This window comes from Dactylosporangium sp. NBC_01737, assembly GCF_035963215.1.
In the GTDB taxonomy this organism is placed as follows: Bacteria; Actinomycetota; Actinomycetes; order Mycobacteriales; family Micromonosporaceae; genus Dactylosporangium.
Window position 1 is genome coordinate 2,522,840 of sequence record NZ_CP109153.1, and the last position, 56,202, is coordinate 2,579,041.

The window sequence follows — 56,202 nt, forward strand, 5'->3', positions numbered from 1 at the left end:
AGGTGCAAGTCCACCAGGTCGCCAAACTCGCCCAACTCGCGACCCCGGGACGAACACAACCGGTATGGGCGCAACAGATGGCCAGGATGCGGCGCAAGACACTGAGCCTTTTCCAGGCTGATCTTGCAGCTCAGGGTGGGTGATAGACCCGGGCATCGATGAGGGCGAGGCTCCAGGTAAGACAGCAGTCGACCAAAACCCGATGCCCCGACCGGGAGCCTCGCCATGCTGTCTTACCCCGCCACGATTCCGCTGTCCAGCCGGACCCTGCACCACCTCGCCGACCGTATTCGCCGGCACCGTCGTGCGTGCCGATCCCGGTGGCGGCGTCTGACGCCAGCACGCCAAGCGCTGCTCGCCCTGGCCCACCTGCGCAACGGTGACACCTACGTCCGCCTCGCCGCCGGGTTCCAGGTCGGCGTCGCGACCGCCTGGCGCTACGTGCAGGAAGCCGTCACCCTGCTCGCCGCGGTGGCCGAGGACCTGGCCACCGCCATGGCCCGGATCCGGCAGTTGGCGTACGTGATCCTGGACGGCACGCTGATCCCGATCGACCGGGTCGCCGACCAACGGCCGTACTACTCCGGGAAACACCGACGACACGGCGTGAACGTCCAAATCATCGCCGACGCCGCCGGCCGCCTTGTATGGGCCTCACCAGCACTGCCGGGTGCGGTCCACGACCTGACCGCCGCCCGCACCCACGGCATCATCGATGCGCTGAGCAGCGCCGACGTGGTGACGTTCGCCGACAAGGGCTACCAGGGCGCCGGCGGGACGGTCCGAACGCCGTTCAAGCGCCACCGGCACCGACCCAAGTTGTCTCGCCGGCAAAAGGCGGTGAACAAGACCCACGCCAAGGTCCGGGCCTGCGGCGAACGCGCGATCGCCACCCTCAAGACCTGGAAGATCCTGACAAAGCTCCGCTGCTGCCCACGCCGAGCCACCGCCATCGTGCAGGCCATCCTCGCCCTACACCGCGTCGAGAGCAGCCACTACACAGGATGAAAATGGCTCACTGATCGTCTGCCCACCCTGCCACAACAGCATCCACCACCGGCAACCTGCCAACACGCTCACGTAGCAGTCACTGGAGAGCCCGTTGCCGGGACAACCGGCACGGCGGGTTCGGGCCGGGGGTCGCTGGAAAAGGAACCGCGAACAACGGAAACCTCGCCAGCGACCTACCGGTGCGATGCTGAACTGTCGGTGGGTGGGTCTGCGGCGACGCGGTGGTACCGGGGCGGCGGGTGGTCGGGCGGTCCTGTCGCTGCCGGGGAGTGTGGTGGTGGGGGTGCTGGAGGTGGCTGGCGGGTCGGGTGCTGGCCGGCGTCTTGGGTCGATCCTGTCGGCCGGTCGTCTTCCGGCCGGGTCTTCGGGGTGCGTGTTTCGGTGTCGCAGTCAGATGACGTCGGGACGGATGTCATCGGTCTCGGACCTGGTGTCCGGCCCGCGGTGGTCGCAGGTCAACGGCCGTCGGATACGTGTGCGTCACCCGATCGGGTGAAGCCCCGGCAGGCGGTTGGTGGTGGGTTGAACACGCCGGGTTACGGGCCGTGATCCGGACTGTGCGGCACGGAAACGCGCTGGTCAGCACGTACCGGCACGGGGGCCGCTGAAACAGCGGATCCCTTTCGGAACACATTTGGAACACATCAGGTCCACTGTGGACGGAACGAGAGAGGCGGTTGATCTACGTTTCCGCAGCTCAACCGCCTCTTGACCTTGCGCGCCCGAAGGGACTCGAACCCCTAACCTTCTGATCCGTAGTCAGATGCTCTATCCGTTGAGCTACGGGCGCTCGGTGCTCGCCTAGTGTACACACCAGGTTTTGCGCGGAGGCTCCGGGATTCGAACCCGGGATGGGCTTTAAGACCCAAACCGCATTAGCAGTGCGGCGCCATAGACCGAACTAGGCGAAGCCTCCAACAACCCCCGTCGCCAGGAGCCGCCGTCCGAGGATACAGGGACAGCGAAGGACCGGGCAAAGCGGGTACGCTCCCGGCGCGTCGCGACGATCGCCATCATTGGCGTCAGCACCGTTCCTGCTGCTCACGGCGTTGGCGTGGCGTGTTTGCCGCAAGCCTCCCACCCTTTCGCCCAGGAGTGCCATGCTGACGCGTGCCCTCCGCCGTCCCCTGCTGCTCGCAGCGGCCGCGGCGGAGGCCATCGCCGTGACGGTGGTCCCCATCACACCGGCCCTCGCGGCCGACCCGACGAAGGGCAACCTGGTCGGTCACCTCGTCGATGCGCACGGGGCGCCGGTCGCCGGCGCTCAGGTCACCGCCCGGCTCGACGACTCGCAGTACGGCACCGCGACCACCGACGCCGGCGGGGCGTACAGCTTCGCGGACGTGCCGCCGGGGCAGTACCAGGTCGGGTTCACCGTCGCGTCGCCGAGCGGCGCCGCGTCCTACACGCAGTGGGCGCACCGGCAGGCGGCGTACTGGAACGCCGCGACGTTTGCCGTGGGCGCGGGAGCCACGGTGGCCGTCGATGAGCAACTGCTGCCCCTCGGTACGGTCAACGGGCGGATGCTCGACCAGGACGGCACCCCGGCGCCCGTGTCCGTGACCGTCTACGACGCTGCGACCCAGGACACCGCCGCGACGGCGTCGTCCTCTGCCGACGGGCGCTTCGAGGTCCTGGTGCCGGCCGGCGACTACAAGGTGTCCTACCTCGTGAACGGCCAGTCCACGCAGTGGTCGGGCGGCAAGCGGAGCTTCGACACCGCGGCCACGGTGACGGGCGCTACCGGTTCGACGGCTTGCACGTCGGCGGCCGGTACGTGGTGAGCTTCAACGGCGCACACGGGATCACGCAGTGGGCGCACGGCTCGTTGACGGTGCTCGGCGCGCAGCGGTTCGAGGTGACGCGCCGACCGGCGCGGTCCGGGTGGTGGCGCACGACGCGACGAGCGGGGCGCCGCTGCAGCGGTTCTGCCTGTGGACGGCGGAGACCTCGGACTACAACCGTTGCACCGAGGACGGCACGATCGTCATCGACGACGTGTACGGGTGTGGCACCTCATGCTTTACACCGACGACGGGGTACACCTGGACCGGGGCGATGTGCCGGTGACCGTCCTCAGCGGGCAGACGGCGCAGGTCGACGTGGCGCTGACGGCGGGCGCCACGATCACCACGACGCTCACCGACCGGGCGACCGGCGCCCCGGCACAGGGCTGCGTGCAGCCGGTCGACGTCAACCTGCCGCTGCCCGACAGCGGATTCCGCCAGTGGTGCACCGACGGGAGCGGCAACACGCTGCAGATCCGGCCGGTCGCGCCCGGCACGTACCAGCTGATCGCCGACCCGGACCTCGACGCGCTCGGCCTGCAGCGGGTCGGCGCGACCGGGGCACCGGCAGCCGCGAAGCGGCCCAGCTCGTCACGGTTACGAGCGGCGCCGTCGCGGCCGGACCGGCGGTCCGGTTCGATCCGGGCGGCACCATCCGCGGCAGGTACACCGACGCCACCACAGGTGCACCGGTCGGCGGCGACGGCTGCGGCCGGGTCACCCAGGCCGACGGCACCTACACGTTGACCGGCATCGGCCCGTACGCCTGGGCGGTCGGCTTCGCGAAGTACCAGTACCAGTGGCGCTGGACAGGCAACGCGGTCAACCGCCACGAGGCGAGCACGGTCACGGTCGTCGCGGGCAGGAAGGTGACGGCCAACCTCAAGGCCCGCCCGGGCGGCGGCACCATTGCGGGCACCATCCGTGACAGCGCCGGCGCCCCTGCCACGGCATACCTGCGGGTCGTCGACGCGCTGACGGGCGAGCCGGTCGCGTCCGCTGCCGACGTCAACCAGGACGCCACGTACACGATCGGCAACATCCCACCGCAACAGGTCAAGCTGTACTACGTCACGCCCGGCGGCAGCGCCGGCTGGCTGGGCGGCACCGACCTGGCCACCGCCCGGACCTATACGATCCGCAACAACCGGACCACGACGATCGCCGTCACGGTCCCGGTCTGACCGGCCCGGCCCCGGGGACTGGTGCAGGTCCCCGGGCCGCACGGCGGGTGCTGAACCCGCAGGCGCATTACGCTCTTGCGGATGGGAGAGGATCCAAAATCCACTGAGCCTCCGGGTTCCGACGAGACACCCTCCCGCCCGAGGGTCCTTGGTGACACGTCCCTGCGGTTCGAGCCGCCGCCGCAAGAGGCCGCCGCGGACGTGCCGCCCCCGCCGGCCGCCACCCCGCGGCCGGCGACGACACCGTTCGGCGCGCCGCCCGCCGGTGGAGCCGCCACGCGCGGTGACCCCGCAGCCACGGAGCCCCCGCCCGGCGGCGGCGCCGGTGACGCCGTTCGCTCCGCCACCTCCCGCCGCCCCGGCCAAGGCCACTCCCGCGAAGACCCCGCCCCCGCCGGCCGCGAAGGCCCCGCCCGCTCCCGCGAAGGCCGCAGCTTCACCCACCCCTCCTGCGGCAGCGCCCGTGAGACCCCTGGCCGCGAAGGCCGCGCCTGTCAAGGCCACGCCCGCGAAGGCCGCTTCCGCACCGCCGCCGGTTGCGAAGGCGGCACCCGCGAAGGCGGCTTCCGCACCGCCGCTGCCGGTTGCGCCGGCTGCGAAGACGGAACCCGCGAAGAAGGCACCGGCGGCGAGGAAGGTGCCGGCAGCGAGGAAGGGCGAACCGCCCGCTGTCACCGTGCCGCCCGCCGTCGTCGATCCGGTGGCGGCCGTGGTCGAGCCCGATCCGGTGGCACCTCCGGAAGGGGCGCCTCCCGCGAAGACGGAGCCTCCCGCGAAGGCTGCCAAGAAGGCCGGAGCCAAGAAGGCCGGAACCAAGAAAGCTGCAGCGAAGACGACCCCCGCGAAGACGACCCCCGCGAAGAAGGCCCCCGCGAAGAAGGCGGCAGCACCCGCGGCGGAGACGCTGTCCGTGGAGATGGCAGTCCCCGAAAGGAAGGCTCCCGCGAAGAAGGCGGCAGCCGCCCCAGCAAAGAAGACGGCCGTGAAGAAGGCCACCGTCGCAGCGAACTCGACGCAGGAGGTCCTGTTCCCGGCGTCCACCGCGGAGCCGGCGTCCACCGCGGAGCCGGCGCCCACCGCGGAGCCGACGTCCATCGCAGAACTTGCGCCCGCTGCAGAACCCGCGCCCGCCGCAGAAGTCGCGCCCACCGTGCAGTCGCCGGCGCCCGAGCCTGCGCCGCAGTCAGAACCGGCGCCTCAGCCGGAGCCGCCGCAGGCCGCCGACGATCCGGACGGGGCGCAGCCGGTTGGCGACGGGCCGGAGCCGCAGCTCGTTGGTGGGCGGGTCGAGGTGGTGGAGGCAGACCCGACCGACCTGGGGACCGTGGAACCGGCGCCGGATCCGCGGCCGGCGCGGGACGGGCGGGGGATCAACCCGGCGTACCTGCCGGAGCTGCTCGCCCTCACCGCCGTCGCCAGGCTCGGGGAGAGCGCCCGGGAGCGGGTCGCGTGGTACGCCATCAACTACCCGGGTGCCGACGGGGACGCGGTGTCCAGGGCGATCACGCGGGAGTTCGTGCGGCGGGCCAGGCGGCAGGGGTTCGCGGCCGGGGTGGCCGGGTCGCTGGGGTTGCTCGTCGAGGCGGCCGGGGTCAACTGGTTGCACGCGAAGCTGGTCCTGCACCTCGCCGCGGCGCACGGGCATGATCCGCTCGACCGGGAGCGGGCCGCTGAGCTGCTCGTCCTGCAGCGGGTGTACGCCGAGGTCGAAACCGCCGAGGCGGCCCTCATGGCGGCGGAGCAGGCGCAGCGCTCGCGCCGGGCCGGACCCGGGGTGGGGGTCTCGCGGCTGGCGGGGCCGCTGGGCCGGACGCTCGGCGGCGGGCTGCTCCAGGCGGCCGGCGTCAGGATCGCCCGGCGTGCGGTGCCCGGCATCGGCCCGGTGCTCGGCGCGGTCGCCGCGGCCAGGTCGACCGAGGCGATCGCCATGCGCGCCACCCGCTACTACCGCCGCAAGTCCGGCCTCACCGCGCCGTGAACGGCACCGCGGACGAAGGCACCGCAGACGAAGGCGACGGCGCCGCAGACGGCGACGGCGGCACAGACGGCGACGGCGGCACAGACGGCGACGGCGGCACAGACGGCGACGGGGAGATGGCGACCGTCGTCCAGGCCCTCGCCGCCGTGCCGTCGCCGAACTCGACCATGCCGAGGTAGCGCTTCGCCGGGTCGAGGCCCTTCCACGCCACGTCGAAGCCGACCACCGTGGACGGCCGCACCGGGGTCACCGGCGGCGTCACGGTGAGGTTGCCGGCCGCCGTGCCGCCGACGAGGAACGTGTGCGCCTTGACCGGACTGCTGTCGGCGTCCGGCGGGGCGGCGAAGCGTACGACGTACACCTCGAACAGCCCGGTGGACGTGAGCGCGACCTCCTCCGAGGCGGCGGTGCCGTCGCTGCGGCCGACCAGTTCGCCGTCCTGGTAGACGTAGAGGTCGACGTCGGTGCCCGGGGGCTGGTCGGCGGCGAACGTGGCCAGCCGGGCGACCTCGATGCCCGACGGCACGGTGGCGTTGAACTTGAAGACGGCCGGGCCGGTGGTCGGCGCGGTGGGCACGAAGGCGGCGGTGCTGCCGACGAGCTTCTGCTGGTTGACGATCGACGGGACGAGGCCGAAGACCTTGGTGGTGATGCTGCCGGTGTACCCGCCCGTCAGATCGATCGTGGTGGTGCCGGCCGGGCCGGTGCCGGTGACCTCGCCGGGGCCGGCGAGTGCGACGGGCCGGGCGCCGATCGGGCTGCGCACCTTGTGGCCGCGCAGGTCGGTCCAGGTCAGCGAGCCGAAGGTCCAGGTGCGGTACGCGGCGTCGGTGCGCGTGATGGTGACCTCGAACGTGGCGCTCGCGCCGGGCGCGACGGTCAGGGTGCTGGGCGTGACGGTGACCGCGAGGCCCTGGGGTGTGGTGACGGAGGCGACGTAGACGCTCGGCTGGGTGGAGACGTTGGTGACGGTGCGGGTGACCGTCTGCGTCCCGGGCAGCGCGGCGACGGCGATCGACGGGTAGTTGAGGTCGCTGGGGTCGGCGCTGCCGAGGGTGGCGCACCAGTCGTTGACCAGCTGGAGCTGGTTGAGGCCGCAGGCGTAGCGGGCCCAGTCCTGCGGGCCCGACTCGTAGACGAGGCCGGGGTCGAAGGCGCGGGCGGGGGTCACGTGCCCGGAGCCGTAGTCGAGTGGGCCGGCGATCTTCCCGGCGCGCTGGATCATGCCGTCGGTGTTGTCGAAGACGCCGGCGGTGGTCATGAGCGCCGACTGGATCACGGACGGCGACCAGGCGGGGTGCGCGGCGCGGAGGAGGGCGGCGATGCCGGCGATGTGCGGGCTGGACATGGAGGTGCCGGATTCGCCGTCGTACAGGTTGCCGTGATGCCCTGCCGGGGAGACGCCGGCGACGATGTCGACGCCGGGTGCGGTGATGTCGGGCTTGATCAGGTCGCCGCCGCCGGCGATGGCGGGGCCGGCGGAGGAGAACGCGGCCATCGCGGGGGCGCGGGGCACGACCTTCGTGACGGCGGACAGCGACGCGGTCGGCGCGGCGGTCTTCAGGTACGCCTTGATCGCGGCGCCGGCGACGTGGTCGACGTGCACGGTCGGGATGATGTGGTAGTCGGCGTTGAGGGAGTTCTCGCTCGGGTTGTAGAGGATCATGCCGACGCCGCCGGCGTCGCGGACCGCGATGCTCTTGTCGGTGCGGGGGTTGACGCCGCGCTTGCAGAGCACGATCTTGCCCTTCACCGCGGCGGGGTCGAGGGCGCCGGGGTAGCAGAGCTCGACCTTGTCGGGCTCTGCGGTGGGCAGGCCCGCGGCGACGGAGTCGACGAGCGGCGCGGACGGCACGGCGGCGCCCTGGCCGGCGCCGAGGTAGGTCTTGCCGTCGCCGAGGGTCACGGACTTGTCGGCGCCGCGATCGTGGGAGCTGGCGGCCACGGTGGTGACCCAGGGCTCGTTGTGCGCGACGGTCGACGGGTCGGGGCCGCTGTTGCCGGCGGAGGTGGCGATGAAGACCCCGGCCGCGGCGGCGTTGTAGAAGGCCAGGTCGATCGGGTCGACGATGGTGTCGGCGCTGCCGGAGACGGAGTAGTTGAGCACGTCGACGCCGTCGCTGACCGCGTCGTCGACGGCGTCGAGCAGGTCGACGCTGCCGCCGGATCCCTCGCCGTCCGACTGCCGCCACAGCGCCTTGTACACGGCGATGCGGGCGGCGGGCGCCATGCCGGAGACGGTACCGACGGGATCGCCGTTGATCGTGGCGGGGATGTCGTGCAGGCCGGCGGCGGTGGTGGCGGTGTGCGTGCCGTGGCCGTCGTAGTCACGGGGCGAGCGGAACTCGGACTCCCAGCCGCCGAAGCCGCTGGCGTCGTAGTACCGCGCCCCGATGACCTTGTTGTTGCAGGTGACCTTCTGCTGGGCGGTGCCGGTGCCCTCGTCGCACTTGTCGGCGCCGCCGCCGGTCCACTTCTTGTCGATGACCACCTGGTCGGGGCGGGGCTCGGGCAGCGGCGCGAGGCTGGGGCTCTCGGGCCAGAACCCGGTGTCGATGATGCCGACGATGATGCCCTCGCCGGCGTGGGACGGGTCGCCGAACTGCTTGTTCCAGGCGCCGCCGCTGCCGGCCAGGCCCAGGAAGTCGGGGGTGGAGATGGTGTCCAGGGTGTGCCGTTCGTTCTTCCACACGCGGCGCACGCCGGATGTCCGCTCCACGCGGGCCTTCTGCGCCGGGGTCAGGGCGGCCGCGAAGCCGTTGAAGGCCGACTCGTACACCGCGGCCGTCCTGGTGACGCCGGCCCGCCGCAGGACGGCCGCGCGGTCGGCGCGGATCCGTCCGCGGGCGCTCTCCTGCCGGCCTGCCGGGTCGCCAGCCAGCTGCACGATGTAGAGCGAGGTGTCCGCCTCGGCCCGGGCCGCGACCGGCACCGCGAAGACGGACGAGGCGACAAGGGTGACGGCGAGAAGGATTCGGCTCACGTCAGTCAGACTAATTGTGGCGATTTGCCCTAACTCAGGAACGTCAAATGATCCTTGAGCAGGGCGTACCCCACGAAGGAGACGATGTCGAGGATCGTGTGCGCGACGATGAGCGGCATGACCCGCTTCGTTCGCTGGTAGAACCAGCCGAAGATCAGGCCCATGACGAAGTTGCCGACGAACCCGCCGAAGCCCTGGTAGAGGTGGTACGCCCCGCGGATCGCCGCGCTGGTGACGATCGCCGGCCACCAGCCCCACTCCAGGTCGCGCAGGCGGGTCAGCAGGTAGGCGATCATGACGACCTCTTCGAGGACGCCGTTCTGCAGCGCGGCGAGGATCAGCACCGGCACCGACCACCAGTGCGTGCCGAGCGCCTCGGGCACGATCCGGGCGCTGACGCCGAGCTCCTGCGCGGCCCACACGAGCGCGAGGCCGGGCAGCCCGATGAGGGCGGCGAGGCCCGTGCCCCAGCCCAGGTCCGAGCCTGGCCGCACCCCGAAACGCCAGTCCTGGTGGTCGCGGCGCAGCAGGTACACCGCCAGCAGCGGCGCCACGAAGCCCAGACCCGTGTTGACCAGCTGGTAGGACAGGTCGAGCCAGGGCCGGTCCGGCGTGATCGACGGGTTGAGCGTCGCGGTCTGCTCCGACAGCGGCTTCACGTAGGTGAGCCGGTCGATGATCCGCAGGATCGACAGGATCGCGGACGCGCCGAGCGACACGCCGAGCAGCAGCAGCACCTCGACCCGGACGGCCCGCTTGTCGATCACGCTTGCACTGTAGTTCGCGTGTTGCTCGATGGGGGCGCCGCCCGCACGAACGGCGCCCCCACCGATCACGAGTCCCCGAAGGCGTCGTACTTGATGCGGATTGCGGGGACCTGCATCTCCGCGAGGGTGCGCAGGGTCGAACGCACCATCTGCGGCGAGCCGGAGACGAAGAAGTCGTGGTCGTTCCACGGGCCGTACCGGGCGACCACGTCGGAGATCCTGCCGTGCTCCCCGGGGAACTCGGGGTCGTCGCTGGTGGCGGCCACCACCGAGAGCCACGGATAGCGGGCGGCGAGCCGGTTGAGACAGGCCAGGTCGTACAGGTCGTCGCGGTCCCTGGCGCCGAAGAACACGTGCACCCAGCGGGTGCGGTTCGCGCGGGTCATCTCCTCGATCAGGGCCTTGATCGGGGCGAGCCCGGTGCCGCCGGCGACGCAGACGATGTCGCGGGTCGATCGCCGGTCCATGACCATGGAGCCCATCGGGGCGCCGAGGCGGATCATGTCGCCCGGCTGGACCCGGCGGACCAGGGCCGAGGACACCCACCCCGCGCCGACGGCCCGGACGTGGAAGTCGATCGAGCCGTCCTTGCGGGGCGCGTTCGCCGCGGAGTACACGCGCCACAGGCGGGGCTGGTGCTTGCACTCGACGCTGATGTACTGCCCGGCGCGGTACTCCAGCGGCTGCAGGGGCCGGCAGGTGATCACGGCGACGTCGTGGCTGCGCCGCTCGTGGTACAGCACCTCGGCGTGCCAGTACGGCGGGTTGGTCGAGTCGGCGTCCGCACCCTCGATCATCTTGGCGGCGATCACCGCGTAGGCGTCGCGCCAGGCCTGGTCGAACTCGATCGTCCACTCGTCGCCGGCGAACGTGCGCAGGGCCTCCATCAGCGCGCCGCCGACGACGTCGTAGTGTTCGGGCTGCACGTGGAACTTCCGGTGGTCCCGGCCGAGCGACTGCAGGTATTCGGCGAACGTGTCGGGGTCGTCGACGGTCTGCACGGCGGTGACGATCGCGCCGAGGAGCCGGGAGCGCTGCACGTCCATCTGGACCGGGAAGAGGTCCCTCAGCTGCGGATTGTTCAGGAACATGCGCGCGTAGAAGTAGCTGGCGAGTTTGTCCTGCTGCTCCTCGACGAGGGTCCAACTCTCCTTCAGTAATCGCGACAGATTGCTCATCGGTGCCCTTCGCGGTCAAACGTAGGTGCCGTAGGAGAGCCAGCGTCACCACCAGGGAAGACCACGCATCGCACTGACTGTGCGACGTCTCGTGTTCGCCGATTGTTTTCCACTCGACGCGCCGCTGGTGGGCGCTGGACACGTCGGCCGTTCGGCTGCGTCGCACTGACTGTCCGGCCGTCCCGCCGGCGCGGTGTTTGGCTGCACGCAGGCGTTCGCTTCCCGGAGGTGCACCGTGCAGACACTGTCCGACCACGAGATCCAAACCGAGCTCGATGACCGGATGCAGAACTTCGTCCGCCGCCAGGAGATGCTGTTCGTGGCGACGGGCGAGCCCGACGACGGCAACGACTGCACGTTCGTGACCGGCGGCGCCGGCTTCGTGCGGGTCCTGTCGGTGAACCGGCTGGCGTGGCCCGAGTTCGACGACGTGAGCCTCTCAGACGCGATCTCCGACATCGAGCGCGACCCGCGGATCAGCCTGCTCTTCGTCGACTTCGCCCGCGGCGCGATCGGCCTGCACATCAACGGCAAGGCGAAGATCCTGGACGACGACGCGATGCGCCGCGCCTACCGCGCGCTCAACCTCGACCCGTCCCTTGACCTGATCGCGGACCGCCGCCCGGCGCGCTGGATCACCGTGTACGTGGAGTCGGCCTACATTTCCGCGGCCGGCGAGCTGTGACCTGCGCGCTGCCGCGTCAGGCGTAGTGCCAGGGCTTGCCGGTCTGGCGGTACTCCGTCGTCGGTACCAGCGGCGCGTCGTGCTCCATCCGGTCCAGGTAGAGCCGCCCGTCCAGGTGGTCGATCTCGTGCGCCACCAGGCGGGCCAGGGCACGCTCGTACACCGTCGTCACCGGCGTGCCGTCCAGCCGCTCGCTCTGCACGGTGATCGTGAGCGGGCGCCGGACCAGTCCCCGCACGTCGAAGAACGACAGGCAGCCCTCGAACTGCTCGTCCGCGTCGCCTGACTCGGCCACGACCCGCGGGTTGATCAGCACGATCTGCTCCGCGTCAGGCTCCGCCTGACGGACGATCGCCACCGCGAGCCCCGAACCGAGCTGCGGGGCGGCGAGCCCCACACCCTTGACGAAAGGGTGCAACGCCTCGATCCGGTCCAGCGCCGTGGACAGCTCGTCGATGACGTCCTCGGCCCGCGCGGACTCCCCGGGCAGGTCCATCCTGCGCACCGGCCGGTCGAGGCCGGAGTCGCCGCGCTGGATCACGCCGGCCGCGCGCATGGCGTCACTCGAGGCCGGCTGCACGAAAGGGGGCTCCTCCCAGTCGTCCGGCTGCTCCACCGCCCCCTCCGGCCGGGTGCCGCGGAAGCGCCATTCCAGCCGGTACCGGTCGTGCAGGGTCGCCTGCTCGGTGTGCCACGAGAAGACCGCCCGCCCGTCGACGGACAGCTCCTGGGTGATCGGGGTGCGCAGCGGCACCTCCTCCGCCGACAGCGAGGTCTGCACGCCCCAGACGACCGGCCGCATCCGCGCCGGGAACTCGACCTCGATGGTGAGCTGCCGGGTGGGCAGGCGCACGGTGCGCTGGAACCAGTGGCCCCACTTCTCGACGCTGATGTGCCACGAGTACGCGATGGTCGTGCGCTGTCCCGGGTACAGCGGGAAGCGCCCCTGCGCGTTCTCGAACAGCAGCCACGCCTCCTTGAGGGCGTCCCGGTCGGTCTTGGACCGCCAGTCCATGGGCTCACCGGCGCACGACGCGACCATCGCCAGCTCGTCCCACGACATGGGGTGGTCGCGGTGATGGCGGTTGGAGCGCGCGGGATCGTCCGGGTAGCGGTCCACGGAGATCCGCACCAGGTAGCGCGTGACCGGCTCGGTGCCGGCGTTGTAGAGCGCACGGCGGACCGTGCACCGGTATTTGCCGTCGACGTAGGACAGCCGGGCGGTCTCCCGCTCGACGACCAGTCCCGTGCCGGGCGGCAGCCACTGATCGGGCACCGGCGGGTCGCGGCCGGGCAGCCCGACGCGGCTGCGGGCGGTCGCGCGCAGTTCGTCGTACTCCTTGTACCGCTGCCAGATGGCGCCACCGGTCTGCAGGATGGCCTCGGCGCGCCGGGCGAAGTCCTCGGTGGGCCGGTGACGGCGGGCCTCGACGTGGCTGACGTAGGAGGCGTCGAACCCCATCGCGGCGGCCAGCTGCTTCTTGGACATGCCGCGATCGATGCGCCACCGCGCGAACTCCGCGACGAACGCCTCTGACGCCCGCTGCACGGGAGAGTCGCTCGTGGTCATGTCCGGCCCAGCCCCGCAGGGAGACGGCCCCTGCCGGATAAGTGTCGCTGGGGCGACCAGTCGAACAGGTCAAGCGGACAATTTGCCGACAAAAGGGTTGACAACACCACCTCATCGGCGTTGATCAACGTTCGCGGATCAGCAACACGCTGCCGCAAAGTCACACAAAGTTACGGCAGATGCCGGACAATCGTAGAGTGGTTAGGCTTACCTAATCGCTGTATCGTGGGCGCTTGGCATGCATGTCTGGGGGTATCCACCGGTGGTGAGCACCGCACACACGCAGTTGACGAGCGCCGCGCCGCGGTGCCATCGCCGCGTGTCACCAGGCCGGATCGGCGACCCAACGTGACCGCGCTCATCAGCCGCGCGACCGTCAACCCGCTGGCGCCGGTGATCGCGTCGCTCACGCAGATGGGCATCAGGCACGGAAAAGAATCACTCCAGGGGCTGTCGACCGGTTTGATCACCCGTACCCCCGGCTGGCGCAGTGCGGGTGAGCTGCTGACGGCCGAGGGCGTCGGTGACTGGCTCGACGCCGCCGCCGGGCGCTGGAGCGCCCAGCCGCACGCTGCCGCCGCCCTGGCGTGGAAGTGCTACTCCTACTGGCTCGCCCTGCCGGCCGTGATCGGCTTCGCGACCTCGCGACGCGTACCGCTGATGACACCGGATCACGTGCTGGTCCGGTTCAGCGCCCATCAGCCCTTCCTGACCCTGGCGCTGCGCCGGCCGGTCACCGCGGTCCTCGCCACCGACCCGATCGTCGCCTCCGACACCGCCGGGCTGCTCATCGTCGAGGACGAGGACGAACTGCTCGGCGTCATGCGCCGCTCGCTGGTCGACGCGCACCTGGACCCGATGCTCGACGAGGTGCGCAAGCAGGCCCGCCTCAGCCGGCGGACGCTGTGGGGCTCGGTCGCCTCCGGCGTGTCCTACGCGATGTCCCGCGGCTTCGCCGCGCCGCCCGCCGAGGTCCTGGACACCACCCACCGCGTGCTGGCCGCGCTCGGCGCCGACGACCTCGTCGACCTGAGCGTCCGGGACGGGGGCGGTCTGGACATCAAGCGGCGCACCTGCTGCCTGGCGTTCACGCTGCCCACCCCGAAGGTCTGCGCCGGCTGCTGCATCCGGCAGTAGGGCCACCGGACATCATTTCCGGGGCCGCTGGGTAAGTTGAGAAACATCAACGACAGCGTCTCGACCAAGCACACCGGGCACGTCCGCCTGGGCGATCACCTGTGCCTGCCGTTCGCGAGCGATCTCGAGCAGCGCGAGGTGGTGTCCGCCTACATCGCCGACGGCCTGATCCGTGGCGAGCGGGTGCTCTACTACTCCGACAAGACGGCACCCCGCGCCATCGACGCGTGGCTCGACCCGCGCGGCATTGACGGCGCCCTCGCGATGGCCCGCGGCCAGCTGGAGGTCCGCTCGGCGGACGACCACTTCGACCCGGGCGCAATGGTCGACGGCATCCGCCACGCGGTCCGCGACGCCCGGACCGCCGGCTTCCAGGGTCTGCGCCTCACCGGCGAGATGAGCTGGGCCCTGCCAGACACCGTCCGGCTGCACGAATACGAGTCCGGAGTCGCCTCGACCGTCACCGGCTCCGACGACCTCGCGGCGATCTGCCAGTACGACGAGCGCCTGTTCGACAAGGCGGACATCACCGGCCTGGTCGCCCGGCACCCGGGCGTGGTGCACGTCGACCCGCTGCACGACGACCGGCGGCTGCGCATCGTGCCCACATTCTCGCCCCGCGGCCTGCGCATCTGCGGCACCGTCGACGACCTGACCGCGGGCGCCTTCGCCGACGCGCTCGCCCACACGACGCAATGGCCGGAGCGGATCATCGTCGTCGACGTCGCCGAGCTGCTGTTCATCGACGTCGCCGGCATCCGCGCCCTCGTCCGCGCCGCCGAGGCGCTCGCACCGGACCGGACGCTGCACGTGCGCCACCTCGCCCCGACCCTGCGCAACGTGCTGCGGATCGTCGGCTGGGACACCACACCGGGCCTCACCATCGGGGATGCGGGGGTGCCGGCACCGTGACCCTGATCCACCAGGCGCTGCTGTTCGACTCGCCCGAGCAGTTCCTCGCCACGGCCGTGCCGTTCATCACCGAGGGCGTGCACCGCGGCGACACCGTCCTTGCCGTCACCTCCACCGACAACACCAGGCTCCTGCGCGAGCAGCTCGACGGCGCCGCGGACGAGGTCACCTTCCTCGAGCCGGCCGGCTGGTTCGACTCCCCGGGCCGCACCCTCGACGCCCACCACCGCCGCATCGACGCCCTCGCCACCGACACCGCCTTCCTGCGGGTCATCGGCGAGCCCGTCTGGGCCGACCGCGACGACCTCGAGACCTCCGAATGGGGCCGCTACGAGTCGATCGTCAACGTCGCACTCGCCGACTCCCGCGCCTGGGTCATGTGCGGCTACGACAGCAGCACCCTCGCCGGCGCCATCGTCGAGGACGCCCGCCGCACCCACCCCCGGCTCGCCGTCGGCACGACCAGCGAGATCAGCGCCGACTTCACCGAACCCGCGTCCTACTACGCCTCCCGTGACACCCCGCTCGCGCCCCGCCCGCCGACCGGCGTCGAGTGGATCCCCATCCACGCCGACCTTGCCCCGGTCCGGCAGTTCGTCGCCGAGCACGCCCCGCGCCTCGGCGTCAGCCTGCAGCGGCTCGACGACTACATCCTCGCGGTCAACGAGATCGCCACCAACGTCCTGCGCCACGGCGGCGGCAAGGGCGAGGCCCGCATGTGGGCGACCGACCGCCGGGTCGTCTGCGAGATCACCGACACCGGCACCGCCACCGGCAACTTCCTGGGCTTCCTGCGCGCCGACCCGCACTCCGAGCGCGGGCACGGGCTGTGGATCGCCCGGCAGATCTGCGACCTGCTGGAGATGCGCACCGGCCCGTCGGGCACGACCGTCCGGCTGCACCTGCGGCGTGCCGTCTGAGTCCTCCGGTGCTTCCAGGTTCTAGGGGCGGTGTCCCGCGCGGACACCGCCCCCGGCATTCACGGTGCGTCCCGCGAACTACCCCCAGCGCACGGAACTCCTTTCGCGTGGGACCGCGTTGACCGGCCACCACCTCCCCCCTTGGTTGACGCCCAGTTACCTTTGCATTACGCAAGATACGTTCACCATCAGCAGACCGGCGTACCCCATTGGATGGACACCATGACCGCCGCCTTCTTCGCCGACGAGGGCCCACCCGAGGCCGAGTTCCACCCCGGCGTCGCCCGGCGCATGGCCCACAAGACGGTCGCCGCCGGCGCGCTGATCAGGGACCCAACGGACCGGATCCTGTTCGTGGTGCCCAACTACAAGCCGTACCTCGACCTGCCCGGCGGCATCGTCGAACCCGGCGAACCCCCGTCCGCCGCCTGCCGCCGCGAGGTCCTCGAGGAGCTCGGCGTCGACCTGCCGACCGGCCGCCTCCTGGTGGTCGACTGGACCCCGGGCCGCGGCCCCTGGAGCGACCAGGTCCAGTTCGTCTTCGACGGCGGCGTCCTCGACCCCGCGCTACCCGTCCGCCCCGCCGCCGACGAGCTCACCGGCATCCGGTGGCTCCCCCTGCACGCCGCCGAGATCCGCGCATCCTTGCGCCGCCGCCTGTCGTTGGCATTGACGGCGCTCACCACCGGCACCCCGATCCACGCCGAGATGGGCCACCGCTACCACTAGCGTTACTCAACGCTCCGTCACTACTACTCGCCTCCGAACGGGGGAATCCGGACGGCCCCACACCCCTGCTGACCAGCGCAGGAGCGCGACCGTTCGCATGCTGACGACCCAGGGTCCGGCCACGCACACTCTGTGTCGTGACCCGGTTCATTGGAGTGAATGCATGAGCGCCCACCACACGCCCCGCCACCGCCAGGCCAGCCGTGCCTCCACCGCCCTGCGCAAGGTCCGCTGGCTCCGCCTGCTGCACCCACGCCCGTCGACGACGGTCACTCTGGACCTCGACACCGCGTGCGCCCTGCCGGCTCCGCCGGCCACACCATAAAGAGAGCGGCCGTGGAAGGAGCCCCCCGGTGCGACGGCCGCCCCTTCCACGGCCGCCCTCCTCAGCCGTACCCGGATTCCCGTCCGGCACGACGATCGAGACGGTACTGCCGGAACAGGTCCGGGCCGGTCACCGACCAGCCCCCGGACTTCCTTGCGCAGCGGACGAGCCTGCCAGGTCGCGGGCCTGCCGGGCGAGCCGCTCGTCGTGCGGGCGGCCCAGCTCGCGCGCCAGTGCGACGACCCGGTCGAGGAGCGCCAAGGCCTCGTCCGGGCGGCCCGCCACCCGGCACGTCTCGGCGTACTCGTGCAGGCAGTCGATCTCCAGCTGCACCTCGGCGAGGGGTTCCAGCAGCTCGAAGGCCCGCCGATGGTGGTCAAGGGCCTCCTCGGGTGAGCCCATGACCCGCAGCGCGACGCCGAGCGCGCTGTGGCACCACGCCTGGTTGTGCTGCAGGTTGTGCTCCTGCGCCAGCCGCAGCGCCTCGCGCAGCGTCCGCAGCGACTGCGCGGGATCGTCCGCGGCGAGGGCAAGACCGAGCGTGACCAGCCCGCTGACCTGGGCCGGCCCACCGGCCAGGGCGAGGGATGCCCGGGCGAGCTCGACGGCTTCGGCGGGCCGCCCGAGGCGGAGCGTCACCCACCCGTCGAAGGCGAGGGCCTGGGACTGCCCGCCGCGCTGGCCGAGCTTCTCGAACAGCGCCCGGGCCCGTCGCAGCTGCCGCTGCGCCTCCTCCAGGTCGCCCAGGTCCCGGCGGACGAGACCGATCCGCAGCGCCAGACCGGCCGCGAGGTCGTCGTCGGGCCCTTCGCGTTCGGCCAATTCGTAGGCGGCGAGCGCGTCGACGAGGCGGCCCGCGGCGGCGCGGGCGAAGCCGAGGTCCGAGAGCAGCACCGCGCGCTCCTGGTGGCGGCCGAGCCGGGCCGCGGCGTCGGCGGCGGCCTCCAGCAGGCGGGTCTGGTCGTCGGTGCCGCGGTGCCGGAAGAACCAGACCCGCATGGCCTGCGGCAGCTCGGCCACCACCTCGTCCTCGGCCTCGCCGAGCCGCACCGCGGCGTCGAAGGCGGCGACCAGGTTCTCGTATTCGAGGTCGAACCAGGCCATGGCCTGCGCCGGGTCGCCGGCGGCGGGTTGCGGGCGATGCGGTGACGGCAGCATCCGGTCGTGGGCGACGGCCCGCGCCAGGTAGTGCCGCACGACCCGGCGCAGCGCGGCGCCGGCCTGCGGCTCCTCCTCGGCGGCGAGGTCGGCGGCGTACTGCCGGATCAGGTCGTGCATCCGGTACCGGCCGGGCGCCAGCTCCTGCAGCAGGTGGGCGTCGACCAGTTCCTCCAGCACCGCGCCGAGCCGGTCGGCCGGCACGTCGGCGAGCGCGCCCGCGACGGCGTCGTCGAAGTCGGCGCCCGGCAGGACACCGAGCAGCCGGAACATGCGCCGCTGCGCCGGGTCGAGCTGGTGCAGCGACATGCCGAACACCGCGTCGAAGCGGCCGGCGGTGTCGCGGAGCCGCTCCGCCAGGACCGCGACCGTCCAGCCGGGGCGGTGCCGCAGGCGCGCGCCGGCCATCCGCAGCGCCAGGGGAGCCCGCCGCACTGCCGGAGCACCTGACCGACCGCGTCGGCGGTGGTGTCCGCGAGCCCGGCCGCCCGGCCGAACAGGTGGGCCGCGTCGCCGTCGGCGAACGGCACCAGCGAGACCGGCGGCACCCCGTCCAGGCTGACCAGGCGGTGGCGGCTGGTGACCAGCACCGCGGACTTCCCCGCGCCGGGCAGCAGCGGCCGCACCTGCTCCGCGTCGACCGCGTTGTCGAGCACCACGAGCGCTCGGCGGCGGGACAGCTCCGAGCGCCACAGCGCGGCGCGTTCGGCGACGCCGGCCGGGGGATGCGTGATCTCCAGCGCGGCCAGCAGCCGGCCCAGCGCGGCGAGGGACTCCAGGGGCTCCTGGCCGGGGGTGAAGCCGTGCAGGTCGAGGTAGAGCCCGCCGTCGGGGTACGCGGGGGCGAGCCGGTGTGCGACGTGCACGGCCAGGCTGGTCTTGCCCACGCCGGCCATGCCGTCGATCGCGACCGCGCCGGCCGTGCGCAGCAGCTCCTCGACCAGCGCGGACTCCGCCTCCCGCCCGGTGAAGTCGAACAGGTCGGCCGGCAGGTCGTTGCGGCGCGGCGGGGGCGCGGCGCCAGCCTTGGACGCCTCGGCCCACACGGCGCGCAACGGCCGGGGGTCGCGGCCGACGACCCGGCACAGCGCGACGACGGCCTCCCACGGCGGCACCAGCCTGCCCGTCAGGTAGCGCGACAGCGACGAGCTGCTCAACCCCGCCTGGGCGGCGAGCGCCCGGAGGCTGAGCCCGCTCAGCTCCTTGATCCGAGCGAGCTGAGCCACCAGCTGTTCCTGAGGGCCGGACACGTGCAACACCGTACCCGTCCCGCCCCACGCGAACGGATCGCAGCCATGTCCGCGCAGGTCAGACGCGTTTCGAGTGTCCCACGGTGTCCCACGGCCCACGCGCCGCGAGCCTCTCCGGTGCTCCGATGGGTCCTGTCAGCGAGCGGCACCGCACAACGAAGGAGCACGAGATGTCGACCGAACGGATGCCGAACCCGGCGATGCTGATCCCCGAGGCCATGGACGCCCTGATGGCCGTCAACCGGGCCGTGGCCGGCGCCGGCGTCGACGGCAGGCTGCTGGCGCTGACCCACCTGCGGGCCAGCCAGATCAACGGCTGCGGCCCGTGCGTGGCCGGCGGCGCCGGTCAGGCCCGCCGCAATGGCGCGACCACGGAGCAGGTGGACGCCGTCGCCGCGTGGCGGGAGACGCCCTGGTTCAGCGACGAGGAGCGCGCCGCCCTCGCGCTGACCGAGGCCGTGACCCGGCTCGCCGACCGTGCGGACCCCGTCCCCGACGAGGTGTGGGACCTGGCCGCCAAGCACTTCGACCAGAAGGAACTGGCCGCGCTGCTGCTCAACATCGCGATGACCAACACCTTCAACCGGCTCAACGCCCCGACCCGCCAGCAGGCCGGGTCCTGGTAGTCCGCTCCTCCTTCCTGAGAATCCGCTCCTCTTTTAGAAAGGACCGTCATCATGGCGACCAACACCACCAGGCACGAGGGCTTCACCGAGGACGAGCGCGGCGCGATGAAGGAACGCGCCAAGGAGCTCAAGTCGGCCACCCGCCGCGGCGCCAAGGCCGACACGGAGCCGGAGGTGCTCGCGAAGATCGCCGAGATGTCCGACGCCGACCGCGCGATCGCCGAACGCCTCCACGCCATCGTCAAGGCGAACGCCCCCGTCCTCACGCCGAAGCTGTGGTACGGCATGCCCGCCTACGCCCGCGACGGCAAGGTCGTCTGCTTCTTCCAGAGCGCGGCGAAGTTCAAGACCCGGTACGCGACGCTCGGCTTCAGCGACGAGGCGAACCTCGACGACGGCACCATGTGGGCGGCGTACTTCGCGCTGACCGAGCTGACCCCCGCCGACGAGGACCGGATCGGCGCCCTGGTGAAGCAGGCGGTCAGCTGACGATCCGCGCAGGAAGGCGGCCGGGCCGTGACGGCCCGGCCGCCCGCTCAGCGTGCGGTGACGGCGAGGTAGCCGTCCTCCAGGCTGGGCTCCACCGGGCGGGCCTGCGGGCCCGGCGCGGCGGGCGCCACGATCCGGTACCGCATGCCGTCCTCGTGCGGCAGCGCGGACACGACGGTGCCCCCGGTCGGCGGCGGGCCGTCGGTGACCATCGACCAGACCCGGCCTTCGGCGCGGCGGGTCAGCTCGTCGACCGTGCCGCGGAAGGTGAGCCTGCCCTTGGCCAGCACCGCCACCTCCCGGCACGTCTGCGCGATGTCGTCGACGATGTGCGTGCTCAGCAGCACGGTGCGCCGGCCGGAGAACTGCGACAGCAACGTGCGGAAGCGGATCCGCTCCTCCGGGTCGAGACCCGCGGTCGGCTCGTCCACGATCAGCAGCTGCGGGTCGGCGAGCAGCGCCTGGGCGATGCCGACCCGCTGGCGCATCCCGCCGGAGAAGCCGCGCAGCCGGCGGTCGGCCTGCCCGGTCAACGCGACCACCTCCAGCAGCTCCCCGATCCTGCGCCGCCGCGCCGCCCGGTCGTCCATGCCCTTGAGCAGCGCCACGTAGTCCAGGAACTGCCGGGCCGTCAGGTCCGGGTAGACGCCGAGGTCCTGCGGCAGGTACCCGAGGTCGCGCTGCACGGCGGTGCGGCCCGCGCCCGTGCCGAGGTCGTGCCCGCCGACGACGACGCGGCCCGCCGACGGCCGCACGATCCCGGCGAGGATGCGCATCAGCGTGGTCTTGCCGGCGCCGTTCGCGCCGAGCAGGCCGAACATGCCGGTGGGCACGACCAGGTCGAGGCCGTCGAGGGCGGCAACCCCGCCCCGGTACGTCTTCGTCAGGCCGGAGATGTCGATACGCATGTCGGGTTCCCTTTCCAGCGTCGGGGGCTCATCGGGTGCGGCGGGCGCGCAGCGCGTGACCACCGGCGAGCGCGGCGGCGGCCAGCGCCAGCAGCACGGCGATGGACAGCCACGCGGTCGCCGGCGTCGGGTCCGGCCGCAGGAAGTTCAGCGTCGCGCCCGGCACCGGGCCGGCCAGGGTGTCCTCGCCGTCGATGCCGTGGAAGTCCAGCAGCACGTCGAGCGGGTAGCCGCCCAGCGGGTGGATCAGGGTCCCGGCGAGCGTGGGCATCGTGTCCGGCCCCGGCAGGTTGCCCCACAGCCAGTAGCCGACGAACAGCACGCGGAACAGCGGTGCCGGCATGACCAGCGGCACCGCCAGGGCGAACGCGGCCACGAACAGCAGGCCCGGCACGATCACCACGCCGGTGGCGGCGAGGGCCCAGCCGAGCGCGGAGGGCGCGCCGGTGTCCACCGCGTACGCGGCGGCGAAGCCGAAGTACACCACCAGGATCGGCACGGCCGTCGCGGCGCCCGTGCCCAGGTACTTGCCGAGCAGGCGGGCGACCGGGCCGGCCGGCGTGGCGTCCAGGATCGGCGCCACCCGCAGCCGGTCGTCGCGGACGAGCCGGTCGGCGAGCAGGCAGCCGAACCCGATCGACAGCAGCCCGTGGACCTGGATCGCCAGCCCGACCACGGCGGTCCTGGCCTCGGCGGGCCGCTCGGCGGGGTCGAACAGGTCCCGCAGCAGGCTGCCCCCGATCAGCAGGAACAGCACGATGGTCAGCGCGGGCACGATCCACACCGACCGCTTGCGGATCTGCATGCGGAACTCGTACCGCAGACTCGCGCCGAACACGCCCAGCGTCCGGTCGGTCATGCTGCCACCTCCGCTACGCTCCGGTCCGGTCATGCTGCCACCTCCGCTACGCTCCGGCGTCCGCATGACGGACTGCACTGCCGATGCCCGGCCCCTCCGCTGCGCTCCGGTCCGGTCACGCGTCCTCCCCGTCGATGAGGCGCTCCGAGCGGCCCAGGACGACCATTGCGAGCGCGATGAGTGCGGCACCCACGCCGAGCAGCGTGAGGCGGTTCGCGGTCCAGTCGCCGGGCACCGTGCCGCGGGTCGTCGCGAACAGGTACAGCAGCCGGCCCGGCAGGTGCTGCTGCGCGGCGTCGGCGAAGAACTGCTGGATCGCCCACAGGGTCGTGACCAGCGCGCCGGCCGCCGCGGGGCTGCGGAACACCGCACCCGCGGCGAAGCCCAGGCCACTGAGCCCGACGGTCGGCGCCACCCAGGTGAGCTGACCGACGAGGACCCCGTGGTTGGCCGGCCAGCGGGCCCACCAGCCGGTGGCGATCAGCCCGACCGCCGTCAGCGCGGCGACCGCCGCCGTCCAGCCCAGCGTCACACCGGCGCGGCGCAGCAGCGTGACACGGTACGGCGTGGGCGCCGTGAGCTGCAGCTCCACCGCAGGGTCCTGGCCGACGAGCGAGGCGCAGGCGACACCCGCGGCGAGCGGGACCGCCATCTCCAGGGCGCCGAGCAGGATGCGGGCCGTGGTCGTCTCGCCCGGCAGGGGGTTGGCCAGCGCGGCCGCGACGCCCAGGGCGACGGCGATCGGCGGGCCGAGCAGCGCCGCCCAGCCGGCCCGGCGCGCCTCGTGCCGCCAGAGGATCAGTGGTCTCACATCGGATGGGTAGCGTGCCACCCCTGGTGTGGTTCACCGCCGCGCCCGGCGAGCACCACGGCGGCGACGGTGACGGCGGCGCTGACCGTCAGCACGGCCGCGTTCGTCGACCAGACCTCCACGACGACCCGCGCCGGCCACTCATCGCGGGCGAGCACGCCCGCCTGGACCCGCACGGCCCACAGCGCGACGGCTGCGCCGAGCGCCACGTCCGGGCCGAACCGCACGGCGATCAGCAGGCTCAGCGACGACAGCAGCGCCATGGGCCCGAGCCACGCGCCGACGAGCGCGTGCAGGCCCGCCTGCCCCGCCCCGGCCGCGTGCAGCACGGCGGAGGCAGCGACCGCGAGCGCCAGGTCGCACCCGAACACCAGCGTGATGCGCACGAGCAGCAGCAGCCGGGCGGAGGTCGGCGTGGCGGCGACCAGTTCGGCGGCCGGGTCGCGGCGGGAGCGGTACGTGCCCGCGACGCCCGCGGCGGCGACGATCGGCGCGATCAGGGCGAGCACCAGGCCGGCCGCGCCGGTCGCGCCCGCGGCGGCCCTGGCCTGCAGCAGGACGACCGCGACGCCGAGCGCCATCACCAGCGCCGAGGCGAACGGCACGGCGGGGCGGATCAGCCGCGCCTCCGCCACCACCAGCGCGGCGAGGTGCCGCAGGCGGCTGCCGGAGCGGCCGTCGCGGGCCGGCCCTTCCATCGCGCTGCGGGTCAGCACCGCCCGCACCATCCTGGCCGGGTCGGGCGCCGCGCCGGGCGGGACGGCGGCGCTGGCGATCGCCTGCCAGGCGGCGAGCTCCGCGCGGCAGCGCCCGCAGTCCGCCAGGTGCGCGCGGACCCGGTCGCGGTCCGCGCCGTGCAGCGTGCCTGCGGCGTACGCCGGCAGCCAGTCCTTCATTCGGGCACCTCCTGGGCGGTGAGCGCCGCGGCGACGGCGGCCCGGGCGTGGAACAGGCGGCTCTTCACGGTGCCGACGGGGATGGCGAGGACCTCGGCGACGTCGGCCAGCGGCAGCCCGGCGACGAACACCAGCGCGATCACGTCACGGTGGTGCTCGGGCAGCCGGTCGATGGCGGCGGCCACGGGCGTGCCACCGGCCGCCGCGATCGCCAGCTCCTCCGGTCCGGGGCCGTGATCGGGCCGGTCCGTCAGGTCGGCGCCGGAGGGCTCGGGCCGGGCCCGGCCGCGCAACCGGTTGTGTGCCTGCCGGCGGGCGACCCCGAACAGCCACGTCGTCACCTTCGCGCGCCCCTCGAACGCGCCGGCGGACCGCCAGACCGCGAGCATCGTGTCCTGCAGGATCTCCTCGGCGGTCATCCGGTCCCCGGCGAGCCGGTGCAGGTAGCCGAACAGCGCACCGCAGTGCCGCTCGTAGAGCCGGGACAGCGCGGCCGCGTCACCGGCGGCGACCGCCCGCAGCAGGCCCTCGTCGCTGTCCATCCGCTCACCCCCCTCCACCGCAGGGTAGGTAGCGGCCGGGGGTGCGAACGGTTCACCGGGAGGGTCAGTCGCCGCCGGTCATGGAGGCGCCCATGCCGTTGCCGGTGGTCAGGAACGGTGTGGAGGGCAGGGTGCCGTCGGGTGCGCGCGGGCCCTGGGCCGTCGCCGGGTCCGTGGAGCGGAACATCGCCGCGGTCCACGTCCCGCCGTCCCAGGTGTTGCGGCTGGCCTGGACGGCCGCGTTCGCGGTGACCGCGGTCGGGTTGCCGATCGCGACGGAGCTGCGCAGGGTCGCGGGCGCGTCGGCCATGACGAAGCCGGCGGCGCCGTTGCGGTAGGCGGTGTTGTTGGTCAGCTGCAGCGTCGCGCGGTTGCCGCTGTCGGTGAAGCCGTGGTGGATGTTGTCCCAGGCGGCGTTGTGGCGCAGCTGGTGCGCCGCGGCTGCGGGTGGGCTGCCGCCGCCGAGGGTGAAGCCGTTGCCGTTGCTCTGCCAGTTGCGCACGCCCCACCGGTTGACGCCGTTGCCGTAGGCCCAGTTGTATTCCAGGGTCACCGGGCTGCGGAAGTCGCCGAGGTCGAAGCCGTCGTCGGCGTTGTCGAAGGCGCGGCAGCCGCGGATCAGGTTGCCCTCGCCGTCGCCGAACTTCACGCCCAGGCCGATGCCGCTCTGCCCCTCGTCGGCGGGGTTGCGGTTGCGGTAGAAGTCGCTGTCGAGCACCTGGTTGCCGATGGTGCCGTCGTTGCGCAGGGTCAGGCCGGACTCCACGTTGTCGTGCACCGACAGCCGGCGGAAGACGTTGTGCCTGCAGGCGAGGCAGACGTAGGCGTGGCTGCGCGAGCCCTTGATCTCCAACCCCTGCACGGTCCAGTAGTTCGCCTGCTGGGTGATGGCCCACTTGTCGGCCGGGACGCGGGACGCGTCGATGACGGGTGCCTCGTCCTGGTAGTTGCTGACCGTGATGCGCTGCTCGGCGGTGCCGCTGGTGGTGATGGTGACCGGGGAGACCGGCTGGTAGGTGCCGCCCCGCAGGGCGATGGTCTGCCCCGGCCGCACCACGGACACCGCCTTCGCGAGGGTGGCGTAGGGCCGCGCGATGCTGCCGTCCGCGGCGTCCGCGCCGTTCGGTGCCACGTAGATGTCGGCGGCGGCGACGCCGGTGAAGCGGCCCGCCGGGGTGCTCGCCCCGGGGGTGGCCGGTGGGGCCGACGCCGCTGCGGTCGCCGGGGCGGTGCCCGTGGCCGGGGCCGGTGCCGCCGCGACCGGCGGCTCGCCGTCGCCGGGGCCGGCCGGGGTCTCGTAGACCGCGTAGGCGAAGCCTCCGCCGGCGACCACGGCCACCGTGGCCACGGCCGCGGTCTTGTGCTGGAACACCTGCTGGAGGCCGCCGAGCAGCGACGTGCCGGTGGGGGCGAGCAGCGGCGCCTCCAGCGCGGCACGGGCCGCCGCGACCGCCGTCGCGGGCAGCGCGAGCACGCCGATGCCGAGCAGCAGCTGCTCCGGGGTGAGCAGGCCGCGGCGGTGCCCGCCGCAGGCCACGCAGTCGCGGACGTGCCGGGTCAGCCGCTTGCGCCACAGCGGCCGGGCCACCCCGTTCCAGTCCTGCACGACGGTCGCGAGGTCGGCGCAGCGCGGGCCGGCGTGCAGCGCCCGCACGATCAGGCGGGCCGCCTCGAGCTGGGCCTTCATGCGCTGGAGGCGGACCGCGGCGTGCGGCTGGCCGATGCCGAGCGCCGTCGCGAGCTCGGTGCGGGTCAGCTCGCCGCTGGCCTCGTGCCACCACAGCGCGAGGAGGTGCCGGTCGCCGTCGTCGAGCCAGCGGGTCGCCTCGACCAGCTCGCGGCGCTGCCCGGTGAGAACCAGCTCGGTGACGGTGCGCTCGGCGAAGTCACCGGCCGGGTCGGGCACCTCCGCGAGGGCCTCCGGCCGGCGCAGGAACCCCCGCCGGCCGGCCTGGCGCAGGTGCAGCTGGACCTGGCGGTAGGCGATCGCCACGACCCACGAGCGGAAGCGCTCCGGCTCGCGCAGGCCGCGCAGCCCACGCACGACCCGCTCCATCGTCTCCTGGACCAGGTCGTCGACGTCGGCGTGGCCGTTCAACGCCCGCCCGATGACGTTGTACACCAGCGGCAGATGCGTCGCGGTCAGCTCCTGCAGCGCGTCGCGGTCGCCGGACTGCGCCGCCACGACCAGTGAGGCGGTGTCGACCATGGTTTCGGCCACCGGTGCCTCCTGCAGGTCTTGTTAGCGCTCTCATCTGCCGCGCCGCATGGTTGCACGGGCCCTGGAATGTGTAAATGCAAGTTTCACGGCGGTCGGCCACGCCCAGGAAGCGGGTGCTTGTCGATCGAGCAGCGGCGCGGCCTTCGTGCCCGCCCAGCCTCCAGCCGCCCCCGGTTTCAAAACTTCGCAAATCACCCAAGTTGGCAACGCGCGGTGTCCCGCACAGTGGCAACCCTTGATCAAAGGCCGGATCTGGCTGCCCCGACGGCCGGATCCGGCCTTTGATCACGAGCGGGGGCGCGAGATCACCGTTCGGAGCGGGCTCCGGGTGATCAGCAATCCACCAGGCTCCGGCGATACACGTGGGCAGCCCCGCAGGCTCGCGGTGGGAATCCCCTGGCGTGACCCGCCGCGCAGCGGTGGGAGCGGCGAGCCATGGCCTCAGTCAGGGCGGGAAACCGCCAGCTCCTCAACCCCCGGTCGCCATGCCGGCAAGTGACGGCAGCGGCCGGCCACCGGAGGGGCGCGCCCGCGCAATCCCAGCCAGCGCGGCACGCGCGGCTGTGTGAGCGAAGCGAGCATTGGGGGTCCGGGGTGAGAATCCCCCGGCGGGACCCGCCGCGCAGCGGTGGGGCGGTGAGCTATGGCGTCAGCCAAGGGCGGGAAACAGATGGGCCGGCGCTCCGAAGAGCGCCGGCCCACCGCCGGTGGTGCGGGGTGTTACGCGGCCGGGTAGTCCGCGAGGTAGATCGGCACGCCGATCTTGGTGGTGTCGGCCGGGTCGCCCACGCCGTTGACGACGTGGTCGATGATGCCGGCGCTGAGGTTCACCGTCATGATGTGGTGCAGCTTGACGCCCGGCGTCGAGGGGGCCTCGAAGCCGTTCTCGGTGTGGATCGTCGGGTTGTTCTGGTTGAAGACGTAGACACCGGCGCCGTACAGGTTGTGGTACTTCACCTTGTTGTTGACCTTGTAGCCGGCGTAGCCCTCGACGCTGCCGTTCATCCAGTCCGCCTGCGTCGGCGGGTCGTAGGGCAGCTCGTTCTGGTAGAGGACGGTCGTGCCGCGCTCGCCGTTCCAGACGGTGTTGTACTTCTGGAAGTGCTCGACGAACAGGCCGGTCGCGGTCACGTTGTCGCCGTTGATGACGGCGCCGTAGCGGCCGGTGTTGGTGACCCAGCGCTGGTTGTCGCCGTTGACGCCGCCGGTGAAGCCCTCGACGCCGTGGTCGCCGCGCCACACCCAGGTGTGGTCGATGAGCACGTTGTCGCTGTTGACCTCGAGCGCGGTGTCGGTCTTGCCGATGTGCGGGCCGCCGACGCGGAAGTACACGTCGGACAGCGTGGTCGGGTTCTTCGGGTCGCTGATGCCCCAGCCGTGCTCCTTGCCGACGCGCAGCAGGACCTTGGACTCCTTGAGCCCGGCGTCGATGGTGACGCCGGCGACGATGACGCCGGGGACGTCCGCGATGTCCAGCGGGGTCGAGCCGTTGACCGCGGTCAGCGTGGCGTGACCGATGCCGAGGACCACCTGGTTGGGCCAGCGGACCTCGATGCTGCGGGCGATGTCGTACGTGCCCGGGGTCAGCAGCAGGTTCTTGCCGGCCAGCAGCGCCAGGTTGATCTTGGTGACAGAGTCGCCCGGCTTGGCGACGTAGAAGTCCGACAGCGGGATGGTGCGGCCCGCGGTCTGGGCGTTCGCCCAGGAGATGCCGCTGGTGTTCTTCGCCGCCGACGGCACCCGGACGTTGTACTTGCCCTTGGCGTCGACGAAGAGGTACGGCTTCTCGCGGCTCACCGGGGTGGTCGCGAGCGTGGTGTACGGCGGGTTCGGGAAGGCCGAGTCGTCAGGGGCGCCGACGACGCCGGAGAAGACCTGGTTCCACACGCCGTTGGACCAGCTGCCGACCTCGCTGTTGCGGGTCAGCCACTGCTGCTGCGAGCCGTTGACGATCGTGCCGGCCTTCGAGTCGGCGATGAAGCCGCCGCTGGCGTACTGCGGGCCGGCGGTGCAGTAGTCCATCAGCGACAGGTTGCCGCCGGTGACGTTGATGCGCCGCAGCGAGACGGCCTGCGACACGGCCCAGAAGTTGGCCGAGCCACGGCAGCCGTCCTGGCCCTTGGCGTTGATGTTGATCGACAGGTTGGACAGCGTGCGCCAGAAGTTGACCAGCGCGAGGCAGTTGCTGGTGCCGCCGTTCTCGAGGCAGCGGTTGTACACCTCGACCTTGCCGTTGATGACCACGTCGTTGGGGGACGCGCCCAGACCGGCGATCTCCGTGTAGTAGCCGACCTTGATCTGCAGCGGCTGGTCGGCCGTGCCGTACGTGCCGGGCTTGAAGAGATAGGCATACCGCGCGGTGCCCATCTCGTTGTCGACCTGCTTGGCGTAGGTCGCGTCGAGCTTCGCCTGGATCTCGCTGACCGGCGTGCTCGGGTCGAACACGGTGACGTTGGTGCCCAGGTCCTGCGACCCGCCGTGCGACGGGTGCGCGCCGGCCGCCGTCCCCATCGTCGCGGTGGCGGTCGTCATCGCCAGGCTGAGTACGAACACTCGGCCGATGGTGCGACGGCCGGACCACCGCCTCACGGAATGCTCGGACTGGATCGTCATACGGGTGCGTCCTCTCGATCGTGCGGGCGGGTGTGAGGTACACGGATATGAGGGGTGTAGGAGATGCATCGCGGAGTGCGTCGGCGCTGGCGTGAGAGCGCTCTCTCCAGAGTGTTGTTTCTACCGTGTAAATCGGCCGTGCGCTACGTCCGGGCACCCCCGAATTTCCCCGGAACGGCCGATCAGCCAGTGGAAATGCGGACGTTCCGTGCGATCCATCCGCGTTGTGCCGCAACACTTTGCGCGCCACGCCGCGTGCCGGGGCCCGGACGCGTCCGTGAAAGCGCTCCAACGGGCGGGTGAGGCGCAGGGTGATTCCGGTATTTCACCCGGTCCGGGCCGCATAGGTCGGCACTGATGGCCGTTACGGTCGCGTCATGCCTCCGGTCCTGGTCCGCCCGTATGTGAAAGTCATCGCGCATCACCAGATTCCGCCCGCCCCGCACCCGAGCAGCGGACCCGTCGCGGCGCGGGTCGTGCCGCCGCTCTACCACCCGCGGCACTCCGAGACGACCGTGCTGGCGCCCCCGCCGGTCGTGCCGCAACCCCGCCGCAAGCCGCGGCCCTACCCCGCGCTGTCATGGACCGTGCTGGTCCTGACCCTCGCCACGACCGGCCTCGCCCTGACGGCCACCGACCGCGCCGCGACGTCCTCGCCGGACGCCGAGCCGGTCACCGCCGCGCAGGCCGGCCAGCTGCAGATCGCGATCGTCCCGGCGCCGGGCCCGGTGCGACCGCCGCGCTGGCGCCGGCCCCGGTGCCGCAGCCGATCGCCGGCCCCGTGGTCGGGCCGGCCGGCCTCTGCCTGGACGCCCGCTTCGGCGGCACCGTCCAACTGCACCGCTGCTCCGGCGCCGCCTCCCAGACCTGGACCGCCAACGCCGACGGCACGCTGCGCACGGCGGGCCGCTGCCTGCAGCCGGCCGGGCCGCCTCGGCCTGGCCCGCTGCAGCGGCGCCGCGGCGCAGCAATGGGACACCGTCAAGGGCACGCTGGTCGCCCGCTCGTCACGGCAGTGCCTGACCGTCCGGGGCGGCATGCAGCCGTACCTCGCCCGCTGCGCCGGCGCCCCGACCCAGCGCTGGCAGCTGCCGTAGCTGCCTGATCTACGGGACGGTGTAGCCGCCCGCCGGCGCCGGATCGTCCGCGGGCCGTGGGCCGGCCGCCGTCCAGGACTGCCAGCCCTGATACAGGGGGCGGCTCGCCGGTCGCAGGAACCGCTCGCTGCGCGGGTCGGCCAGCCCGGCGAACCCGCCGATGTAAGTGCCGTAGAGCAGGATCGACAGGCCGACGACGGCGAGCCCTACCGCGGTCAGCCCGAGGGTGACCGGGGTGCGGGATGTCCGGGACATCCGCGAACGGTACAACCCGCGAAGATGGACGTCATGCACTGGAGCTGGCGGCGCGGTGAAGTGTCCACGGTGCTCGCCGGGTTCGTCGCCGTCCTGCTCGCCGCGCCCCGCGCCGTGCCCGACGGCGCCGGTCATCTGGGCAGCCTGTTCGAGACGTTCCTGCCCTGGCTCTGCCTGGCGATCCCGGTCCTGTTCGAGGCGGCGCTGCTGCGCCGGTCGCTGCTCGCGCTGCTCTCGGCGCTGCTGCCGGTCGTGGCGTGGCTCGGTCTCTTCGGCGGCGTCCTCACCGGGGCCGGCGCCGCGCACGACCTCACCGTGGTGCAGCACAACGCCGCCGACGACAACCCCGACCCGGTCGGCACGGCGGAGGCGCTGATGGACGTCGAGCCGGACCTGGTCGCGCTCGAGGAGATCACCCCAGAGGCCGCCGGGGTCTACACCGCCGCCCTCGGGCTGCCGTTCCACGTGGTGCACGGCACGGTCGGCCTCTGGTCGAAGCACCCGATCCTGGACGCGCGGGCCCTCGACATCAGGCCCGCCGGGGTCGGCGGGGACTGGAGCCGCGGGCTGCGCGCCGAGGTCCGGCTGTCCGGGCGCAACGTCGCCGTCTACGTGGCGCACCTGCCGTCGGTGCGCCTCGGCGTGCGGGCCGGGTTCGACGTCGCCCGGCGCGACGAGAGCGCCGTCCTGCTCGGCGAGGCGCTCTCCGGCGAACCCCTCGGCACGGTCATCCTGCTCGGAGACCTCAACGGCACCGTGGACGACCGGGGCCTCCGACCGGTCACGGCGGTGCTGACCCCGGCCCGGTCGGATCTCGCGTTCAGCTGGCCGGCGGCGCTGCCCGTGGCCCGCATCGACCAGGTCATGACCCGCTCGGCGACGGTCACGAGGGTGTGGCCGCTGCCCGCGACGGGCAGCGACCACCTCCCGCTGGCCGCTCACATCAGGCTGGATGCCACTACAGCTTGATCTCGTAGACCAGGTTGAACGGGGTCTGGGCGGCGCGGCGGAAGCGGGTGAAGCCGGCCTCCGTCACCAGGTCGCGGATCGCGGCCTCGCCGGCCTGGGCGCCCAGGGAGTGGCCGCCGGGCTGGGAGAGGCTGTGGGCACGCAGAGGAACGTGGAGCCGCTGTAGTGCAGGCGGCCGACGGGGTTGAGGTTGTCCTCGACCTTGTCCGCGGCGTAGGGCTCGACCAGCAGCCAGGTCCCGTCCGGGCTCAGCGCGTCGCGGACCCGGCGGGCGGCCGCCAGGGGGTCGCCCATGTCGTGCAGGCAGTCGAACATGGTGACCAGGTCGTAGCCGGTGCCGGTGAAGGTCTGCGCGGTGGCGACCTCGAAGCCGACCCGGTCCGAGACGCCCGCGTCCGCGGCCTTCTTGCGGGCCAGCTCGATCGACTCGGCGTGATAGTCGGAGCCGGTGACCGCGGTGCGAAGGTACGCCTCGGCGAGCAGCACCGACGAGGAGCCCAGCCCGCAGCCGACGTCGGCGACCCTGGCGCCCGCGGTCAGCCGCTCCTCGACGCCGTCCAGGGCCGGGATCCAGCTGGGCACCAGGGCGGCGACGTAGCCGGGCCGGCGGCGACGACCGGCACCGGACACTGCGGGCGACCGTCGAGTGGTCGTACCAGCTGCTCACCGACGACGAACGCCGGCTGTTCCGGCACCTGTCGGTCTTCGCCGACGGGGTCGACCTGGACACGGCCGAACGCCTCGGCGCCGAGCTGGACCTGGAGCGGGACCCGGGCACCGTGCTGGCCCGGCTGGTCGACGCCTCGATGATGGAGGCCGACTTCTTTGGCACGACCCGCTTCCGGATGCTGGAGACGCTACGGGCGTTCGGGCTCGACCGGCTTGCCGCCGCCGGTGAGGACGGCGCCGCCACCGCGCGGATGCTGCGCTGGGCGGTGGAGCTGACCGCGTGGGCCGCGCAGACCATGACCACCGAGCGGGAGCCGGACGCCGACGCGGTCCTGCGCCGGGAGCTGCCGAACCTGCGGGCCGCGTGGCGGCTGGCCCGGAGCCTGGACACGCTCGACGACGCGGCCGCGATCATCGTCGCGCTGATCGACACGGTGTCCTACCGCGACCTCGTGGAGGTCCGCGGCTGGGCGGAGGAGCTCGCCGACGACCCGGCCCTCGCCACGCACCCGGCGGTGGCCATGGTGCTCGGCACGGCGGCGGAGGCGGCGTATCACCGCGGCGACCATCAGCGCGCCGAGCGGCTGGCCCGCGACGGGCTGGAGCGGGCGACCGCCGGCAATCCCTTGCCACGCAAGGGTTGCGGGGATTGCGGCGCGGATTGCCCGACCGCGCCGCGTGGGTGCCCGACGTCGGGTCTGGTCTTCCTGGGCCGATCGTCACTAGCACGGCGGGCGTCCTCGCCACCTGTCAGAAAGCCTTATTACCCAATTTGCTCCGAAAAGTACAGGACCGCCATACATTGCTAGGAGATGGCGCGTCGGCACCTAGCTGGCGCCTCGCAACGGGGGGTTGGACGCAATGATTCAAGTGAGCAAACCGCGCGACCGCCGGGCAGGGCCCAGACGCGGCCTGCTCGGCTCGGCAGTTGTTTTGACAGTGACGGCGGGCTCCCTGTTGGTCGCTCAACCAGCCTCCGCGGCCGTTCTCGGCAGCCTCACGGCGGTATCGGCCGCCGGCGCCGAGTCGCTGACCGTCACGGTGACCCCGGATGTTCCCGCTGCCACTGACGTCACGGCCAGCCCTGCGTACATCGTCAGCGCAGACGGCCCCGACGCAGGCTCGACGGCAGACCAGACCTGCAACGTCAACACCGTCCTCGGTGGCTCGTGCACCCTGACCGGTCTGGTCGCCGGCACGACGTACACCGTCACCGCCGACCCGCAGGGCGCCACCGTGCTGGCCGACGTCACCGCGACCGGCGTGACGCTGCCGACGTTGAGCCCCACCGGCACCCCGGTCCCGACCGCGACCGGCGTGAGCGGCGAGATCAACGTGGCCTTCACCGGTGTGGCGAACACCCTCGCCACCATCGCGAACTACACCGCGACGGCCTACCTGGGTGGCGCGTCGACGGCGAAGACGTGCACGACCACGACCAACGCGCTGAGCAACAGCTGCAAGATCGGTGGCCTGACCAACGGCACCGAGTACACCTTCAAGGTCGTCGCCAACGGTGCCAGCGGTATCGCCAACTCGGCCGCCAGCGCCGCGTCGGCCGCCGTGGCGCCCGCCGTGACGCCCGCCGCGCCGACCGACGTGACCGCGCGCGCCACGACCACCACGAACGTCCTGGTGTCGTGGACCGCGCCGACCGCCGTCGACGGCCAGACGTTCACCTACACGGTGGCTCCCAAGACCGCCGGCGGATCCGCCGCGGGTGGCGTCACCTGCACGGTGGTGGGCACGACCACCACGGCGAACTGCACGCCCGTGTCGGTGGACACCGGCTACTACTTCACCGTGACGGCGACCAGCAGCGGCCTCACCTCGTCCGCCGCCCAGTCCTCGGTGATCATCCCGACCACGCCGCCGAACGCGGTGACCAGTGTCACCGGCACCGTCGGCGACACACAGTCCGAGGTCAGCTGGACGGCCCCCGTCGCCGGTGCCACTGTCGCCAGCTACAAGGCGACCGCCCTTGAGGGCGGCGTGGAGACCGCGCACACCTGCACCACACCGGCCACCGCGACGAAGTGCACGATCACGGGCCTCACCAACGGCACCGCGTACACGTTCTCCGTCGTGGCCGTCGGCTCTGCCGGGTTCGGCCCGGACTCGACCGCTGCCGTGTCCGGCCCGGTCACGCCGGTCGAGGCGCCGAAGCCGACCGCTCCGGTCGTCACGCCGCCGACCGACGACGATGTCTCCGCCACTTCGGCGGTCATCAGCTGGACGCCCGCGGACAACCCGACCACGCCGGTGCTGTACTTCGTCGCGACGGCAGTCGCGAAGACCCCGGCCGCCGCGGCCGCTGAAGACCTCAGCTGCACCACCACCGGCTCCAGCTGCAAGATCTCGGGTCTTGTGGCCGGCACCGAGTACGACGTCACGGTGCTCGCCCACTCGGCCAACTCGGTCAGCGTCGCCGCGACCACGTCGATCACCACCGACGCCGCCGCTCCCGGCACCGCCGGTGCGATGACCGGGCCGATCGTCACCAACAGCGACGGCCTGTCGCAGATCTTCGCCCGTGGCGGCGACAACTTCCTCTACACCAGCATCCAGGCCGCCAACGGCACCTGGGGCGCATGGACCAACCTGAGCGGCCTCATCTACAGCGACCCGACCGCGGTCAAGAACGCCAACGGCCGGATCACGGTCTTCGCGATCGGCGGCGACCACTCGATCTGGTACCGGCTGCAGAACGGCGACGGCTCGTTCGCCTGGTGGACCCGCCTCGGCACCGAGCGGTACGCCTCCGACATCGAGGTCGCGCAGAACGCCGACGGCACCGTCGCGGTCTTCATCAAGGGCATGGACGACAACCTGTACTCGCAGGTCCAGACCGACCCGGCCGACCCGTCGCAGTGGTCCGGCTGGACCAACCTCGGCGGTCTCATCTACAGCAACCCGACCGCGTTCACCCGTGCGGACGGTGTGATGGAGGTCTTCGCGGTCGGCGGTGACGGCCTGGTCTGGCACCGCGTCCAGTCCGCGCCGAACTCCGGCACCTGGGCCTGGTGGGCTCACGTCGCCTGAGCACGCGGCCGAACACAAGTAGCGGCGAACGCCCCGGGGCCCTCCCCCGGGGCGTCCGCCTACCCCGTACCCGGCATGATCGGACCCATGCGCGTCACGACCCTGGGGGAGCTGGCCGTCGACGGCCGGCCGGTGAAGGGCGCGCGGCTGGCGGCGGTGGTCCGCGCCCTCATCGACGCGCGCGGGCGGGCGGTGTCCGTCGGCGCGCTCGTCGACGCCGTCTGGGACGTCGAGCCGCCCGACGACGCACCCGGCGCGGTGCAGGCGCTGGTGTCGCGGGCCCGGCGGCTGGGCCTGCCGGTGACCGCTGGCCCGGGCGGATACTTGGTGCCCGCCGAGGCCGTCGAGGTCGACGTGGTCGTGGCGCGGGCCCTGTTGGACGGCGGCCGGCGCGCGCTGGACGGCGGCGACCCCGAGGCGGCGACGGCCGCGGCGCGGCAGGCCCGGGCGCTGATCCCGGAGGTGCCCGACCTCGCCGCCGACACACCCGGATCGTCGCTGGTCAGACTCCTCGCCGACGTCGCCGCGCTCGACGCGGAGGCGACGCTCGCCGCCGGCCGCCCCGCGCAGGAGGCCGACCTGCGCCGGCTGGTCGCGCACCGGCCGCCGCACGAGCCCTCGGCGGCGCTGCTGGTGCGGGTCCTCGCCGCGCAGGGGCGCGACGCCGAGGCCCTCGACGTCGTCGAACGCCTCCGCGCCGAGCTCGCCGACGGCTACGGCGCCGACCCGTCACCGGCGGTCGAGGCGGTCCACGTGGCGCTGCTGCGCGGCGAGCTCACGCCGCGGGCCGCGCCGAAGATTACGCTGCCGGCCGGGTGGCGGCGGGCGGTGACCGCGCTGGTCGGGCGGGAGCAGGACGTGACCGCCGTGCTCGCGGCCCTCGACGCGGCGCCGCTGGTGACGGTCGTCGCCGCTGGCGGGGCCGGCAAGACCAGGCTCGCCGCCGAGGTCGCCCGCCGGGTCGCGGCGGGCGGGCGGGCCGTCACCGTCGTGGAGCTCGCCGGGCTGCGCACGTCGGCCGAGGTGCTGCCGGCGGTGCTCGCCGCGGTCAGTGCGGCGGATCCGGGGGGCGGCCGGCCCGAGTGGCGGTCGCTGGGTTCGCTGGAACGGCTGCGGCTGGTGGTACCGGAGCTGCATGGGCTCGTGGTGCTCGACAACTGTGAACACGTCCTGGAAGGGGCGGCCGGAGCGGCCGCGGAGCTGCTCGCGGCGCCGGACCTGGCGGTGCTCGCGACCAGCCGGGCGCCGCTGAGCCTGCCCGGCGAGGTCGCGCACCGGCTGACGCTGCCGGACGAGGCCGCGCTGGACCTCCTCGACGCGCGGGTCCGGGCCGGCGGGGCGGCGCCCTGCGACCCGGCGGCGGCCCTGGAGCTGTGTCACCGGCTCGACAACCTGCCGCTCGCGCTGGAGCTGGCCGCGGCGCGGCTGCGGCACATGCCGATCGGTGACGTCCTCGCCGGCCTCGCCGACCGGTTCGGGCTGCTCGACGACGCGCTGCGCGGCCTGCCCGACCGGCACGCGAGCCTGTGGGCGATGGTCGACTGGAGCCGGGAACTGCTCGGCGACGGCGACCGTGCGCTGCTGGAGCGGCTGGCGGTGATTCCCGCGCCGTTCACCGCGGACCTCGCCGGCGCCGTCGCCGGCTCCGGGGATGCCCGGCGCGGGCTGGCGGCGCTGGTGGAGCAGTCGCTGTTGTCGCTGCAGGCCGACGAGGACGGGGTACCGCGCTACCGCATGCTGGAGACCGTCCGTGAATACGGCGAGGTGCGCCTCGACGCCGCCGGCACCCGGGACGCCGCCATGACCGGGCTGACGCGCTGGGCGGCACAGGAGTCCGCGCGACTGGCCACGCGGTTCGTCGGGGCGGGTCAGCTGGCGGCGTTCCAGCGGTGCGCGACCGAGCAGGACAACCTGGTCGCGGCGCTGCGATGGGCGCTGGCACACGAGGACGACGCGGCGGCGGTCAACGTCATGGGGGCGCTGGCGCACCTGTGGACGGTCCGCGGGCTGCACACGGAGGTCGTCACGTGGACGCTGCGGGTGTTCCGCGTCGATGACCCGGCGGCCCAGCGGCACTGCGCGCTCCTGCACGGCGAGGCGGCCGTCGACGCCGAGCGGGCCACCTGGCTGTGCTTGTTCACCGGGCTCAACGCGTTCGTCGTGGACACCCCGCGGCTCTTCGCGCTGGTGCTGCGGACCCTGCGGGCGCTCGCGCCGCGCCGCGACGAGGTGTCGGTGCAGGCCTGGACCCTCGCGTCGGCGCTGCGGGCGCTGAGCTCGCCGGACCTGGACGTGGCCGTGCGCGCCGCCGGTGACCTGGTCGGCGACCCCGACCCCTACGTGCAGGGCTTCGGGTACTTCTTCCGGTCCATGATGCACGAGAACCGCGGCGCCCTCGCCGAGTCGATCGCCGACGCGGCCCTGGCCTACCAGCGGTTCGAGGAGGTCGGCGACCACTGGGGCATGGGCACGTCCGCGCAGATCATCGGCGGGCGCGGCGGGCCGGACGCGCACGAGTGGCTGCGGCACAGCGAACGGCACATGGACCTGCTCGGCGCGGCGGAGGACCTCAGCTCGATCCGCATCATGCTCGACGCGCGGGCGGCGTTCGCCGGCGACACCGCCGCGGCCGACCGGCTCAGGGTCGCGGCCCGCGCCGCCGACACCCACGAGTCGGACGTGGGGCTGGCGAACCTGGTCCTCGGCCAGCTCGCCCTGGCGCACGGCGAGCACGAGGAGGCGGTGACGCGCGCGGCGCGGGTCCTCGCCGCCGTCGAGGAGATCCCCGCGGGCGTGCCACAGGTGCGGGTGCTGTACCGCAGCGCCGTCGCGGTGCTGTTCCTGCGGCTGCCGGCCGCCGACCCGGACCGGGCCGCCCAGCTGCTGCGGCAGGGGCAGGGCGAGGCACTGTCCACCTATGACATCCCGGTGCTCGGGGCATGGGCGCTGGCGGGGTCGGCGCTCGCCGCGCACCTCGGCGAGGGGTACGCCGCGGAACTGTGGACGCTCGGGGTGCGGCTCGGTGGCAACGTCGAGCACCTGTTCCCCGACGGCGCCGGCGTGCCGGCCGTAGTCGAGGACAGCTGGAAATGGCACGAGCGGCCGGTGACCGAGGCCACCGACCGGCTCCGCGCACTCATGTCAGACCTTCTTGCGGTAGGCGGCGAGGGCTAGCGGCATGAACACCGCCACGAACCCGGCGCACCAGGCGAGCGTCCACCACACGTGGTTGCCGACCGGCGTGCCGAGGAACAGCCCGCGCATCGACTCGACCAGGTGCGTCAGCGGGTTGACCTTCACGAACCCCTGCATCCAGCCGGGCAGCGTCATCGTGCCGACGAACACGTTGGAGGCGAACGTCAGCGGCATCATCACCAGGAAGCCGATGCCCTGAACCGCGCCGGACGTGCGCACGAGCATCCCGACGAAGACCATCGCCCAGCTCAGGCACAGTCCGAACAGCACGGCCAGCAGACAGCCGGCGATCGCGTGCAGCGGGCTGGCGTCGATGCGGAAGCCCATCAGGTAGGCGAACGCGAACGTCGAGATGGTGACGATGACGTACCGGACGACGTCGCCGAGGACCGCGCCGATGAGCGGCGCCGAGCGGGCGATCGGCAGCGACCGGAACCGGTCGAAGATGCCCTTCTCCAGGTCGCTGTTGAGGTTGACGCCGATGGAGATGGCGCCCATCGCGATCGTCTGGGCGAGGATGCCGGGCATCAGGAACTGCAGGTACTGGTGCACCGTGACGTCGATCAACGCCTCCGGGGTCCGGTAGGTCTTGATCAGGCTGCGTTTCGTGAGTTCGAGCGAGTGGCGTACCAGCCGCAGCGGATTGAACTGGCTCTTGATCTGTGGTTGGACGGCGATGGTGGTCATGACGCCACCTCCGCTGCGCTGCGGCGTCGCCCTGACCCAGAACTGCCACATGATGACCGGCCCGAGCCGCTTCGCTGGCCGGTCATGACGCCACCTCCGCTGCGCTGCGGCGTCGCCCTGACCCAGAACTGCCACATGATGACCGGCCCGAGCCGCTTCGCTGGCCGGTCACTAGGGCACCATCCTTCTGACAGGGCCCTCTGAGAGGGTTGTTGTTGGAACTCGGCGAGAACTGAGAGACGGCCTGTGCCGGTCGCCCTTCGAGGGCCTGCATGACACCGCCGCTCTCGGTTCTTGTCGGGGCTGCCGACCGGCAACAGGGAGAAGCGCCGTAGAGCGCCGGTTAGTGACCACCCGGCAGTCAGCCCCGTTCGTCGAGTCACATCGCTGCCAAGCTGAGGAGAACCGTTGTCGCTCAACGTTGTTGGAGCTGAGTTCTTCGTCGGGATCGATTGGGCCTCGGCCACCCACGCGGTCTGTGTCCAGAACAGCGCCGGGCGGCGGGTCGCCGCGTTCACCGTGGAGCACACCGCCGTCGGTCTTGCCGGGCTGCTGCGCCGCCTGGCCGGTCTCGGGCACCCCGAGGCCATGCCGATCGGGATCGAACGACCCGACGGTCGGCTCGTCGACATCCTCCTGGAGGCCGGACACCCTGTGGTGCCGGTCAAACCCAACGCGATCAAAACCTGGCGGGACGGCGAAGTGTTGTCCGGCGCCAAGTCCGACGCGGGCGATGCGGAAGTCATCGCCGAGTACCTGCGGCACCACCGGCTGCAGCTGGCCACCCCGTACACGGCGCAGACGAAGGCGCTGCGCACCGTGACCCGGACCCGCGGGGACCTGGTCGACATGCGCGTCGCGGCCACCAACCAGCTCACCGCGCTGCTGGACACGCACTGGCCCGGCGCCGTGGCCGTCTTCGCCGACGTCGAGTCCCCGATCGCCCTGGACTTCCTGACCCGTTACCCGACCGCCCGCCACGCAGCGCACCTCGGCGCGAAACGCCTCACCGCGTTCTGCGTCAAACACGGCTACTCCGGCCGGCGCACCGGCGAGCAGCTCCTCGCCCGGCTGCGCGCCGCCCCAGCGGGGACTACCGACGAAGTCCTGTGCGAGGCCGTCCGCGACGCGGTGACCGCCCTCGTCACCGTCCTGCGCGCGGTCGTGGCCGCGTTGAAAACGCTCAGCCGCAGTGTCGTCGCCACACTCGGCGAACACCCGGACGCCGAGATCTTCACATCGCTGCCAAGGTCTGGTCAGATCAACGCCGCGCAGATCCTCGCCGAGTGGGGCGACTCCCGCGAAGCCTACGCCGGACCCGACTCCATCGCCGCGCTCGCCGGTGTCACCCCGGTGACCAAGGAATCCGGCAAACACCGAGCCGTGCACTTCAGATGGGCGTGCAACAAACGCTTCCGCGTCGCGGTCACCACCTTCGCCGACAACAGCCGCCACGACAGCGACTGGGCAGCAAGGGTCTACGCCGCCGCCTGCGCCCGCGGCCTGGACCACCCACACGCCATCCGCGTCCTCGCCCGAGCCTGGATCCGCGTCATCTGGCGCTGCTGGACCGACCAGACGCCATACAACCCCGACCGGCACGGCAACGCTGTACGACTGAACCAACCCACACAAACCACGTTGGTCGCTGCCTGAGGTTGACACAGGGAGTGTCATGCCGCCACCTCCTCGGCGTGGCTGGGGCGTCCGGTCAGGGTGAAGAAGACCTCGTCGAGGCTGGGCAGGTGCATGGAGAGCTCGGTGACGGCGATGCCCGCCGTGGCGAGCCGGGAGACGGCCTCGGTGAGCGCCTCGTCGCCGCTGACCGGCACCGCCAGGACGCCCTTGCGGGTCTGCTCCGCCGGCTTCTGACCGGTCGCGACCGCCGCCAGGATCAGCCCGGTCTTCTCCAGGTCCGCCGGGTCGGTGGGCCGCACCTCGAGGGTCTGCCCGCCGACGATCCGCTTGAGCCGCTCCGGGGTGTCGTTGGCGATCACCCGGCCGTGGTCGATGACGGTGATCTCGTCGGCGAGTGCCTCGGCCTCCTCCAGGTACTGCGTGGTCAGCAGCACCGTGGAGCCGTCGCGGACCAACGAGCGGACGACCTGCCACATGTCCTCGCGCTTGGACGGGTCCAGGCCGGTCGTCGGCTCGTCCAGGAAGATCACGTCGGGGCGGCCGACGAGGCTCGCGGCCAGGTCGAGCCGGCGGCGCATGCCACCGGAGTAGGTCTTCGCCGGCCGGTCCGCGGCCTCGGCCAGGTCGAACCACTCCAGCAGCTCCGCGGCCCGCTCCTTCGCCGCGCGCTTGCGCAGGTCGAGCAGGGTGCCGAAGAGCACCAGGTTCTGCCGGCCGGTCAGGTCCTCGTCGACGGAGGCGTACTGGCCGGTCAGCCCGATCCGGGAGCGGACCCGCTGGGCGTCGCGGGTCACGTCGAACCCGGCGATGCGGGCGTGCCCGGCGTCCGGGCGCAGCAGCGTGGACAGGATGCGCACGGCGGTGGTCTTGCCGGCGCCGTTCGGGCCGAGCACGCCGTGCACGGTCCCCTTGGGGACGACGAGATCGACGCCCTGCAGCGCCCTCGTCTCCCCGAATCGTTTGACGAGGCCCTCGGCCTCGACCATCAGATCTGTCATGGTGACCACCGTGCACGGGGTCGCTGACACGCGACCGACACGGCACCGACACGGCCGCGTCGTTACGCTTGGGCCCCATGTACGTGCCGAAGCACTTCACCGCGCCCTCGGACGAGGCCGTCCATGAACTGCTGTCCCGCGCGGCGGCCTGTGACCTGGTCACCTGGGACGGCGCCGGCATGGTCGCGACCACGCTGCCGCTGCTGTTCGACCCCGCGGCCGGCACGCTGATCGGGCACGTCGCCCGCAACAACACGCAGTGGCGGCACACCGGCAGCGAGGCGCTGACGATCGTGCGCGGGCCCGACGCGTACGTGTCGCCGTCGGCGTACGCGACGAAACGCGAGCACGGCCGGGTCGTGCCGACCTGGAACTACATCACCGCCCACGTGTACGGCACGCTCGTCGCCCACGACGACCCGGCGTGGACGGAGGACCTGGTGCGGCGCCTGACCGAGCGCCACGAGGCCGGCCGGCCGTCGCCCTGGTCGGTCGACGACGCGCCGCGCGCCTTCATCGAGGGGCAGCTGCGCGCGATCGTCGGCATCGAGATCGCGATCACCCGGATCGAGGCGAAGTGGAAGCTGAGCCAGAACCGCAGCACCGAGGACGTCGCCGGGGTCCGCGACGACCTGCGGGCCGCGCATCGCGGCAGTGAGACCGAACGGCAGGTGGCCGCGGCGATGGAGATCTCCTGACCCCCATCGCCGCTTCGTGCGGTCTTTTCCCGCGGGTCAGTCCTCGGCGGGCTTGTCCGCCACCAGCACCTCGGTGGTGAGGAAGAGCGCCGCGATGGAGGCGGCGTTCTGCAGGGCGGAGCGGGTGACCTTGGCCGGGTCGATGATGCCTTCGGCGAGGAGGTTCACGTAGTCGCCGGTGGCGGCGTTGAGGCCCCACCCGGCTTCCAGGTTGCGGACCTTCTCCACCACGACGCCGCCCTCGAGGCCGGCGTTGACCGCGATCTGGCGCAGCGGGGCGTCCAGGGCGACCTTGACGATGTTGGCGCCGGTGGCCTCGTCACCGACCAGGTCCAGCTTGTCGAACGCCGACTTGCCGGCCTGCACGAGCGCGACACCACCGCCGGGCACGATGCCCTCCTCGACGGCCGCCTTCGCGTTGCGCACGGCGTCCTCGATGCGGTGCTTGCGCTCCTTGAGCTCGACCTCGGTGGCCGCACCGACCTTGATCACCGCAACGCCACCGGCGAGCTTCGCCAGCCGCTCCTGCAGCTTCTCCCGGTCGTAGTCCGAGTCCGACTTCTCGATCTCGGCCCGGATCTGCGCCACCCGCCCGTTGATCGCGTCCAGCTCGCCCGTGCCCTCGACCAGGGTCGTCTCGTCCTTGGTGACGACCAGCTTCCGGGCGTGCCCGAGCAGGTCGAGCGTGGCGTTCTCCAACTTCAGGCCCACGGTCTCGGAGATCACCTGGGCGCCGGTCAGGATCGCGAGGTCGGTCAGCATCGCCTTGCGACGGTCGCCGAACCCGGGCGCCTTCACCGCGACGGACTTGAACGTGCCGCGGATCTTGTTCACGATCAGCGTGGCCAGGGCCTCACCGTCGACGTCCTCGGCGATGATCGCCAGAGGCTTGCCGGACTGCATGACCTTCTCCAGGATCGGCAGGAGGTCCTTCACGGTGGAGATCTTCGACTCGACGATGAGGATGTAGGGGTCGTCGAGGACCGTCTCCATCCGCTCGGTGTCGGTGACGAAGTACGGCGAGATGTAGCCCTTGTCGAAGCGCATGCCCTCGGTGAGCTCCAGCTCCAGCCCGAAGGTGTTGCTCTCCTCGACCGTGATGACGCCTTCCTTGCCGACCTTGTCCATCGCCTCGGCGATGATCTCGCCGACCGTGGAGTCACCGGCGGAGATCGACGCGGCCGCCGCGATCTGCTCCTTGGTCTCCACGTCCTTGGCGAGCTTCGACAGCTCCTCGATGACGGAGGCCACCGCCGCCTCGATGCCACGCTTCAGCGCGAGCGGGTTCGCGCCCGCGGCGACGTTGCGCAGGCCCTCGCGGACCAGCGCCTGGGCGAGGACGGTCGCGGTCGTCGTGCCGTCACCGGCGACGTCGTCCGTCTTCTTCGCGACCTCCTTGACCAGCTCGGCGCCGAGCTTCTCATAGGGGTCCTCGAGCTCGATCTCCTTGGCGATGCTCACACCGTCGTTGGTGATGGTGGGCGCGCCCCATTTGGTGTCCAGGACGACGTTGCGGCCCCTCGGGCCGAGCGTCACCTTCACGGTGTCGGCGAGGGTGTTCATACCTCGCTCAAGGCCGCGGCGCGCCTCTTCGCCGAATGCGATCAACTTGGCCATCTGCGTCGTCCTCTGGATCGGTGTGCGTCAGCTCGGACCGACCCTGCGATGACCGTGGCGGACGGTCACAACTGAATGCGGTTGGCACTCGCATAGGGCGAGTGCTAACACCGGTGTAGCACCCGCCCCTGCGAAACACAAGCTCCGGGCGGCGTTCGCGGCCTCGGTACAGGCGTAGGGTGAGCGTGTCGCTTCAGCCCTTGGCGATCGGTCCACCGCCGGTCCTGCCGGTCGTGGCCCGCCCTGATCGACGCCAGCTTGATGGAAGCGGACCGCCGTGCTCACACCCGCCCAGCGCGCCATTGTCGTCCCGCCCGGCCCGCCGTCCTCGCCACGGCTGGAGTTGGCCGAGTCGCGCACCGACCGGTCCGTCCTCGACGGTGCCTGGTGGCCCCGGTCCACGGATCCGGTCGCCGAGCTGCCGGGGCTCGTCGTCGCGCTCGCCGCCCGCTACGGGCCGGTGCACCGGCTGATGCTCAACGCCGACGCGTGGGACACCCGGGTCCGGCGGCTGGCGGTCGACGGCGGGGTCGTGCGGATCGGCTGGTTCAGCACCGTGGACCCGTCGGTCGTGGTCGCCACCACCGACCGCGGCACCCAGATCGACCTGCTCGTCGTGCCACCGGCGACCGGCGAGGACGACGCGAAGGCGATGATGGCCGCGGCCGCCGCGCCCACCAACCGCCTGCGCGCACCGGCCATCCTGCACCCGGCGTAGACACCGCCGCGCCGTTGCCGATGCTCGCGCCTCTGCTTGGTGCGCTGGTCGGTCAGCAGTCCATCGGTGATCGCGGGCCGGCCCAGGTCACGGTGCTCTTCGCCGGGGCCCTGACCCGTGGCTTCGCCGCGCCGCCCGACGGGACGTACAGCGCGGGCGTCACCCCGGCGACGCTGTGGCGCTCCCGCACCTGCCGCGCCATGACCCGGGTGAGCGACGCCGGCAGCCCGAGCTCCTCCAGCTGCACCCGATCGACCCGCACGCCCCACCCGTCGTCGACCGCGGCGACCACCGCGCCGGTGAGCGCCGCGTTGAGGTCGGCACGGTTGGCCAGCAGATCACCGAGGTCCACCCGGCTGATCGCGGCCCGGATCGCGGCGCGGGCGGTCGCCGGCACCGCCCGCTGGTAGTCCTCCACGCCGAACAGCGCCGCGGCCGGGTCGACGACGTGGAACGTCACCAGCGCGTGCAGCCCGACGGCGACCTTGTCCCGGGTGATCACGTCCTGGGCGGCGACATCGGCCACGACCGTCCACAGGCTGACCCGGTGCAGCCGGTCGACGCCCGGCAACACGAACGTCGGGCCGGGGGCCCGTGTCCGCACCCGCGGCCGGCCGAGACGCACGACCACACCGCGCTCGTGCGGCCGGATCACCCGCACCGCCGCGCGCGCCGCCAGAGCGAGACAGCCGATGGCTGCCGCGCACCCGATGATCGCCGGTGCATCCATGGCGCACTTCCTGTCGACGTGCAAGCGGCAAGTGGCGGCGGAGGGGTGGCCTTGATGGTACGCCCGTGCGATGACATGGGCCGACGCCGTGCGGGTGCGGTCCGGCCGGGGTAGCGTTGAGGAGGCCTCCCCAGACCCTGGTGGCGCTGAGATCACCTTTCACGCATCCCACGGTCGGGGACTTCTTCATGAGCACGTATGCGCAGCCCTTACCGGGCGATGTCGGCAGTCAGTACGCCCAACTCTCCCGCCGCGTGAAACAGGCCGGCCTCCTCGAGCGCCGCGGTGGCTACTACGCGACCCGGATCGCGTCCGTCGGCGTCCTGCTGGTGGCCACCTGGACGGCGTTCGTGCTCATCGGCCAGTCCTGGTGGCAGCTGCTCACCGCGGTGCTGCTCGCGGCGCTGTTCACGCAGGTGGGCTTCATCGGCCACGACGCCGGTCACCGCCAGATCTTCCGGTCGCGCCGCGCCAACGATCTGCTCGGCCTGTTCCACGCCAACCTCGCCATCGGGCTGAGCTACGGCTGGTGGATCGACAAGCACAACCGGCACCACGCCAACCCCAACACCGAGGGCGCCGATCCGGACATCGTCGTGGCGCCCCTGGCGTTCACCACCGGCCAGGCCGGTCGGCTGCGCGGGGTACGGGCGGCGTTCGTCCGCGTGCAGGGCTACCTCTTCCTGCCACTGCTGACCCTCGAGGCGATGAGCCTGCACCTCAGCAGCGTCCAGGCGATGTTCCGGGCGAAGCTGCGCCGGCGGCCGACCGAGATCGCGCTGCTGGGCACCCACGCCGTGCTCTACCTGACCGCGGTCTTCGTCGTGCTCAGCCCGCTGCAGGGCCTGGTCTTCATCGCCGTGCACCAGGGGCTGTTCGGCGTGTACCTGGGCAGCGCCTTCGCCCCGAACCACAAGGGCATGCCGATCCTCGACGCCGACAACCAGCTGGACTACCTGCGCCGGCAGGTGCTCACGTCCCGCAACGTGCGGGGCGGCTGGCTCGTCGACACCGCGCTCGGCGGCCTCAACTATCAGATCGAGCACCACCTCTTCCCCAGCATGCCGCGCGCCAACCTGCGCCGCGCCCAGATCCTCGTGCGCCGCTTCTGCGCCGACAACGGCGTCGACTACTGCGAGACCAGCCTGTGGCGGTCGTGGCGCGAGGTCCTGCGGCACCTGGACAGCGTGGGCACCGTGGTACCCGAGGGAGGACTGGCGCCGGGCCGGTGATGCGGCACCGGTGCGGATTGCAGTAGCGTCGGCCGTAGCGATGCCGGTCCCGGCGTCCGGCTGCCCAGGTGCCCGGCAGCGTCCTTCAGCTGTGCGGGCCCAGTGCTGGTTGCGGCGGCGTGCCGGAGGCGGGTGTCATGGTTGATCTGGAGCGGGCCTGCATCGACGCCGTGCGGGCACTGTCCGCCTCAGGCGTCGGGGTGAGCGTGATGGCCGACGACGGGGTCCACGGCATGGCAGCCGCGTCCGACGCGCACACCGCAATGGTCGAGGACCTCCAGTTCACCTACGGGGAAGGTCCGTGCATCGACGCGTTCGCCAGCGGCCTCCCGGTGCTGGTGTCCGATCTCACCGACGGCGCCGCCCGGCAGTGGCCGGTCTACGCCCCCGCCGTGCGGGCCGAGGGGATCAGCGCCGTGTTCGCCTTCCCGCTGCAGATCGGCGCGGCCCGGCTGGGCGTGGTCGACGTGCTCCGGACCAGCCCCGGCCCCTTGTCCCGGGCCGACCTCGGTCGTGCCCTCACCGTCGCCGACCAGATGGTGACGTTGCTGTTGGACGGCCAGGAGCGCGGTGACGGCGCGGGCGTCGGGCACCGGGCCGAGCTCTTCCAGGCGCAGGGGATGGTCAGCGTCCAGCTGTGCGTCGCGCTCGCCGAGGCCATGGTCCGGATCCGCGCACACGCCTACGCCGAGAACCGTCCGTTGAGCGAGGTGGCCGCTGACATCGTGGCCCGGCGGCTGCGCTTCGACATCGGGCGCCCATGACCGACCACACGACATCCGCAGGGAAGGCCGGGAAGCTGTCATGACCACCGTATCCGAGCAACGGCTGGCGGAGATCTTCGTCGAGGTCGCCGACACCCTCGTCGCCGAGTTCGACCTGATCGAGTTCCTGCAGATGCTCGCCGACCGGGCGGCCAGCCTCGTCGACGACACCACGGTGGGCCTGCTCCTCGCCGACCAGCGGGGCGGGCTGCAGTTCATGGCAGCCTCCGACGAGTCGGCCAAGCTGCTCGAGGTGTTCCAGCTGCAGTGGAGCGACGGACCCTGCCTGGACGCGTTCCGCACCGCCTCCGCCGTCGTCAACGCCGACCTGCGCGCCGCGGGTGACCGCTGGCCCCGCTTCGCCGCCTACGCGAGCGCCGCCGGGTTCTGCTCCGTGCACGCGTTTCCGCTCCGCCTGCGGGAGGACGTCATCGGCGCGATGGGCCTCTTCGGTACCCAGAACGCCGTGTTCGACGACGCCGACGTGCAGATCATCCAGGCGATGGCCGACGTGGCCGCCATCGGCCTGCTGCAGGAACGCGCGATCCGCCGTGGCGAGCTGCTCACCGAGCAGCTGCAGGGCGCGCTGAACAGCCGCATCGTCATCGAGCAGGCCAAGGGCGCCGTCGCCCAGGCATTCCACATCTCCGTGGACGAGGCCTTCGAGCTGCTGCGCGCCAACGCCCGGCGCACCAACCGCCGCCTCGGCGAGGTCGCGCGCGTCGCGGTCACCGACATGCGTGGCCTGGGCGACCTGACCGCCTAGCTTGCCGGCTTTCCGCTCAGGCCGGCTCTTCTTCTCGGGTCAGGTCGGCCACGTCGAGCTTGAGCAGGTTGAGCAGGCCCGAGTTCTTGGCGGTGTCGATCTCGTCCGGCATCGTCCGGTCGACCCAGTCCGCCCGGTCGTTCTGCCCGCGACTGCGCAGGATGGCAAGGATCTTGGATTTCGCGACGGTCATGGTTACTCCCGAAATGGTGACTGCTGGACGGTGGTCATCAGTCAGCCGGGGATCACCGTCTACGGTGCGGCCAAAGGAGAACGTCGCCCGGTTCCGGGCGCCTGTGTCGATTCTACGCCCGCCCCGCCGTGACGCCCGCGGCCCGGCGACGTGTGGCGTCGCCGGGCCGCGGTATCGGGTGCCGCGGTGCTCGCATTGATCAGGTGACGGTCAGCTTCAACGACTTGAAGTTGTCCCGGCCGTCAACGTCGCCGTAGCAGTCCGTGTCGTCGTGCTCTCTGTCCGTGATGCTGGTGAACACGTGGATCACCGTCTCGATCTGGGCGCCGGCGGGGAAGGTGGCCGACGTCCCGGTGAAGTCGACCTTGGTGTCCTTGCCGACCTGGAGCTTCGGCAGCTCGCAGCGGAGGGTGACCTCGAAGTTGTCGATGAGCCGGCAGTTGCCGGGCGGGTTCTTCAGCGAGATCCCGTTGGGCACCCTGAGCCGGAGCACCGGCTGCTGCGCCGTCGGACCGGCGTTGTGGGTCGTCGCGGTCAGCGTCCCGGTGATCTCGGCGCCGTTGACGCGCACGGAGTGTCCGCGAGCTTCACGCCGAGGTCGGTCAGCCGCGGGTTCTGCGGCATCGCCGTCGGGCCGCCGGTCTGCGCGAACGCCGCGCCGGCCCACGAGTACGCGCGCCAGTGGTAGTCCGTCACCGGCTGCTCGTCGTCGATGCAGCAGATCACCCGATCGCCGAGCTCCGCCTCGACCGAGGCGCCGGCGACGCGGATGTCGCGGATCACCTCGGGCCGCCCCGTCGTTGTCGACGTCGGCGTAGACCACCTTCTTGATCGAGGTGACACCGATCCGCGAGAGCTCGGCAACCTCGTCGGACGCCTTCGTCCTGCCCTTGCTGAACTGCCGTTGCCCGCTCGGGCACAGCTGCTGGTTCAGGTCCGGGTCGGCCCACTTCGGCAGGTCGAGCGCCGCGTTGCCGAGGTCCGTCTGGCTGATCCTGCCGTCGGACGCCGCCTTGGTCGGCGCCGCCGTCGGCTCCGTGCCCGGCGTCGCCGACCCGCTGACCGTCGCGGTCGTCCCCGGGCGAGCGATCGGGGGAAGCTGCGGCGGTGCGGGAGCACTGCGGGAGCACTGCGCGGTCCGGCAGCGCAGGGACGGCGGCGGGATGACACATGCCGCCACAAGGCCTGTGGCGGCGGGCGGCGTCTCAGTCACGCGAACGGCGCCGCGTTTCGGACGAGGCCGTGACGATGAGCGTGGCGGCAGGCGGCGTCCCCGCGTGCGAAACGGCGCCGCGCTTCCCGAAACGACAACCGTCCTTTGCATGGGACGGTGCCGCGCTTCGAACGAGGCGTGCGACGACGAGCGTGGCGGCAGACGGCGTTCCTGTCATGCGAACGGCGCCGCGGGTTTGCGACACGGCGCCCGCACCGCGCTCGAACCGCGCTGTACTTCGGACGAGGCCCGTGGCGACTCGCGTGGCTGCTGGCGGCGTCCCCGCGTGCGAAAACGGCGTCGCGCTTCCCGAAACGACAACCGTCCTTTGCGCAGGACGGTGCCGCGCTTCGGACGAGGCGTGCCACGACGTGCGTGGCGGCAGGCGACGTCCCTGTCGCAGGAATGGCGCCGCGCTTTCGCGAAACGACACCTGTGCTTCCCGCGAACCGTGCCGCGCTCTGTGGAAAGCGGGATCGCGCGGCGGGAGGGGGTGGGGGACGCGTCGGCGTGGGTGGTGGGTTGGAGGTTACGAGGCCGGTAGGTGGCAGACGGCTTCGACGTTGTTGCCGTCGGGGTCGCGGAGGAAGGCGCCGAAATAGTCGGGGTGGTATTCGGGGAAGACACGGGGGGCGTGGAGGACCTCGGCGCCGAAGGCGACGCCTGCCTCGTGGAAGGCGATGACCGTCGCGCGGTCGGTGGCGGCGAAGGCGACGTGCAGCTCGCGCTGGACGCCGTCGACGGTCACCGGGCCCAGCCAGAAGTCGGGCTTGGTGACGCCGTAACCGGCGACGCCGGGGAACTCCATCATGCGTTTTGCGCCGAGCGGTGCGAGGACCGCGTCGTAGAACGCCTTGCTGGCTGTCAGGTCGGCGACCTGGATCCCGATGTGGTCAAGCATGCCTCCAGTCTATGGAGACGACCGACATTTTCTCCCGGATCGAGGGCCTCAGCCGATCCGTTCGACCACGTTGCCGTCGCCGTCGCGGATGAGGGTTGGGCGGACGTCGACGATCAGGCCCGGGGCCTCTGGGACGGGGGACACGCCGGCCAAGGGGACCAGGACACCGGTCAGGTGGTCCAGGGCCTCGTCCGTGAGGACGATCTTCAACAGGACGGGGTCACTGTTGGTGCCGAGGGCGAAGCTGCCTGACGAGAACTCGACGCTGCTGTCGGGGCCGTCGACGATGAGGGTCCGGCCGAAGCGCAGGCGGCCGCGCAGGATCGCGGCGATGCGCTCGACGGCGTGGGCGCCGATGACGAGGCGGAAGCCGTCGCCGTCGGGGAGCCAGGCGAACTCGGCGACGGCCAGGCTGCCGGTGGATGAGCCGTCGCGGCGGCGGCCGGCGGCGACCTTGTCGGCGAAGGCGGGGATGTCGGTGAGGGACTTGCGGCGCAGGTCGGTGATGAACAGCGGCGCGTATCCGACGGCGAGGTTGAGCACGGCCTCCACGCTCCACGTCTGGGTGGCCGCGTATTCGTCCAGGGTCATGCCGAAGATCTGCAGGAACCGCACCTTGCCGAACGGGGCGTTGATGACGCCGAGCTCCGGGTCCTCGACGAATGCGATGGCACGGATCGGCGTCTGGTACTCCAGCGCAATCGGCCCGTTGAGATCCATCTGGTGGTTGGGCGCGAAACCGTTGCCGCTGCTGAAGTTGTAGCGGGCCAGGTTCTGCAGGAAGTTGGCGGCCCAGACCGGCGGCTCGGTCTCGCCCGGCTCGCGGCGCACCCTGAACGTGAACTCGTAACCCCAGCCGGACCACTCCGCGTCGGGATTCGGCGCCGAATACAGCTCGCTCATGCCGTAGCTGACGATGTGCCAGTGCGGCACCGGCGATTCGCGGGCGTAGAAGCTGATGCCGTCCAGCGGATCGGGGCCGCCGAGCGACCATTTGAGCAGCGTGGCGTAGTGCTTCGGCTCGATGCCGGGGTAAAGGCGGTCGAGCGCGGCGTCGATGGCGTCCCAGCCGGGTGCGTCGGAGGTCACCAGCCGACCTAACCACAGTTCAGAAATCCTTCAACCCTTGGTGCGATTAGGGTTGAGGCATGGGCCGTACCATTGCGACAAACACTGACGTGAGCCGTTCCGAACTGATCGAATTCCTCTCAGGCCGGCACCGGGCGCTGGTCATCACCACCCGCGCCGACGGCCGCCCGCAGGCCTCGCCGGTCGCCAGCGGCGTCGACGCGCAGGGGCGGATCGTGATCTCGACGTACCCCGAGCGCGCCAAGGCCCGCAACGCCCGCCGCGACAGCCGGGTCTCCGTCGTCGTGCTCTCCGACGAGTGGAACGGTCCCTGGGTCCAGGTCGACGGGGTCGCCGAGGTGCTGGACCTGCCGGAGGCGATGGAGCCGCTGGTGGAGTACTTCCGCTGCATCTCCGGCGAGCATCCCGACTGGGACGAGTACCGCGAGGCGATGCGCCAGCAGGGCAAGTCGCTGCTGCGCGTCACCATCGAGTCGTGGGGGCCGATCGCCACGGGCGGGTTCCCGGCCCGCCTCGCGGACTGACCCGGACGCGGCTATCCGGCCTGGTCATCCACGGCGGCGAGGCCGTCGGCGAGGACGGTGAGAGCGTCGTCGGGGCGGCGCATCGCGGTCAGCAGGTCGGCCAGGTCGAGTGAGAGCTGGGCGAGCTCCCGCCGCGGGCCGGTCCGGCGGTGGATGACGATCGCGGCGCGGAGATGCCGTTCGGCGGCGTCGAGGTCGCCGGCGTCCTGGCTGAGCAGGGCATGCACCCGGTGCGCCCGCGCCCGCCGGACATCGGCCGCCGATCCGCCGGCGGCGTTGTGGCCTGTGCCGGGCAGGAGCTTGCCGTCGACGTCGGCCGTTGATCCGTCGACGACGGCGCCGTCGGGGCCGGTCGGAGACCCGCCGCTACCAGGCTTGCCGCCGCGGTCGCCGCCGTCGCCGGGATCGCCACCGCTACCGCCACCGCCTTCAGCGCCGCCGCCAGCGTCAGGGGCGGCCGCAGCCGCAGCCGCAGCCGCATTGGCAGGGCCAGCGTCAGGGACAGCGGCAGCCGCACGGGCAGCGGCGGGGAAGCCGCAGCGGCAGGGCCAGGGGCAGGAGCAGCGGCAGGGCCAGCGGCAGGGCCAGCGGCAGGGCCAGCGGCAGGGCCAGCGGCAGGGCCAGCGGCAGGGCCAGCGGCAGGGCCAGCGGCAGGGCCAGCGGCAGGGGCAGCCGCAGCGGCCGGGGCAGAGAGCCGGTCGGCTTCGGACAGCAGGATCCGAGCCGTCGCCGGGTCACCCAGCGCACGATGCACCTCCGCCAGATCGACCAGCGCGTCCAACGCCGCCGGCCCCGCCGACCGCCGCCGCGCCGCGGTCAGGTCGGTCAGGGCACCGGCCAGGTCACCCGCCGACAGCCGCGCCCGCGCCCGGATCCGGTGTGCACCGGCGATCTCGTCCGCCAGCCACGACTCCAGGACCGCGGCGGCCGCCGCAGCCAGAGCCGCTCGCGCCTCGGGCAGGTGGCTCGACGCGGCGAGGGTCCGGCCGTCGCCAGCTGCGCCTCGATCACGCCGGCGCCGCCCGGTCCGGCGAGGGCCAGGGCCGTGTCCGCGGCGCCGGTGGCGTCCTCGCCCAGGTCGGACCGGCACAGGGCGAGCACCGCGTGGATCGCCAGCGCCGAGCTGGGATCCGGCAGCCCGGCGCGGTGCAGCTCGTCGCGGAACCCGGTCAGCAGGTACGCGGCATACCCCGGGTCGCCCTGCACTCGTGCGCACAGGGCGAGCCCGACGACGGCCGGGGTCCGAAGGTGGGCGAGGGTCGGCGGGATGTGGCGGCGGGCCCGCTCGAAGTGGGCGGCGGCATCGTCGGGTGCCGCGGCGGCCAGGCATCGGCGGCCCAGGACGACCTCCGCCCACGCCCGGCGGGTCGGGGGCTCGTGCGGGTCGGCGGCGCGCTGGTCGTACCAGAGCCGCGGTTGTTGTTCTTGCAGCAGGTCGATCTCGATGGACAGTGCGTCGCCAGGGTGGCGGCCGGTGGTGAGCTGTGTGACGTCGACGGACAGGCGGCTGGCGAAATGGGCGAGGGCGTCGTTGGACGGGACGCGGTGACCGTTTTCGACGGACGAGACATAGGCGGCGGTGTAGTTGGGCTCGGCGAGGTCGCGCTGCGTCAGGCCCTTGCCGGTGCGCAGGGCCAGGATCCGCCCGCCGATGCCGTCACTCATGGGGCGTCACCAGCGGATGGGCGGCGGCGAGCAGGCCCCGCCGGAAGCTCTCCGCCGCACCCTCGACGTTACCGGCAGCACGCCGCTGCTTGCCCAGCAAGCGGCTCGTCGTCACAAGTTCGGCAGTGAGTCCTGACTCCGCGTAACGATCGGCTGCGCTGCTGAGGAGTTGATCGGCGATCGGGTCACCGGGAACGCGGGTGCCGGCGATCCGGCCCAGGATCCGGTCCGCCTCGGCCATGCACTCCTGGTGCCGGGTGCGGTGGCAGATGCCGGCGGCCTCGGTGGCCAGCCGCTCCGCCTCGTCCAGGTCGCCGTCGAGCCGGCGGGCCTCGGCCAGTTCGAGGGTGGCGCCGGCCAGGTCCTGCACGGCGCCGACCTCGAGCAGGATGGCCCGGGCCTGCTCGAACCGTGCGGCGGCCTCACCGATCCGCCCGACGCGGCGCAGCACGTACCCGTGTGCCCATTGGCAGATGCCGATCTCGCGGGTGAGGCCGAGGTCGGTGTAGACGGCGAGGGCCTCGCCGAGGAGCCGCTCGGTGTCGGCGAGATCGTGGTCGCGCCGCAGCTGGGCGACCGTCACGCTGAACTGCGCGAGCCACTCGCGGTTGCGCACCCGCGGCAGCAGCGGCAGCGCTTCGCGCTCAAGGCGGCGGGCCCGTTCGCGCCAGTCCAGCTCGAGAAATGTGTACACCAGCGCGCTGGTCAACCGGATCTGCGCGTCGGGATCGGGGTCGGCGGCGGCGCGGACGCCGCGCAACTCCGCTTCGAGCAGCGTGATCGCCTCGCCGGTCGCGCCGGTGATCTGTAGGCAGTAGGCCTCGCGGGCGACCACGGCGGCGCGCAGCGTCACGTGCTGCGGCTCGAGCAGCGTTTTCGCCGTGGTGTACCGCTGGATCGCCGCACTCACGTCGCCCCTGTGCAGGTCGACGTCTCCGGCGAGGTGGACGGCGCGGCACTGGAGCTCGGCCAGCGCGTACCGGCGGGCCAGCCGCTCGACGTCGGCCACCTTCGCCGCGGCGTCGGCGATCCTCCCCCTGGACAGCTCACGGCGCGCCTCGGCGAGCACGGCCGCCAGCGTGCCGGCCACGTCGGCCGGTCGGCCGTGGCGCAGGTCGTCGGCGTCGACCCCGAGCGTTCCCGCTATGTGGGCGAGTGTCTCGGCGGTCGGGACGCGCACGCCCGCCTCGATGGCGGCCAGGAACGCGCGGGTGTACCGCGGCTCGGCCAGCTCCCGTTGCGTCAGCCTGCGTTCGAGGCGCAGCCGCCTGATCCGCGCGCCGAGGGGCTCGTCCTCTGTCACCGCGCCACCTTCCCACATCAACTGCGTATTGACAGCCGCCTGTATGAGTCCTAGCGTTCACGCAACAATGACGGTAACTGGAGTTAACACGCCAGTTGCGCACCTCCCACAGTCTCCGGCGTCGGGGTGCTTGGAGCCTCCCCCGCCCCGATGCCGGCCACCACCCCCACGCTCTGTTGCTCCCTCCGGGAAGGAACTGCGATGCGCAGAACTGCCCTGGTGCTGTCCGTCACCGTGACCGCCGCCCTGGTCACGACCGGCGTACTCACCCACAACGCCCTCGCCGCCACCGACACCGCCGCCGCGCCGCCGCCCGGCGTGGCACCCGCCGTCTTCAGCGCCCTGCAACGCGACCTGCACCTCACCCCCGCGCAGGCCCGTGACCGGCTGACCCTCGACAGCCGCGCGGCGACCACCCAGCAGGTCCTGCGCAAGACCCTCGGCGCCGGCTACGGCGGCACCTGGGTCACCGCCGACGGCCGGTCGGTCGCCGTCGGCGTCACCGACCTCGTGCAGCAGAAGGCGGTGCGCAACCTCGGCGCCACCCCTGTCCTCGTCAGCCGCAGCGAAGCGCAGCTCAACGACGTCGTCGCCCGCCTCGACCAGCATGCCGCCGTCGCGCCGGGCACCGTCAAGGGCTGGTACGCCGACCTGCGTGCCAACACCGTCGTCGTCCTCGGATCCGCGGCGGCGGGCTTCC

General features: G+C 72.3%; 55 protein-coding genes and 2 tRNA genes (2 of these 57 only partly in view). 27 read left to right on the plus strand and 30 right to left on the minus strand.

Annotated features, from left to right (window positions below; all coding sequences use genetic code 11):
- Positions 1-143: the 3' portion of a reverse transcriptase/maturase family protein gene (locus OHA72_RS10970; RefSeq protein ID WP_327007737.1), read on the plus strand. Its footprint begins 1,480 nt before the window's first position; the window shows 143 of its 1,623 coding nt (coding positions 1,481-1,623); the start codon falls outside the window, past its left edge; its stop codon occupies positions 141-143.
- Between the two features lie 82 nt (positions 144-225).
- Entirely contained in the window at positions 226-1,008 is a 783-nt protein-coding gene (locus OHA72_RS10975) for a transposase family protein (protein ID WP_327007738.1), read from the plus strand.
- Between the two features lie 720 nt (positions 1,009-1,728).
- Here the strand turns inward: OHA72_RS10975 and OHA72_RS10980 are convergent.
- Together OHA72_RS10980 and OHA72_RS10985 are read right to left on the minus strand one after the other, a co-directional pair.
- Positions 1,729-1,801: transfer RNA gene (locus tag OHA72_RS10980), tRNA-Arg, on the minus strand.
- Positions 1,802-1,836: 35 nt separating this feature from the next.
- Positions 1,837-1,927, minus strand: a tRNA-Ser gene (locus OHA72_RS10985).
- 184 nt (positions 1,928-2,111) lie between these two features.
- On the opposite strand from OHA72_RS10985, the gene OHA72_RS10990 reads away from it, so the two are divergent.
- The 4 genes from OHA72_RS10990 (at position 2,112) to OHA72_RS11005 (ending at position 5,960) form a co-directional block, all read left to right on the plus strand.
- Positions 2,112-2,795, plus strand: a complete 684-nt coding sequence (locus OHA72_RS10990) for a carboxypeptidase-like regulatory domain-containing protein (RefSeq protein WP_327007739.1) — start codon at positions 2,112-2,114, stop codon at positions 2,793-2,795.
- A gap of 234 nt (positions 2,796-3,029) precedes the next feature.
- Positions 3,030-3,545 (plus strand): hypothetical protein, encoded by a 516-nt coding sequence (locus OHA72_RS10995; RefSeq protein ID WP_327007740.1) that lies wholly within the window; start codon positions 3,030-3,032, stop codon positions 3,543-3,545.
- The gene (locus tag OHA72_RS11000) at positions 3,542-3,982 is read left to right on the plus strand and encodes a hypothetical protein (RefSeq protein WP_327007741.1); all 441 of its coding nucleotides are present in this window, start codon (positions 3,542-3,544) and stop codon (positions 3,980-3,982) included. Before OHA72_RS10995 ends, OHA72_RS11000 begins: the two co-directional genes overlap by 4 nt.
- Positions 3,983-4,964: 982 nt before the next feature.
- Positions 4,965-5,960: an EcsC family protein gene (locus OHA72_RS11005; RefSeq protein ID WP_327007742.1), complete on the plus strand. Its 996-nt coding sequence runs from the start codon at positions 4,965-4,967 to the stop codon at positions 5,958-5,960.
- Here OHA72_RS11005 and OHA72_RS11010 read toward each other — a convergent pair.
- From OHA72_RS11010 to OHA72_RS11020, 3 genes are all read right to left on the minus strand, one after another.
- Positions 5,947-8,943 carry a S8 family serine peptidase gene (locus tag OHA72_RS11010; protein ID WP_327007743.1) on the minus strand — a complete coding sequence of 999 codons (2,997 nt, stop codon included), beginning with the start codon at positions 8,941-8,943 and terminating at the stop codon, positions 5,947-5,949. The genes OHA72_RS11005 and OHA72_RS11010 overlap by 14 nt on opposite strands.
- 29 nt (positions 8,944-8,972) lie before the next feature.
- Complete coding sequence (locus tag OHA72_RS11015; RefSeq protein WP_327007744.1) at positions 8,973-9,710, minus strand: CPBP family intramembrane glutamic endopeptidase; 738 nt, start codon at positions 9,708-9,710, stop codon at positions 8,973-8,975.
- A 65-nt stretch (positions 9,711-9,775) separates the two neighbouring features.
- Positions 9,776-10,888 carry a globin domain-containing protein gene (locus tag OHA72_RS11020; RefSeq protein WP_327007745.1) on the minus strand — a complete coding sequence of 371 codons (1,113 nt, stop codon included), beginning with the start codon at positions 10,886-10,888 and terminating at the stop codon, positions 9,776-9,778.
- Positions 10,889-11,123: 235 nt separating this feature from the next.
- On the opposite strand from OHA72_RS11020, the gene OHA72_RS11025 reads away from it, so the two are divergent.
- Positions 11,124-11,573, plus strand: a complete 450-nt coding sequence (locus tag OHA72_RS11025) for a pyridoxamine 5'-phosphate oxidase family protein (RefSeq protein WP_327007746.1) — start codon at positions 11,124-11,126, stop codon at positions 11,571-11,573.
- Between the two features lie 16 nt (positions 11,574-11,589).
- Here the strand turns inward: OHA72_RS11025 and OHA72_RS11030 are convergent, their stop codons facing one another.
- Complete coding sequence (locus tag OHA72_RS11030) at positions 11,590-13,143, minus strand: peptide deformylase (protein ID WP_327007747.1); 1,554 nt, start codon at positions 13,141-13,143, stop codon at positions 11,590-11,592.
- A 348-nt stretch (positions 13,144-13,491) separates the two neighbouring features.
- Between OHA72_RS11030 and OHA72_RS11035 the strand changes: the two genes are divergently transcribed.
- From OHA72_RS11035 to OHA72_RS11055, 5 genes are all read left to right on the plus strand, one after another.
- Positions 13,492-14,280, plus strand: a complete 789-nt coding sequence (locus OHA72_RS11035) for an IucA/IucC family C-terminal-domain containing protein (protein WP_327007748.1) — start codon at positions 13,492-13,494, stop codon at positions 14,278-14,280.
- Between the two features lie 36 nt (positions 14,281-14,316).
- Entirely contained in the window at positions 14,317-15,192 is an 876-nt protein-coding gene (locus OHA72_RS11040) for an MEDS and STAS domain-containing protein (RefSeq protein ID WP_327007749.1), read from the plus strand.
- Positions 15,189-16,112: an anti-sigma factor RsbA family regulatory protein gene (locus tag OHA72_RS11045; RefSeq protein ID WP_327007750.1), complete on the plus strand. Its 924-nt coding sequence runs from the start codon at positions 15,189-15,191 to the stop codon at positions 16,110-16,112. The genes OHA72_RS11040 and OHA72_RS11045 overlap by 4 nt, the downstream gene beginning before the upstream one ends.
- 222 nt (positions 16,113-16,334) lie before the next feature.
- Entirely contained in the window at positions 16,335-16,841 is a 507-nt protein-coding gene (locus OHA72_RS11050; protein WP_327007751.1) for an NUDIX domain-containing protein, read from the plus strand.
- Positions 16,842-17,004: 163 nt separating this feature from the next.
- Complete coding sequence (locus OHA72_RS11055; RefSeq protein ID WP_327007752.1) at positions 17,005-17,166, plus strand: hypothetical protein; 162 nt, start codon at positions 17,005-17,007, stop codon at positions 17,164-17,166.
- 129 nt (positions 17,167-17,295) lie between these two features.
- Here OHA72_RS11055 and OHA72_RS11060 read toward each other — a convergent pair whose 3' ends face one another.
- Complete coding sequence (locus OHA72_RS11060; protein ID WP_327011528.1) at positions 17,296-18,444, minus strand: tetratricopeptide repeat protein; 1,149 nt, start codon at positions 18,442-18,444, stop codon at positions 17,296-17,298.
- On the minus strand, positions 18,432-19,574 hold the full coding sequence (locus OHA72_RS11065) for a helix-turn-helix domain-containing protein (RefSeq protein WP_327007753.1): 1,143 nt from the start codon (positions 19,572-19,574) through the stop codon (positions 18,432-18,434). The genes OHA72_RS11060 and OHA72_RS11065 overlap by 13 nt, the downstream gene beginning before the upstream one ends.
- Positions 19,575-19,744: 170 nt before the next feature.
- Between OHA72_RS11065 and OHA72_RS11070 the strand changes: the two genes are divergently transcribed.
- Together OHA72_RS11070 and OHA72_RS11075 are read left to right on the plus strand one after the other, a co-directional pair.
- Positions 19,745-20,200 carry a carboxymuconolactone decarboxylase family protein gene (locus tag OHA72_RS11070; RefSeq protein WP_327007754.1) on the plus strand — a complete coding sequence of 152 codons (456 nt, stop codon included), beginning with the start codon at positions 19,745-19,747 and terminating at the stop codon, positions 20,198-20,200.
- A 51-nt stretch (positions 20,201-20,251) separates the two neighbouring features.
- Positions 20,252-20,689, plus strand: coding sequence for an iron chaperone (locus OHA72_RS11075; RefSeq protein ID WP_327007755.1), 438 nt, complete (start codon positions 20,252-20,254; stop codon positions 20,687-20,689).
- 47 nt (positions 20,690-20,736) lie between these two features.
- Here the strand turns inward: OHA72_RS11075 and OHA72_RS11080 are convergent, their stop codons facing one another.
- The 7 genes from OHA72_RS11080 to OHA72_RS11110 form a co-directional block, all read right to left on the minus strand.
- Positions 20,737-21,597 (minus strand): ATP-binding cassette domain-containing protein, encoded by an 861-nt coding sequence (locus OHA72_RS11080; RefSeq protein ID WP_327007756.1) that lies wholly within the window; start codon positions 21,595-21,597, stop codon positions 20,737-20,739.
- A gap of 28 nt (positions 21,598-21,625) precedes the next feature.
- Positions 21,626-22,456, minus strand: coding sequence for an ABC transporter permease (locus OHA72_RS11085; RefSeq protein ID WP_327007757.1), 831 nt, complete (start codon positions 22,454-22,456; stop codon positions 21,626-21,628).
- 115 nt (positions 22,457-22,571) lie between these two features.
- Complete coding sequence (locus OHA72_RS11090; RefSeq protein ID WP_327007758.1) at positions 22,572-23,267, minus strand: hypothetical protein; 696 nt, start codon at positions 23,265-23,267, stop codon at positions 22,572-22,574.
- Positions 23,264-24,163: a zf-HC2 domain-containing protein gene (locus OHA72_RS11095; protein ID WP_327007759.1), complete on the minus strand. Its 900-nt coding sequence runs from the start codon at positions 24,161-24,163 to the stop codon at positions 23,264-23,266. The genes OHA72_RS11090 and OHA72_RS11095 overlap by 4 nt, the downstream gene beginning before the upstream one ends.
- Complete coding sequence (locus OHA72_RS11100; RefSeq protein WP_327007760.1) at positions 24,160-24,705, minus strand: RNA polymerase sigma factor; 546 nt, start codon at positions 24,703-24,705, stop codon at positions 24,160-24,162. The genes OHA72_RS11095 and OHA72_RS11100 overlap by 4 nt, the downstream gene beginning before the upstream one ends.
- A gap of 64 nt (positions 24,706-24,769) precedes the next feature.
- Positions 24,770-26,926, minus strand: a complete 2,157-nt coding sequence (locus OHA72_RS11105; protein ID WP_327007761.1) for a sigma-70 family RNA polymerase sigma factor — start codon at positions 26,924-26,926, stop codon at positions 24,770-24,772.
- Positions 26,927-27,646: 720 nt separating this feature from the next.
- A complete protein-coding gene (locus OHA72_RS11110) occupies positions 27,647-29,539 on the minus strand; it encodes a pectate lyase-like domain-containing protein (RefSeq protein WP_442788561.1) in 1,893 nt (630 codons plus the stop codon).
- A 377-nt stretch (positions 29,540-29,916) separates the two neighbouring features.
- Here OHA72_RS11110 and OHA72_RS11115 point away from each other — a divergent pair, with 377 nt between their 5' ends.
- Positions 29,917-30,636, plus strand: a complete 720-nt coding sequence (locus OHA72_RS11115) for an RICIN domain-containing protein (protein ID WP_327007762.1) — start codon at positions 29,917-29,919, stop codon at positions 30,634-30,636.
- 9 nt (positions 30,637-30,645) lie between these two features.
- Here the strand turns inward: OHA72_RS11115 and OHA72_RS11120 are convergent, their stop codons facing one another.
- Positions 30,646-30,891 carry a hypothetical protein gene (locus tag OHA72_RS11120; RefSeq protein WP_327007763.1) on the minus strand — a complete coding sequence of 82 codons (246 nt, stop codon included), beginning with the start codon at positions 30,889-30,891 and terminating at the stop codon, positions 30,646-30,648.
- Positions 30,892-30,915: 24 nt separating this feature from the next.
- Between OHA72_RS11120 and OHA72_RS11125 the strand changes: the two genes are divergently transcribed.
- The gene (locus OHA72_RS11125; protein WP_327007764.1) at positions 30,916-31,860 is read left to right on the plus strand and encodes an endonuclease/exonuclease/phosphatase family protein; all 945 of its coding nucleotides are present in this window, start codon (positions 30,916-30,918) and stop codon (positions 31,858-31,860) included.
- A gap of 63 nt (positions 31,861-31,923) precedes the next feature.
- On the opposite strand, the gene OHA72_RS11130 is transcribed toward OHA72_RS11125, so the two are convergent.
- The gene (locus OHA72_RS11130; RefSeq protein ID WP_327007765.1) at positions 31,924-32,490 is read right to left on the minus strand and encodes a class I SAM-dependent methyltransferase; all 567 of its coding nucleotides are present in this window, start codon (positions 32,488-32,490) and stop codon (positions 31,924-31,926) included.
- Positions 32,491-32,639: 149 nt separating this feature from the next.
- Here OHA72_RS11130 and OHA72_RS11135 point away from each other — a divergent pair, with 149 nt between their 5' ends.
- The 3 genes from OHA72_RS11135 to OHA72_RS11145 all read left to right on the plus strand — a co-directional run bounded on the left by OHA72_RS11135 (position 32,640) and on the right by OHA72_RS11145 (position 38,745).
- Positions 32,640-33,338: a hypothetical protein gene (locus tag OHA72_RS11135; RefSeq protein WP_327007766.1), complete on the plus strand. Its 699-nt coding sequence runs from the start codon at positions 32,640-32,642 to the stop codon at positions 33,336-33,338.
- A 148-nt stretch (positions 33,339-33,486) separates the two neighbouring features.
- The gene (locus OHA72_RS11140; protein WP_327007767.1) at positions 33,487-35,571 is read left to right on the plus strand and encodes a fibronectin type III domain-containing protein; all 2,085 of its coding nucleotides are present in this window, start codon (positions 33,487-33,489) and stop codon (positions 35,569-35,571) included.
- A gap of 87 nt (positions 35,572-35,658) precedes the next feature.
- Entirely contained in the window at positions 35,659-38,745 is a 3,087-nt protein-coding gene (locus tag OHA72_RS11145) for an ATP-binding protein (RefSeq protein ID WP_327007768.1), read from the plus strand.
- Here OHA72_RS11145 and OHA72_RS11150 read toward each other — a convergent pair.
- The gene (locus tag OHA72_RS11150) at positions 38,713-39,453 is read right to left on the minus strand and encodes an ABC transporter permease (RefSeq protein ID WP_327007769.1); all 741 of its coding nucleotides are present in this window, start codon (positions 39,451-39,453) and stop codon (positions 38,713-38,715) included. The genes OHA72_RS11145 and OHA72_RS11150 overlap by 33 nt on opposite strands.
- 408 nt (positions 39,454-39,861) lie before the next feature.
- Here OHA72_RS11150 and OHA72_RS11155 point away from each other — a divergent pair, with 408 nt between their 5' ends.
- Entirely contained in the window at positions 39,862-41,109 is a 1,248-nt protein-coding gene (locus tag OHA72_RS11155) for an IS110 family RNA-guided transposase (protein WP_327007770.1), read from the plus strand.
- A gap of 17 nt (positions 41,110-41,126) precedes the next feature.
- Here the strand turns inward: OHA72_RS11155 and OHA72_RS11160 are convergent, their stop codons facing one another.
- Entirely contained in the window at positions 41,127-42,089 is a 963-nt protein-coding gene (locus OHA72_RS11160) for an ATP-binding cassette domain-containing protein (protein WP_327007771.1), read from the minus strand.
- A gap of 77 nt (positions 42,090-42,166) precedes the next feature.
- On the opposite strand from OHA72_RS11160, the gene OHA72_RS11165 reads away from it, so the two are divergent.
- On the plus strand, positions 42,167-42,787 hold the full coding sequence (locus OHA72_RS11165; RefSeq protein ID WP_327007772.1) for an FMN-binding negative transcriptional regulator: 621 nt from the start codon (positions 42,167-42,169) through the stop codon (positions 42,785-42,787).
- Positions 42,788-42,823: 36 nt separating this feature from the next.
- Here the strand turns inward: OHA72_RS11165 and groL are convergent, their stop codons facing one another.
- A complete protein-coding gene (gene groL, locus OHA72_RS11170) occupies positions 42,824-44,404 on the minus strand; it encodes a chaperonin GroEL (protein WP_327007773.1) in 1,581 nt (526 codons plus the stop codon).
- Between the two features lie 277 nt (positions 44,405-44,681).
- On the opposite strand from groL, the gene OHA72_RS11175 reads away from it, so the two are divergent.
- Positions 44,682-45,122 carry a DUF5994 family protein gene (locus tag OHA72_RS11175; RefSeq protein WP_327007774.1) on the plus strand — a complete coding sequence of 147 codons (441 nt, stop codon included), beginning with the start codon at positions 44,682-44,684 and terminating at the stop codon, positions 45,120-45,122.
- Positions 45,123-45,174: 52 nt separating this feature from the next.
- Here OHA72_RS11175 and OHA72_RS11180 read toward each other — a convergent pair whose 3' ends face one another.
- The gene (locus OHA72_RS11180; protein ID WP_327007775.1) at positions 45,175-45,852 is read right to left on the minus strand and encodes an SPFH domain-containing protein; all 678 of its coding nucleotides are present in this window, start codon (positions 45,850-45,852) and stop codon (positions 45,175-45,177) included.
- A gap of 188 nt (positions 45,853-46,040) precedes the next feature.
- Between OHA72_RS11180 and OHA72_RS11185 the strand changes: the two genes are divergently transcribed.
- The 3 genes from OHA72_RS11185 to OHA72_RS11195 all read left to right on the plus strand — a co-directional run bounded on the left by OHA72_RS11185 (position 46,041) and on the right by OHA72_RS11195 (position 48,614).
- On the plus strand, positions 46,041-47,084 hold the full coding sequence (locus OHA72_RS11185; RefSeq protein ID WP_327007776.1) for a fatty acid desaturase family protein: 1,044 nt from the start codon (positions 46,041-46,043) through the stop codon (positions 47,082-47,084).
- 137 nt (positions 47,085-47,221) lie between these two features.
- On the plus strand, positions 47,222-47,848 hold the full coding sequence (locus OHA72_RS11190) for a GAF and ANTAR domain-containing protein (protein WP_327007777.1): 627 nt from the start codon (positions 47,222-47,224) through the stop codon (positions 47,846-47,848).
- Positions 47,849-47,888: 40 nt separating this feature from the next.
- Complete coding sequence (locus OHA72_RS11195; RefSeq protein ID WP_327007778.1) at positions 47,889-48,614, plus strand: GAF and ANTAR domain-containing protein; 726 nt, start codon at positions 47,889-47,891, stop codon at positions 48,612-48,614.
- Positions 48,615-48,630: 16 nt separating this feature from the next.
- Here the strand turns inward: OHA72_RS11195 and OHA72_RS11200 are convergent, their stop codons facing one another.
- The 5 genes from OHA72_RS11200 to OHA72_RS11220 all read right to left on the minus strand — a co-directional run bounded on the left by OHA72_RS11200 (position 48,631) and on the right by OHA72_RS11220 (position 52,010).
- Positions 48,631-48,807 carry a hypothetical protein gene (locus tag OHA72_RS11200; protein WP_327007779.1) on the minus strand — a complete coding sequence of 59 codons (177 nt, stop codon included), beginning with the start codon at positions 48,805-48,807 and terminating at the stop codon, positions 48,631-48,633.
- 199 nt (positions 48,808-49,006) lie between these two features.
- Entirely contained in the window at positions 49,007-49,378 is a 372-nt protein-coding gene (locus OHA72_RS11205) for a hypothetical protein (RefSeq protein ID WP_327007780.1), read from the minus strand.
- The gene (locus tag OHA72_RS11210; protein WP_327007781.1) at positions 49,342-49,590 is read right to left on the minus strand and encodes a hypothetical protein; all 249 of its coding nucleotides are present in this window, start codon (positions 49,588-49,590) and stop codon (positions 49,342-49,344) included. The genes OHA72_RS11205 and OHA72_RS11210 overlap by 37 nt, the downstream gene beginning before the upstream one ends.
- Positions 49,591-50,549: 959 nt before the next feature.
- Entirely contained in the window at positions 50,550-50,921 is a 372-nt protein-coding gene (locus tag OHA72_RS11215) for a VOC family protein (protein ID WP_327007782.1), read from the minus strand.
- 48 nt (positions 50,922-50,969) lie between these two features.
- Positions 50,970-52,010: a suppressor of fused domain protein gene (locus OHA72_RS11220; protein ID WP_327007783.1), complete on the minus strand. Its 1,041-nt coding sequence runs from the start codon at positions 52,008-52,010 to the stop codon at positions 50,970-50,972.
- 59 nt (positions 52,011-52,069) lie between these two features.
- Between OHA72_RS11220 and OHA72_RS11225 the strand changes: the two genes are divergently transcribed.
- Complete coding sequence (locus OHA72_RS11225; protein WP_327007784.1) at positions 52,070-52,534, plus strand: PPOX class F420-dependent oxidoreductase; 465 nt, start codon at positions 52,070-52,072, stop codon at positions 52,532-52,534.
- A gap of 11 nt (positions 52,535-52,545) precedes the next feature.
- Here the strand turns inward: OHA72_RS11225 and OHA72_RS11230 are convergent, their stop codons facing one another.
- The 4 genes from OHA72_RS11230 to OHA72_RS11245 form a co-directional block, all read right to left on the minus strand.
- Positions 52,546-52,761 (minus strand): tetratricopeptide repeat protein, encoded by a 216-nt coding sequence (locus tag OHA72_RS11230; protein ID WP_327007785.1) that lies wholly within the window; start codon positions 52,759-52,761, stop codon positions 52,546-52,548.
- A gap of 268 nt (positions 52,762-53,029) precedes the next feature.
- Positions 53,030-53,272: a hypothetical protein gene (locus OHA72_RS11235; protein WP_327007786.1), complete on the minus strand. Its 243-nt coding sequence runs from the start codon at positions 53,270-53,272 to the stop codon at positions 53,030-53,032.
- Between the two features lie 87 nt (positions 53,273-53,359).
- Positions 53,360-54,199 (minus strand): helix-turn-helix domain-containing protein, encoded by an 840-nt coding sequence (locus tag OHA72_RS11240; RefSeq protein ID WP_327007787.1) that lies wholly within the window; start codon positions 54,197-54,199, stop codon positions 53,360-53,362.
- Entirely contained in the window at positions 54,192-55,502 is a 1,311-nt protein-coding gene (locus OHA72_RS11245; protein WP_327007788.1) for a helix-turn-helix domain-containing protein, read from the minus strand. Before OHA72_RS11245 ends, OHA72_RS11240 begins: the two co-directional genes overlap by 8 nt.
- 201 nt (positions 55,503-55,703) lie before the next feature.
- Here OHA72_RS11245 and OHA72_RS11250 point away from each other — a divergent pair, with 201 nt between their 5' ends.
- Positions 55,704-56,202, plus strand: the beginning of a protein-coding gene (locus OHA72_RS11250) for a carbohydrate-binding protein (RefSeq protein ID WP_327007789.1). 803 nt of this gene lie beyond the right edge of the window; the window shows 499 of its 1,302 coding nt (coding positions 1-499); its start codon is at positions 55,704-55,706; its stop codon lies off the right edge, out of view.

Excerpts from the sequence above, each read along its gene's own strand:
- OHA72_RS11150 (WP_327007769.1), bottom strand. The coding sequence starts at position 39,453 with ATGACCACCATCGCCGTCCAACCACAGATCAAGAGCCAGTTCAATCCG.
- OHA72_RS11145 (WP_327007768.1), top strand. The coding sequence starts at position 35,659 with ATGCGCGTCACGACCCTGGGGGAGCTGGCCGTCGACGGCCGGCCGGTG.
- OHA72_RS10995 (WP_327007740.1), top strand. The coding sequence starts at position 3,030 with ATGCTTTACACCGACGACGGGGTACACCTGGACCGGGGCGATGTGCCG.
- OHA72_RS10990 (WP_327007739.1), top strand. The coding sequence starts at position 2,112 with ATGCTGACGCGTGCCCTCCGCCGTCCCCTGCTGCTCGCAGCGGCCGCG.
- OHA72_RS11195 (WP_327007778.1), top strand. The coding sequence starts at position 47,889 with ATGACCACCGTATCCGAGCAACGGCTGGCGGAGATCTTCGTCGAGGTC.
- OHA72_RS11115 (WP_327007762.1), top strand. The coding sequence starts at position 29,917 with ATGCCTCCGGTCCTGGTCCGCCCGTATGTGAAAGTCATCGCGCATCAC.
- OHA72_RS11075 (WP_327007755.1), top strand. The coding sequence starts at position 20,252 with ATGGCGACCAACACCACCAGGCACGAGGGCTTCACCGAGGACGAGCGC.
- OHA72_RS11240 (WP_327007787.1), bottom strand. The coding sequence starts at position 54,199 with ATGAGTGACGGCATCGGCGGGCGGATCCTGGCCCTGCGCACCGGCAAG.
- OHA72_RS11180 (WP_327007775.1), bottom strand. The coding sequence starts at position 45,852 with ATGGATGCACCGGCGATCATCGGGTGCGCGGCAGCCATCGGCTGTCTC.
- OHA72_RS11160 (WP_327007771.1), bottom strand. The coding sequence starts at position 42,089 with ATGACAGATCTGATGGTCGAGGCCGAGGGCCTCGTCAAACGATTCGGG.
- OHA72_RS11100 (WP_327007760.1), bottom strand. The coding sequence starts at position 24,705 with ATGGACAGCGACGAGGGCCTGCTGCGGGCGGTCGCCGCCGGTGACGCG.
- OHA72_RS10975 (WP_327007738.1), top strand. The coding sequence starts at position 226 with ATGCTGTCTTACCCCGCCACGATTCCGCTGTCCAGCCGGACCCTGCAC.
- OHA72_RS11110 (WP_442788561.1), bottom strand. The coding sequence starts at position 29,539 with ATGACGATCCAGTCCGAGCATTCCGTGAGGCGGTGGTCCGGCCGTCGC.
- OHA72_RS11060 (WP_327011528.1), bottom strand. The coding sequence starts at position 18,444 with ATGCACGACCTGATCCGGCAGTACGCCGCCGACCTCGCCGCCGAGGAG.
- OHA72_RS11215 (WP_327007782.1), bottom strand. The coding sequence starts at position 50,921 with ATGCTTGACCACATCGGGATCCAGGTCGCCGACCTGACAGCCAGCAAG.
- OHA72_RS11085 (WP_327007757.1), bottom strand. The coding sequence starts at position 22,456 with ATGACCGACCGGACGCTGGGCGTGTTCGGCGCGAGTCTGCGGTACGAG.
- OHA72_RS11020 (WP_327007745.1), bottom strand. The coding sequence starts at position 10,888 with ATGAGCAATCTGTCGCGATTACTGAAGGAGAGTTGGACCCTCGTCGAG.
- OHA72_RS11030 (WP_327007747.1), bottom strand. The coding sequence starts at position 13,143 with ATGACCACGAGCGACTCTCCCGTGCAGCGGGCGTCAGAGGCGTTCGTC.
- OHA72_RS11125 (WP_327007764.1), top strand. The coding sequence starts at position 30,916 with ATGGACGTCATGCACTGGAGCTGGCGGCGCGGTGAAGTGTCCACGGTG.
- groL (WP_327007773.1), bottom strand. The coding sequence starts at position 44,404 with ATGGCCAAGTTGATCGCATTCGGCGAAGAGGCGCGCCGCGGCCTTGAG.
- OHA72_RS11165 (WP_327007772.1), top strand. The coding sequence starts at position 42,167 with ATGTACGTGCCGAAGCACTTCACCGCGCCCTCGGACGAGGCCGTCCAT.
- OHA72_RS11050 (WP_327007751.1), top strand. The coding sequence starts at position 16,335 with ATGACCGCCGCCTTCTTCGCCGACGAGGGCCCACCCGAGGCCGAGTTC.
- OHA72_RS11080 (WP_327007756.1), bottom strand. The coding sequence starts at position 21,597 with ATGCGTATCGACATCTCCGGCCTGACGAAGACGTACCGGGGCGGGGTT.
- OHA72_RS11055 (WP_327007752.1), top strand. The coding sequence starts at position 17,005 with ATGAGCGCCCACCACACGCCCCGCCACCGCCAGGCCAGCCGTGCCTCC.
- OHA72_RS11185 (WP_327007776.1), top strand. The coding sequence starts at position 46,041 with ATGAGCACGTATGCGCAGCCCTTACCGGGCGATGTCGGCAGTCAGTAC.
- OHA72_RS11225 (WP_327007784.1), top strand. The coding sequence starts at position 52,070 with ATGGGCCGTACCATTGCGACAAACACTGACGTGAGCCGTTCCGAACTG.
- OHA72_RS11200 (WP_327007779.1), bottom strand. The coding sequence starts at position 48,807 with ATGACCGTCGCGAAATCCAAGATCCTTGCCATCCTGCGCAGTCGCGGG.
- OHA72_RS11120 (WP_327007763.1), bottom strand. The coding sequence starts at position 30,891 with ATGTCCCGGACATCCCGCACCCCGGTCACCCTCGGGCTGACCGCGGTA.
- OHA72_RS11070 (WP_327007754.1), top strand. The coding sequence starts at position 19,745 with ATGTCGACCGAACGGATGCCGAACCCGGCGATGCTGATCCCCGAGGCC.
- OHA72_RS11095 (WP_327007759.1), bottom strand. The coding sequence starts at position 24,163 with ATGAAGGACTGGCTGCCGGCGTACGCCGCAGGCACGCTGCACGGCGCG.
- OHA72_RS11190 (WP_327007777.1), top strand. The coding sequence starts at position 47,222 with ATGGTTGATCTGGAGCGGGCCTGCATCGACGCCGTGCGGGCACTGTCC.